55 protein-coding genes, 1 pseudogene and 1 riboswitch (1 of these 57 running past the window's edge) are annotated in these 57,671 nt (G+C 49.1%); of the genes and pseudogenes, 47 read left to right on the forward strand and 9 right to left on the reverse strand.

Annotated elements, in window-relative coordinates:
- The 8 genes from ACUN27_RS03695 to ACUN27_RS03730 form a co-directional block, all read left to right on the forward strand.
- Positions 1-1,947 carry the 3' portion of an adenylate/guanylate cyclase domain-containing protein gene (locus ACUN27_RS03695; protein ID WP_326061104.1) on the forward strand. Its footprint begins 822 nt before the window's first position, so only the last 1,947 of its 2,769 coding nucleotides appear in the window; the start codon falls outside the window, past its left edge; the stop codon is at positions 1,945-1,947.
- Positions 1,925-2,461 carry a GNAT family N-acetyltransferase gene (locus ACUN27_RS03700; RefSeq protein ID WP_315953012.1) on the forward strand — a complete coding sequence of 179 codons (537 nt, stop codon included), beginning with the start codon at positions 1,925-1,927 and terminating at the stop codon, positions 2,459-2,461. Before ACUN27_RS03695 ends, ACUN27_RS03700 begins: the two co-directional genes overlap by 23 nt.
- A gap of 18 nt (positions 2,462-2,479) precedes the next feature.
- Complete coding sequence (locus ACUN27_RS03705; protein ID WP_315953013.1) at positions 2,480-5,542, forward strand: cyclic nucleotide-binding domain-containing protein; 3,063 nt, start codon at positions 2,480-2,482, stop codon at positions 5,540-5,542.
- A 13-nt stretch (positions 5,543-5,555) separates the two neighbouring features.
- Positions 5,556-6,017, forward strand: coding sequence for an ATP-binding protein (locus ACUN27_RS03710; RefSeq protein ID WP_315953014.1), 462 nt, complete (start codon positions 5,556-5,558; stop codon positions 6,015-6,017).
- Positions 6,014-6,349, forward strand: a complete 336-nt coding sequence (locus ACUN27_RS03715; protein WP_127457854.1) for an STAS domain-containing protein — start codon at positions 6,014-6,016, stop codon at positions 6,347-6,349. Before ACUN27_RS03710 ends, ACUN27_RS03715 begins: the two co-directional genes overlap by 4 nt.
- A gap of 51 nt (positions 6,350-6,400) precedes the next feature.
- Positions 6,401-7,798, forward strand: coding sequence for a PP2C family protein-serine/threonine phosphatase (locus tag ACUN27_RS03720; RefSeq protein ID WP_315953015.1), 1,398 nt, complete (start codon positions 6,401-6,403; stop codon positions 7,796-7,798).
- A gap of 128 nt (positions 7,799-7,926) precedes the next feature.
- A complete protein-coding gene (locus tag ACUN27_RS03725) occupies positions 7,927-8,898 on the forward strand; it encodes an eCIS core domain-containing protein (RefSeq protein WP_315953016.1) in 972 nt (323 codons plus the stop codon).
- A 237-nt stretch (positions 8,899-9,135) separates the two neighbouring features.
- On the forward strand, positions 9,136-9,657 hold the full coding sequence (locus ACUN27_RS03730) for a YbjN domain-containing protein (RefSeq protein WP_326061111.1): 522 nt from the start codon (positions 9,136-9,138) through the stop codon (positions 9,655-9,657).
- 498 nt (positions 9,658-10,155) lie between these two features.
- Here ACUN27_RS03730 and ACUN27_RS03735 read toward each other — a convergent pair whose 3' ends face one another.
- Together ACUN27_RS03735 and ACUN27_RS03740 are read right to left on the reverse strand one after the other, a co-directional pair.
- Positions 10,156-10,821: a hypothetical protein gene (locus tag ACUN27_RS03735; protein ID WP_445558390.1), complete on the reverse strand. Its 666-nt coding sequence runs from the start codon at positions 10,819-10,821 to the stop codon at positions 10,156-10,158.
- A gap of 167 nt (positions 10,822-10,988) precedes the next feature.
- On the reverse strand, positions 10,989-11,972 hold the full coding sequence (locus tag ACUN27_RS03740; protein WP_445558391.1) for a bile acid:sodium symporter family protein: 984 nt from the start codon (positions 11,970-11,972) through the stop codon (positions 10,989-10,991).
- 159 nt (positions 11,973-12,131) lie between these two features.
- Positions 12,132-12,230, forward strand: a riboswitch (TPP riboswitch).
- A gap of 143 nt (positions 12,231-12,373) precedes the next feature.
- Between ACUN27_RS03740 and ACUN27_RS03745 the strand changes: the two genes are divergently transcribed.
- From ACUN27_RS03745 to ACUN27_RS03800, 12 genes are all read left to right on the forward strand, one after another.
- The gene (locus ACUN27_RS03745; RefSeq protein ID WP_445558392.1) at positions 12,374-13,018 is read left to right on the forward strand and encodes a DUF561 domain-containing protein; all 645 of its coding nucleotides are present in this window, start codon (positions 12,374-12,376) and stop codon (positions 13,016-13,018) included.
- Positions 13,002-14,189: a glycine oxidase ThiO gene (gene thiO, locus ACUN27_RS03750; protein ID WP_445558393.1), complete on the forward strand. Its 1,188-nt coding sequence runs from the start codon at positions 13,002-13,004 to the stop codon at positions 14,187-14,189. The genes ACUN27_RS03745 and thiO overlap by 17 nt, the downstream gene beginning before the upstream one ends.
- Entirely contained in the window at positions 14,173-14,376 is a 204-nt protein-coding gene (gene thiS, locus ACUN27_RS03755; protein ID WP_127458742.1) for a sulfur carrier protein ThiS, read from the forward strand. Before thiO ends, thiS begins: the two co-directional genes overlap by 17 nt.
- Before the next feature lie 6 nt (positions 14,377-14,382).
- Positions 14,383-15,150 carry a thiazole synthase gene (locus ACUN27_RS03760; protein ID WP_445558394.1) on the forward strand — a complete coding sequence of 256 codons (768 nt, stop codon included), beginning with the start codon at positions 14,383-14,385 and terminating at the stop codon, positions 15,148-15,150.
- Positions 15,151-15,190: 40 nt separating this feature from the next.
- Positions 15,191-16,060 carry a bifunctional hydroxymethylpyrimidine kinase/phosphomethylpyrimidine kinase gene (thiD, locus tag ACUN27_RS03765; RefSeq protein ID WP_445558395.1) on the forward strand — a complete coding sequence of 290 codons (870 nt, stop codon included), beginning with the start codon at positions 15,191-15,193 and terminating at the stop codon, positions 16,058-16,060.
- A complete protein-coding gene (thiE, locus tag ACUN27_RS03770; RefSeq protein WP_445558396.1) occupies positions 16,057-16,722 on the forward strand; it encodes a thiamine phosphate synthase in 666 nt (221 codons plus the stop codon). Before thiD ends, thiE begins: the two co-directional genes overlap by 4 nt.
- A 22-nt stretch (positions 16,723-16,744) precedes the next feature.
- Positions 16,745-18,532 carry a phosphomethylpyrimidine synthase ThiC gene (thiC, locus tag ACUN27_RS03775; protein ID WP_315953025.1) on the forward strand — a complete coding sequence of 596 codons (1,788 nt, stop codon included), beginning with the start codon at positions 16,745-16,747 and terminating at the stop codon, positions 18,530-18,532.
- Between the two features lie 288 nt (positions 18,533-18,820).
- Complete coding sequence (locus ACUN27_RS03780) at positions 18,821-19,423, forward strand: ArsR/SmtB family transcription factor (RefSeq protein WP_315953026.1); 603 nt, start codon at positions 18,821-18,823, stop codon at positions 19,421-19,423.
- Between the two features lie 15 nt (positions 19,424-19,438).
- Complete coding sequence (locus ACUN27_RS03785) at positions 19,439-20,554, forward strand: aminopeptidase (RefSeq protein ID WP_445558397.1); 1,116 nt, start codon at positions 19,439-19,441, stop codon at positions 20,552-20,554.
- 312 nt (positions 20,555-20,866) lie between these two features.
- The gene (locus tag ACUN27_RS03790) at positions 20,867-21,076 is read left to right on the forward strand and encodes a hypothetical protein (protein WP_315953028.1); all 210 of its coding nucleotides are present in this window, start codon (positions 20,867-20,869) and stop codon (positions 21,074-21,076) included.
- Positions 21,077-21,086: 10 nt separating this feature from the next.
- Positions 21,087-21,215 carry a hypothetical protein gene (locus tag ACUN27_RS03795; RefSeq protein ID WP_315953029.1) on the forward strand — a complete coding sequence of 43 codons (129 nt, stop codon included), beginning with the start codon at positions 21,087-21,089 and terminating at the stop codon, positions 21,213-21,215.
- A 65-nt stretch (positions 21,216-21,280) separates the two neighbouring features.
- Complete coding sequence (locus ACUN27_RS03800; RefSeq protein WP_445558398.1) at positions 21,281-21,412, forward strand: hypothetical protein; 132 nt, start codon at positions 21,281-21,283, stop codon at positions 21,410-21,412.
- Between the two features lie 158 nt (positions 21,413-21,570).
- On the opposite strand, the gene ACUN27_RS03805 is transcribed toward ACUN27_RS03800, so the two are convergent.
- Positions 21,571-22,422: an AraC family transcriptional regulator gene (locus ACUN27_RS03805; RefSeq protein ID WP_315953030.1), complete on the reverse strand. Its 852-nt coding sequence runs from the start codon at positions 22,420-22,422 to the stop codon at positions 21,571-21,573.
- 156 nt (positions 22,423-22,578) lie between these two features.
- On the opposite strand from ACUN27_RS03805, the gene ACUN27_RS03810 reads away from it, so the two are divergent.
- The 9 genes from ACUN27_RS03810 (at position 22,579) to ACUN27_RS03850 (ending at position 33,926) form a co-directional block, all read left to right on the forward strand.
- Positions 22,579-23,430 (forward strand): sugar phosphate isomerase/epimerase family protein, encoded by an 852-nt coding sequence (locus ACUN27_RS03810; RefSeq protein ID WP_315953031.1) that lies wholly within the window; start codon positions 22,579-22,581, stop codon positions 23,428-23,430.
- Between the two features lie 240 nt (positions 23,431-23,670).
- Entirely contained in the window at positions 23,671-25,242 is a 1,572-nt protein-coding gene (gene hutH, locus ACUN27_RS03815; RefSeq protein WP_315953123.1) for a histidine ammonia-lyase, read from the forward strand.
- Positions 25,243-25,261: 19 nt separating this feature from the next.
- The gene (hutU, locus tag ACUN27_RS03820; RefSeq protein ID WP_379172918.1) at positions 25,262-26,935 is read left to right on the forward strand and encodes a urocanate hydratase; all 1,674 of its coding nucleotides are present in this window, start codon (positions 25,262-25,264) and stop codon (positions 26,933-26,935) included.
- An 11-nt stretch (positions 26,936-26,946) separates the two neighbouring features.
- A complete protein-coding gene (hutI, locus tag ACUN27_RS03825; protein ID WP_326061126.1) occupies positions 26,947-28,248 on the forward strand; it encodes an imidazolonepropionase in 1,302 nt (433 codons plus the stop codon).
- Positions 28,245-29,213, forward strand: a complete 969-nt coding sequence (hutG, locus tag ACUN27_RS03830; protein WP_315953033.1) for a formimidoylglutamase — start codon at positions 28,245-28,247, stop codon at positions 29,211-29,213. The genes hutI and hutG overlap by 4 nt, the downstream gene beginning before the upstream one ends.
- Before the next feature lie 182 nt (positions 29,214-29,395).
- Positions 29,396-30,559, forward strand: coding sequence for a YecA family protein (locus ACUN27_RS03835; protein ID WP_315953034.1), 1,164 nt, complete (start codon positions 29,396-29,398; stop codon positions 30,557-30,559).
- Positions 30,560-31,298: 739 nt separating this feature from the next.
- On the forward strand, positions 31,299-31,964 hold the full coding sequence (locus tag ACUN27_RS03840) for a TVP38/TMEM64 family protein (protein ID WP_315953035.1): 666 nt from the start codon (positions 31,299-31,301) through the stop codon (positions 31,962-31,964).
- 41 nt (positions 31,965-32,005) lie between these two features.
- Complete coding sequence (locus tag ACUN27_RS03845; RefSeq protein WP_445558399.1) at positions 32,006-32,707, forward strand: phosphatase PAP2 family protein; 702 nt, start codon at positions 32,006-32,008, stop codon at positions 32,705-32,707.
- Positions 32,708-32,903: 196 nt separating this feature from the next.
- Positions 32,904-33,926 (forward strand): LLM class flavin-dependent oxidoreductase, encoded by a 1,023-nt coding sequence (locus ACUN27_RS03850; protein WP_315953037.1) that lies wholly within the window; start codon positions 32,904-32,906, stop codon positions 33,924-33,926.
- Between the two features lie 14 nt (positions 33,927-33,940).
- Here ACUN27_RS03850 and ACUN27_RS03855 read toward each other — a convergent pair whose 3' ends face one another.
- Entirely contained in the window at positions 33,941-34,249 is a 309-nt protein-coding gene (locus tag ACUN27_RS03855; RefSeq protein ID WP_315953038.1) for a hypothetical protein, read from the reverse strand.
- 280 nt (positions 34,250-34,529) lie between these two features.
- Here ACUN27_RS03855 and ACUN27_RS03860 point away from each other — a divergent pair.
- The 3 genes and pseudogenes from ACUN27_RS03860 to infC form a co-directional block, all read left to right on the forward strand.
- Positions 34,530-34,595, forward strand: a pseudogene (locus ACUN27_RS03860) (S-layer homology domain-containing protein); the annotation flags it as partial.
- Positions 34,596-34,601: 6 nt separating this feature from the next.
- Positions 34,602-34,820 (forward strand): S-layer homology domain-containing protein, encoded by a 219-nt coding sequence (locus tag ACUN27_RS03865; protein WP_445558400.1) that lies wholly within the window; start codon positions 34,602-34,604, stop codon positions 34,818-34,820.
- Positions 34,821-34,964: 144 nt separating this feature from the next.
- On the forward strand, positions 34,965-35,450 hold the full coding sequence (infC, locus tag ACUN27_RS03870; protein ID WP_326061129.1) for a translation initiation factor IF-3: 486 nt from the start codon (positions 34,965-34,967) through the stop codon (positions 35,448-35,450).
- Between the two features lie 73 nt (positions 35,451-35,523).
- Here the strand turns inward: infC and ACUN27_RS03875 are convergent, their stop codons facing one another.
- A complete protein-coding gene (locus ACUN27_RS03875) occupies positions 35,524-36,300 on the reverse strand; it encodes a C39 family peptidase (RefSeq protein ID WP_445558401.1) in 777 nt (258 codons plus the stop codon).
- A gap of 281 nt (positions 36,301-36,581) precedes the next feature.
- On the opposite strand from ACUN27_RS03875, the gene ACUN27_RS03880 reads away from it, so the two are divergent.
- Both ACUN27_RS03880 and ACUN27_RS03885 read left to right on the forward strand, forming a co-directional pair.
- The gene (locus ACUN27_RS03880) at positions 36,582-37,088 is read left to right on the forward strand and encodes a hypothetical protein (RefSeq protein ID WP_445558402.1); all 507 of its coding nucleotides are present in this window, start codon (positions 36,582-36,584) and stop codon (positions 37,086-37,088) included.
- Positions 37,085-38,332, forward strand: a complete 1,248-nt coding sequence (locus ACUN27_RS03885; protein ID WP_326061133.1) for a M48 family metallopeptidase — start codon at positions 37,085-37,087, stop codon at positions 38,330-38,332. The genes ACUN27_RS03880 and ACUN27_RS03885 overlap by 4 nt, the downstream gene beginning before the upstream one ends.
- Before the next feature lie 46 nt (positions 38,333-38,378).
- On the opposite strand, the gene ACUN27_RS03890 is transcribed toward ACUN27_RS03885, so the two are convergent.
- The 4 genes from ACUN27_RS03890 to ACUN27_RS03905 all read right to left on the reverse strand — a co-directional run bounded on the left by ACUN27_RS03890 (position 38,379) and on the right by ACUN27_RS03905 (position 43,122).
- On the reverse strand, positions 38,379-39,527 hold the full coding sequence (locus tag ACUN27_RS03890; protein WP_445558403.1) for a conserved virulence factor C family protein: 1,149 nt from the start codon (positions 39,525-39,527) through the stop codon (positions 38,379-38,381).
- An 81-nt stretch (positions 39,528-39,608) separates the two neighbouring features.
- On the reverse strand, positions 39,609-40,196 hold the full coding sequence (locus ACUN27_RS03895; protein ID WP_127453756.1) for a guanylate kinase: 588 nt from the start codon (positions 40,194-40,196) through the stop codon (positions 39,609-39,611).
- Positions 40,197-40,356: 160 nt separating this feature from the next.
- Complete coding sequence (locus ACUN27_RS03900) at positions 40,357-42,267, reverse strand: DEAD/DEAH box helicase (RefSeq protein WP_445558404.1); 1,911 nt, start codon at positions 42,265-42,267, stop codon at positions 40,357-40,359.
- Between the two features lie 168 nt (positions 42,268-42,435).
- Positions 42,436-43,122: a hypothetical protein gene (locus tag ACUN27_RS03905; RefSeq protein ID WP_315953046.1), complete on the reverse strand. Its 687-nt coding sequence runs from the start codon at positions 43,120-43,122 to the stop codon at positions 42,436-42,438.
- A 279-nt stretch (positions 43,123-43,401) separates the two neighbouring features.
- On the opposite strand from ACUN27_RS03905, the gene coxB reads away from it, so the two are divergent.
- From coxB to ACUN27_RS03970, 13 genes are all read left to right on the forward strand, one after another.
- A complete protein-coding gene (gene coxB, locus ACUN27_RS03910; protein WP_315953047.1) occupies positions 43,402-44,418 on the forward strand; it encodes a cytochrome c oxidase subunit II in 1,017 nt (338 codons plus the stop codon).
- Positions 44,419-44,484: 66 nt separating this feature from the next.
- Positions 44,485-46,317, forward strand: coding sequence for a cytochrome c oxidase subunit I (gene ctaD, locus ACUN27_RS03915; RefSeq protein WP_181646644.1), 1,833 nt, complete (start codon positions 44,485-44,487; stop codon positions 46,315-46,317).
- Positions 46,314-46,928: a cytochrome (ubi)quinol oxidase subunit III gene (locus tag ACUN27_RS03920; protein ID WP_127453747.1), complete on the forward strand. Its 615-nt coding sequence runs from the start codon at positions 46,314-46,316 to the stop codon at positions 46,926-46,928. The genes ctaD and ACUN27_RS03920 overlap by 4 nt, the downstream gene beginning before the upstream one ends.
- 1 nt (position 46,929) lies before the next feature.
- Complete coding sequence (locus ACUN27_RS03925) at positions 46,930-47,247, forward strand: cytochrome C oxidase subunit IV family protein (protein ID WP_127453745.1); 318 nt, start codon at positions 46,930-46,932, stop codon at positions 47,245-47,247.
- A gap of 94 nt (positions 47,248-47,341) precedes the next feature.
- Complete coding sequence (locus ACUN27_RS03930; protein WP_315953048.1) at positions 47,342-48,199, forward strand: cytochrome c oxidase assembly protein; 858 nt, start codon at positions 47,342-47,344, stop codon at positions 48,197-48,199.
- An 18-nt stretch (positions 48,200-48,217) separates the two neighbouring features.
- The gene (locus ACUN27_RS03935) at positions 48,218-48,673 is read left to right on the forward strand and encodes a DUF420 domain-containing protein (RefSeq protein ID WP_315953049.1); all 456 of its coding nucleotides are present in this window, start codon (positions 48,218-48,220) and stop codon (positions 48,671-48,673) included.
- A 148-nt stretch (positions 48,674-48,821) separates the two neighbouring features.
- A complete protein-coding gene (locus tag ACUN27_RS03940) occupies positions 48,822-49,727 on the forward strand; it encodes an ABC transporter ATP-binding protein (protein WP_315953050.1) in 906 nt (301 codons plus the stop codon).
- Positions 49,720-51,006: an ABC transporter permease gene (locus tag ACUN27_RS03945; protein WP_445558405.1), complete on the forward strand. Its 1,287-nt coding sequence runs from the start codon at positions 49,720-49,722 to the stop codon at positions 51,004-51,006. The genes ACUN27_RS03940 and ACUN27_RS03945 overlap by 8 nt, the downstream gene beginning before the upstream one ends.
- Positions 51,007-51,456: 450 nt before the next feature.
- Complete coding sequence (locus tag ACUN27_RS03950) at positions 51,457-52,341, forward strand: carbohydrate ABC transporter permease (protein WP_315953052.1); 885 nt, start codon at positions 51,457-51,459, stop codon at positions 52,339-52,341.
- Positions 52,338-53,219, forward strand: coding sequence for a carbohydrate ABC transporter permease (locus ACUN27_RS03955; protein ID WP_315953053.1), 882 nt, complete (start codon positions 52,338-52,340; stop codon positions 53,217-53,219). Before ACUN27_RS03950 ends, ACUN27_RS03955 begins: the two co-directional genes overlap by 4 nt.
- A 35-nt stretch (positions 53,220-53,254) precedes the next feature.
- Positions 53,255-55,273, forward strand: coding sequence for a beta-galactosidase (locus tag ACUN27_RS03960; protein ID WP_315953054.1), 2,019 nt, complete (start codon positions 53,255-53,257; stop codon positions 55,271-55,273).
- Between the two features lie 258 nt (positions 55,274-55,531).
- Positions 55,532-57,331 (forward strand): sensor histidine kinase, encoded by a 1,800-nt coding sequence (locus ACUN27_RS03965; protein ID WP_315953055.1) that lies wholly within the window; start codon positions 55,532-55,534, stop codon positions 57,329-57,331.
- Positions 57,332-57,411: 80 nt separating this feature from the next.
- Positions 57,412-57,663: a hypothetical protein gene (locus tag ACUN27_RS03970; RefSeq protein WP_315953056.1), complete on the forward strand. Its 252-nt coding sequence runs from the start codon at positions 57,412-57,414 to the stop codon at positions 57,661-57,663.
- The last annotated feature ends 8 nt before the right edge of the window (positions 57,664-57,671 follow it).

Here is a 57,671-nt window from a genome sequence, read left to right on the forward strand (position 1 = left end):
CCTTACACGATTGAAGGACTTGTAACTGAAGATAAGGCGAAAGCAAACGACATAGATCTTGCTTTTGATGCCACATCGAGTTCCATCGCGCAGGATGGCAGCCTTATTATTGTAGAATCGACGCAAATTAATCGCCGCCTGCCGGATGGGACAATTACGCCGTCCATGGTAGAGGCTCTATACAGCCAGCCGGTAAGAACCCAATTGTTTGTACATTGGTCAGTTGCCGTAGCGGCTCTGATCCTTGTGCTGTATGCGATCAAACTTGTCTTCTTCAATTTGCTGCAGCGCCGTCTTCCTTTGATGATGAAACAGATCCTCATTCTAGTGCCGGTCATTGCGGCTTCGATGATTCTGCTGTCGACGGTCATTTATGAGAGTTTCTCGAAGAAAATGGAAGAGGAAACGTTTAGCGAGCTTATTTTACTGGCCAAAAACGGTCAAAATCTTGTCGACGGCGATAAGCTGGAAAGTCTGTCGTCACCGCTGGATTACAACGGTGCAATTTATCAATCTTTCCGCCGAAAGATTCAGTCGGTTTTTGAGAATAACGCCAGCGATGATAATCAAGGCTTTTACAAAGCTGTATATAAATACGAAAACGGGGTTATTTATCGGATTTTAGAAGACGATGATGGCATGCATATGTTCAATCCGTTCCAACAAACCCCTGAGAATCAGCAGGTTGTGCTTGAAGGTAAGCCGGCTACGGGACAATGGCAGGATTTCTCCGGCGAGTGGCGTTATGCGATTGCCCCTATTTTTAACTCAGCGGGTAAAATTGTCGGTGTTTTCGAAACGAGTAAAAACCTGGATGGCATCCTGAAGCATCGCCAAGCGGTACTTCAATCGATTATCCGCAATATTGCGCTTATCTCCGTAGGTTTGCTGCTTGTGCTCTTTGTAATGACTTATGTATTACTGTCTTCAATCCGGAAGCTGCGCAACAGCGTTGGCGAGATTGCCAAAGGCAATTGGGACACGGTCGTTAAGATCAACACGCGCGACGAGGTGTCAGATTTGGGCGACAGCGTCAATACGATGGCAGCCCGTATTCGGGACTATATTACCAAAGTAGAGAACTTTAGCCAGTCCTACTACCGCTTCGTTCCACAGCAGTTTTTGCGATTCCTGAACAAGGAAAGCATTCTGGAGGTTGAACTAGGCGATCAAGTAGAGAAAAATATGTCGATTTTGATTTTTAACATCCGAAGCTTCTATTTGCTTTCCAAGAAGCTCACGCCGGAAGAGAACTTCAACTTCGTCAATTCATTCCTTAGCCGATTCGGCCCTTATGTCCGCAAGCATCAAGGTCTTATGAACAAGTATCTGGGGGCAGGCTTCATGGCGCTTTTCCCGAATCAAGCGGATGAAGCGCTGCAGGCGTGCGTTGAGATGCGCAAGGAATTGGATCTTTACAATTCGCATCGAGCCAAAGTCGGCTATTCACCGCTAGATTTCGGTATCGGTCTGCATAAAGGACCGCTCCGTCTCGGAATTATCGGTGAACAGCAGCGCCTAGAGGGCAATGTGATCTCTGACGGTGTGAATGTGGCAAGTATGCTGGAGAAAATGACGGAACCGCTTGGCGCCTCCATTCTCATTACCGATCATGTGGTGCAGTCGCTGCAGCAACCGGCAGCCTTTCAATACCGGAACCTGGGATTGATTCAGGTAGAAGGAGTGAAGGAGCCGCTTCGACTGTTCGACGTTTATCAGGGCGATCCCGATACGATTCGGGTGCTGAAAGAGAAGACCAAGACACTATTCGAGCAGGCAGTCACGTATTACCAGGTAGGACGTTTCTATGATGCAAGAGAAGCTTTCTTGATGGTCATTAAACAGAATCGTCAGGATAAGGCGGCACAGCTATACTTCTATATTTGTGATGAATATTTCCAACACGGTACGACAGCAGAGTGGAATGGCACATTATCTGTTTCATGATGAAAGAGGCGAACTTGATATGCAAGTGCACGAGTTGACTACAGAGAGAGACGCTCAACGGATTACGGAATTTTATTTATCTTCCTCCTCATTTGATGATCAAAGGCATACGCCGGGGGAGCTAGAGCATTTTCGCAATGCTCCCCTGCTTAGCTTGACTCAGCGCAATCACTGGCATTGGTTTATTGAGAATGAAGCCGGAGAGATTATTGCGGTGACCAGCTGCAAGGAAAATGAGCATCAATCCGGTGGTTATTTATGGGATTACTTAGCCGTGCATCGCGATTATCGCCGGCATGGCTTTGCGAAAGTTTTGTTTCAAGCGCTAGAAACGTTCTCGAGAGAAGCGGGAGGGCGCTACATTCTTACGTATACATGCGATTTACCCGAATATCAGCCTATTCAAAAAATGTTCCGGGCGAACGGTTTCGAACTCATCGGCACTTATCCGAATTACTATTACGAAGGCGAAGCGCGATTAGCTTTCTATAAACCGCTTATTGAAGACAAATGATAGATTGGACCTGATGATATGCAAGGAAGCTTAACCAGATGGATGGGACTGCGGACGGAAGATATCCGAAAGCTGTGGATGATGCTGCCGATCTTTTATTTTAGCGGAATTGCGGAGTCATTGAACTATACGGCATTTATGGCCCTTTTTAACCAAAGATTCGGCGTGCAGTATTTGCCCTATATCTATATTGCCGAGGCGGCCATTATGCCTCTAGAGGGTTGGTTGCTGGCAAAGCTGGCCAATCGGTTGCCGAAGGCCAAATTGATGACGACGCTCTATCTGTTGATGATCGGTTTATTGGTGTTGAACGGTGCGGTGCTGCTGGGTTTCAAGCTGGGTGGCATTGACTTCCGCTTTTATTATCCCATTATGTTCATCTCCTCCAACTTTGTTGTCAGGCAGCTGACGCTGCTCTTGTGGAGCACAGCTTTTGATTTATGCCCCACTCAGCAGGCAAAAAGATTGATGCCGGTGTTCATCGCGTCGACGACGACAGGTGGAATTACCGCCGGTTTGCTCGCTCATCAAATCGGCAAGCTGCTCGGAACGGAAGCGGTCTATGCGCTTGCTCCGGTGTTGATGGTGTTCGGCTTCATCTTTTTTCGTAAGGCGCTCGCGCGCTACTTGGTGCCTTTAACGTTAAAAGAAGATCTGCGGCTGAAAAGCCAGAGCGGAACGGTTCAGGCAGAGGAAGAAGAACAACAGCTGCCTGCCGGCTACTATGCCAAGCAGATGCTGCGCAGCCCGTTCTTGTTGTGCGCAGTTGCGCTAATGACGCTGATGCCGGCCGTGTATTTCATGATCGAGTATCAGTACTTTACCGCGGCGGAAGCCAAGTTTCCACTTGAAGGCGATTTAACCTCTTTTTACGGCTTGATTACGGCCATTCAATTCACGTTCTGTCTTTTGCTGCAGACGGTGTCTACCCGTTTAATGAACTGGCTGGGCGCTAGCAACATGCTGCTCGCCATCACCGTGGTGTTCTTCGGAGGATTCGGACTTACGGCCTTATTTATGAATCAGTCCCTTGGATTGGTGCTGGTTTCGGGTTCTTATGCCGTCTTCTATATTTTGCTGTATTACATTGCAGAACCTTGTTATCAGCTTTTTTTCAAAATGATGCCCATCTCCAAAAGGGACGGCTACCGTTATTTTGCTCAGGGTGTCGCTGCCTCAGGCGGGATATTGATCGGCTCCTTGCTGTCGCTGCTGCATTCCTTCGGCTTGATCCAACTGTCGCTGCTAGCTTGGCTAGGCGTAGGTTTGGCGGTCGTTCTCGTCATTGTCGCTTGGTACGGCAGGCACTTATACATCCGCGAGCTGGTAAAAAGTGTGCAATCGCTGCACGCTGATTTGTCTGATATTGCGGAGTCCTTTATTGGGGGCATCCGCAGTTCTAAGGCGCTTTCTGCCATGCTGGGCTACTTGAAGCATCCGAACGATTATGTGCGGGAACTGGCGCTTGAAGTAATCGGCAAGGCGAAGGATTCCGCGTTTCTACCGCATTTGATCGGGATGATCGGGGAAGAAAGCTCACGTATCCGCATAGCCGTGCTGCGCGCGATGAATCTCCAAAGCGCTACGATTCAAGATCTCGTACAGGTTGCGTCCTTCCTTGAGGACGAAGACCCGGAGGTGCGCGCGGAAAGTGTAAAACTGATTTCCAAAGCAACGCATCTTAAAAGTCAGTCGCACTTTTTCATTCGCGTTAAGCTGCTGGATAACCATCCGAGGGTTGTACATGAAGGGGTTAAGGCGCTTTACTCGCTCGAAAGCGAAGAAAGCTATCAAGCCTGTGACGAGGCGATTATCAAAATGCTCGATAACGGCGGCGAATGGGCTGTCTATGGCTGCCATACCGTAGCGGATCTGAAGCTGGATACCTATTCCGCTTGGGTGTTATCGCTGCTCGATGATCATCGGCCCGCGGTTAAAGTTGCCGCTGCAGCGTGCCTCGGTAAGCTTAGCCATATCGAGGCGATTCCGGTCCTTCTGAATATGGTGCCCTTGGCGGATCAGGAGCTGCGCAAAGCCATTCTCCAAGCCTTGGTAGATATGGGCGATAAAGCATTGCCGACCCTGTCGGGCAGCCTGAACCATGCGAATCCTTTCATCTGGAACGCAGCCGTTACGGCTCTTGCAGAGCTGCTCGATGAAAATAAGCTGAGAACGCAGCTCGTTGACCCTTGCGTAAATCGCATGCTTGCCTCGACGCAGGAACGAGCTTTGTCGGAAGCCCTGCTCCAGCTTGGTATGAAGGGATTAGCAGAGCTTGCGAATCAACGGTGCGCTGAGCTGCACAATGCGCTGGTCGGCGGGGCTTGGGCCGTTATGGCCAAGTTCGCTGACGAACGTGTTGTGGCGACGCTGCGCGAAGCAACCAAGGACGAGAACGAAGAGGTCCGGGAGAATGCGCTTGAGGTGCTGGCCGAGGGACTGGGGGACCGTAAATTGGCTTTCGCCCTGCTGGAGTTATTGAAGCAAGGAACGGCCAGCAGCGATATAGCGATGACCGAGCCGCTCAGGTTACTGCAAGAAGCTGTACGATGGTCGGATGATTGGCTGAAGGATATCGCGGTTTACGCATTAAGTTCACTGGAGCGTGATGGGATGAGAGAAGAGCGCAAGTTTTTGACCATGCTGGATAAAGTTATTTTTCTGAAGCAGGTCTCTTTATTCGCTGATTTGTCCGTGGATGAACTGGGGTTAATCGCTGGTATTGCGACGGAAGAAGTCCACGAAGACCTGACCTATTTACTGCGCCGGGGGCAAAGCAATTCAGCGATGTATTTAATCATTGAGGGCAATGTTGAGCTGAGTAATGAGACTGGTGTAGGCGAAACCGTAACGATTGGTGTTCTGGGACCTAAACAACCATTCGGGGAAACGACGGCTCTGGACGGATCGCCTTCCTCAGTTACAGCTCAAGCTATTTTCGATGAAGTGCGAGTGCTTGCGTTGCAAGGTGAAAGTCTTTCCCGACTGGTGAGATTGTATCCGGAGATCGGCATCGGGCTGCTGCATGCATCAAGTGCCCGTGTTCGTTTGCTGGAAAACATGCTTTTGAAAATGGCTTAAATCGGCTAGGTGGATGAGCAGAGAGGGCGGGACGAACGTGTCGGTAGAGACCATCGTGTTAAGCAATGATCTGAAGGAGCTTGAGCGTCTAGGCGTATTCTTAAAAGGGCTGTCACCGGCAATGGGCATGGATGATCAGACGTTATTCCAATTGAATCTGGTTTGCGACGAGCTGGTAACCAATATCATTCTCTATGGGCACCCTCCGGAGGAACGCGGTATGCACACGATCCGTCTCGACATTGGGGCTGCTGCAGATGGCTGGGAGCTTTGCCTGACGGATCGCGGAGTGCCTTTTAATCCGTTACTCAAGGCAAGCCCTCGGGTTGATCTTAGTATGGACGAGCGTGGGATCGGCGGTCTGGGCATTCACTTTGTGAAACAAGTGATGGATGATATCCGCTATGAGCGTCTGAACGAAGAAAATAGACTGATGATGACAAAACGTCGAATTCAGAAGGAGGGAATATCATGAATGTAACTGAGAGCATACAGGGGGACATCGTCTTGCTGAGCTTAAATGGCAGACTGGATGCCAATACGTCAGCGAGTTTGGAAGCGGCTTTCTCTAAGCTGGTCGAACAAGGGAAAGGCAAGTTTGTTTTTGATCTGCAAGGACTTGACTATGTGAGCTCTGCAGGACTTAGAAGCTTATTGTCCGCAGCTAAAATGATCAAGGTTATACAAGGTAAGTTGGCACTTGTGCGCATGAATGAGAATGTCAAAGAGGTTTTCGATATGTCAGGGTTTAGTTCCATTTTTTCGATTTATGACAAGGAAGATGATGCCATCCATGCCATTTCGTAGCCGAACAAACAAGTACCAAGATCGTGCCCAAAAGCTGGGGAGGCGTATGGAATGAATATCGTCGTAGGTGCTCTTCTTCTTGTTTGTTTGGTGATCGGCATCGTGTGGCAGCTTAGCGAACGAAGACGCAAGACGGCTGATCTGGAGCTTCAGCGGACGATGCAGCTGTTCGATGTCAGCTTGGAAGTGAACTCGACAATTCACAAACAGGATTTGCTGATCAAAATCATGGAGACCTCCTCTCGCATCATGAATGCAGAAGCTTCTTCCGTCATTTTGGTCGATGAGGAAAAAGGAGAATTGTTTTTCGACCTTGCGCTTGGTGAAAAAGGCGATGAAGTCCGCGAAATTCGCCTCAAAATCGGCGAAGGCATCGCCGGCTGGGTGGCCCAGACCGGCCAATCGGTCAAAATCGATGATGCGGCACAGGACGAACGCTGGTCCTCGAAGGTCGCCAAACGCGTCGATTATCCGACACGTAACATGCTTTGCGTGCCGCTTGTGAGCAAAGGTAAAATTATCGGTGTGCTGCAGGTGTTGAACAAGCGAGAGGATGTGCATTTTACCGACCGTGATTTGCAGCTCCTGGAGTCCATTGCTTCTCCGATCGCGGCGTCTTTGGAGAATGCCATGCTCTACGACGTTTTGGAGAAGACGACGGCCGCCAAAGAACGAATGGAAAGCGAACTGCGTATCGCAACTAACATTCAGATGGGCTTCTTGCCACGCCAAGGCTTGTACATGACGAGAGGTTCAGAATCAGGACTCGCGGATGCCAATGAAATTACGGCAGAAGCTAGGGCATTTATTCGTCCGGCGCGTGAGGTCGGCGGCGATTTCTACGATTATTTTCGACTCGGCGACGACAAGCTGTTTTTCGTTTTGGGGGACGTATCGGATAAAGGGATTCCTGCAGCGTTGTTCATGGCAGTTACGATGACCTTGCTCAAGGGTAAAATGAGCCCGGACATGTCGCCTGGAGAGCTGCTTACAGCCGTAAATCAAGAGTTGTATAAGGACGATTCGACGATGTTTGCGACGATTTTCTGCGGTGTGCTTGACGTAAGATCAGGGAGGCTGCAGTACAGTGATGGAGGCCATTGTCCACCGTACATCGTCCGTGAGAACGGCTTTGTAGATCAGCTGAAAGGGAAAAAAGGCCTTCCGCTTGGCGTCATGGATGACATGCTTTATGCGGATAACGAAGTGACGCTTGATCAGGGTGACCGACTGATTATGTATACGGATGGCATTACGGAAGCCGAGGACCGGCAGCAGGAGCAATACGGCTTCTCGCGACTTCATGCACTTTTACAAAAGGAGTTGTCGAGCCAGCCGGCGCAGCTACTGGAACAGATGACCCGGGATGTCGACCGCTTCGCAAATGGTGCTATCCAGTCGGATGATATTGCCGTACTCATCATAGATCGTAAACCAAACAAAATGTAACCTCAAAAATCCGCAGGTGTGATATAGTGAAACTAGATGACATCATGCGCTCAGATACGGATAATGATGGGGCGCAAGCCGTCAGTTGATGGCATTTTACTCAGTACTACCATTCTAGGAGGGTTCATATGCCAATGCATCTATCGCGTATCAACAGGCAGCCAGATACTTCCCTGCACAATCATTCTCGCACGAAAAACAATACGCACGGGCAGTCTACGGGAGCAGATCTCATGAATATACAACGGGCTATCGGCAATAAAGCGGTAGGCAGCATGCTGTCCATACAGACGAAATTGACGGTTGGTCCGGCTGGAGACGCCTATGAACAAGAGGCGGATCAAGTAGGCAAAGAAGTGGCGGACAAAATCGCAGCCTCGGAAAATAGTGGAGCGTCAGCTGATGTACAGCGGAGCGAAGGCGGGGAGTCGGAAGAGGAAGAGCTGCAGATGAAGCCGTCCTCGGAGACGATCCAGCGGAGCGAAGGCGGAGAGTCGGAAGAGGAAGAACTGCAGATGAAGCCGTCCTCGGAGACGATCCAGCGGAGCGAAGGCGGAGAGTCGGAAGAGGAAGAACTGCAGATGAAGCCGTCCTCGGAGACGATCCAGCGGAGCGAAGGCGGAGAGATGGAGGAGGAAGAGCTGCAGATGAAGCCATCCTCAGAGACGATTCAGCGGAGCGAAGGCGGAGAGATGGAAGAGGAAGAACTGCAGATGAAGCCATCCTCGGAGACGATTCAGCGGAGCGAAGGCGGAGAGTCGGAAGAGGAAGAGCTGCAGATGAAATCGTCCGACGGTGAAGCGTTTGAGGCGGATGCTTCCATTGAATCGCAGATTAAATCCATGCAAGGCAGCGGCAGTAAGATGGACGCACAAATTCAGGCTAAGATGGAATCGGCCTTTAATGCGGATTTCAGCAATGTTAACATCCATAATAATCCAGCCTCATCGAAGATTAATGCTTCGTTAGGGGCGGAAGCTTTTGCGACAGGGAATGATATCTTTTTCCGTGAAGGACGCTATAACCCGGATTCGCGCCAAGGCCAGGAGCTGCTCGGACATGAGCTAACGCATGTTATTCAACAGCGAGGCGGCAAATAAAAGGGTCTCGTATAAGCAACAGGGATAACGATGTAGCCTGTTGCTTTTTCGCGTGTGGGAGCGAGTGTATCCCCTTCATGTTTGCACAGAAGCTATGGGAAGAAGTATATTTGCACTTGAGAAAGTTAAGAATGAGCAGATTATAGGGTAAGCAGATGAATGAATTTGAATGCATTTGAATGGATTAAGCAGCCTAGTTAAAGCATTGGGCATAAGAAAGTAGGAGGGCGGACACATATGCTGCCAGATCATGTACACGCGCGTCATTTCGCGCAGTTAGGGCTTTTAAAAGAGATTCTGGATGAGACAGGCCTTGCCACCAATTTGTTGGAGAAATCAGACGCGATTCCGCTTCACGTGCTGATGGCTGGTTTTCAAGAGGATAAAAAAGGGCGGGAACGTTTTCTGCATTTTAGCTATTTACCTTTGAACGACGAAGAGATCGCTGCGATCCAGCTGCTGCAAATATACAGTACGCTTCCTTTTCACCTTGAAGAAGGGAAGCGCGATAAGGTTGCCGCCGTGCTGCTTGAGATTAACACGCGGTTGCCGATTGGCCATTTTGGCATTAATGAGCATAATGAGCTGCATTACCGCTATGTGTACAGCATCTCGGCTGCGCGTTCTTTTGACAGTGAGGAAGTGCTGGAGATTTTAAGCTTGTTCGTTTATATGTGTGATATGTTTGCCGATCACGTGGAGTTGGTGGCCAGCGGTGAAGCGGATGCCGAGCAGGTTGTTCAGGCACTCAGAGGTTAAACATCAACGCTGAAAAGGGCTGTCCCGGATGTAGAGAAATCTACCGACGGGAAGCCCTTTTTTCGTTCGGGTTAACCTTACTTTCGATAAATTAACGGGCTATACAAGCCCAAATAACGTCATTTTCTTTACGGTTTCCAATGTTGCTGCCACGATGGCTATGGCCTGACTGAGCAAGCAGCCTGCTTACGCGCTAACGGACTCAGGTGCCGCTATTCGATGAAATAGAGCCCTTTTCAAAATCTAACGGACACAGCAGCCGTTATTTACCTCTGTGGCAGTGTTTTTCGCTGCTTTGAGGTGCAATAACGCTTCTGGGGTCCGTTAGCTCAAAAATCAGGCTATTTTATTGGAAATAGCGGCTGTGGGGTCCGTTACAATTGACTGTTGGCAGCACTAGGCAAAGTCCAGCCCATTATTCGCGTACACGAACAGACTGTCCGCGCTATACACCAAATTCCGCGGGCCTGAAGTTCCTCTAAAGATGAGATCCCTGCTTTATTTCACTCTCTCCTGCAAAAGCTCCACAAGCTGTTTGCCCGGATCCTTCATCATTTGCCCGCCATTGCCTCCGGCAGGACGATTGCCGCCTGGTTTGCCGCCGTTCTCGCGAGGCTGTTTCCCAGCGTCCGTGCCGTTTGAACCGGCTGCTGCATTCGGTGAAGCCGAAGAGGAAGGTGCGCCTGAGGCATCCGGTTTCGAGCCTTTTTGCCCATTGAAGTTGCCACGCGTGCCATCACCTTGGTTCCCGCCGCCATTCCCGCGATTGGCCATCTTGCTCGCAGCGTCATCGATGAACTTCTTCTGCGCGTCCGTCAACTTCTCGAGCAGCTTTGTTTTGTTCTCGTCGCTGAGCTCAGCTTTGGTTTCAATGTCCTGCGCAACGGGCAGCATGACTTGGGCCTGCTCCTTCGTGATGGCAAGTCCTTCCGCTTTGTCCATCATGAGAAGCGTTTGGAAGGTGCTGAACAATTGTCTCTGCGCCTGACTCATAGCGGGACGATTCTGCCCCTGCTGCTTCGCATCTGGCGAAGCTTGCGCACTCGCTTGAGGCTGTGCTGTGCTTGCCGCTGCTTGCTGAGGGGAAGCTTGGTTACCGCAACCGCTGAGCAAAGCGGGAATAAGGATGCATAAGCCGGCTATTTGTTTCATTTTAATTTTCATATGTCTATGTACCACTCCTATCATTGATCTTCCATTTCAGTTTCATTGTACGGCGTAATTATGAAAAAAAAGAGAAGGGAAGCTGAATAGGAGATAAATGTTAGCTTAAAAATGGCTGAGCGTGTAAAAGAGCATGCAAAAAAGAAGCTGCGCAGGCAGCTCCTCCATTAAACTTGTTTGGCGCGATTCACAGTAAGATTAGGTCTATCGCTTTTCAGAGCGTATTTTCTGTTCAATAGAAAACCAAATAATGACGCCAGCGATTGCTGGAACAGCATCCCGAGCACAACTGGAATGGCCACCGGAGGCGGAAAGTACGTTACAGCAAGCACGGCGCCGGCGCTAATATTCCGCATCCCGCTGTTAAACGTAAGCGCCACAACGACGTCCTGCTCCCACTTCATCAGCTTGGCGACGATCCATCCCAGGATGTAGCCGAGAGAAGCGAGGGCTAGTACAAAACCGGCCAAACCAAGCAGTTTGGCATTAAAATCACGCAAGTATGGCGCAATAACGGAGCTGTTAATCGCGACAACGATGCCCATGCATATTTTCGAAAAAGGACCTAGACGGCCGCTCCATTGTTCTTTGATTTTGCCTTTCGTCCATTGATTAAGCAGCATGCCCAGTAAGGACGGGACGACGATCATGAAGAATAGACCTTGCATCATGGCAAAAGTGTCCATCTGGACTTTCGTACCGACCAGTGCAGAGAGTGTATAAGGAACAACAAACGGTGAAAGAACGGTATCCATGAGAATAATGGATAGGGTCAGCACGATGTTCCCACGATAAATGGCGACCCACACGAAGCTTGTAATTCCTGTTGGAATGGCTGCTGCCAGAATGAGTCCAGTGATGGTTAACGGCTCAGAGCTGTAAACTGCGTGACCGAGTCCAAGCGCGAGCAGCGGCATACCGACATGTAGAATCAGCAGCGTAGCGATAAGAGGGAAGGGCTGGACGATAACTTTAATAAATTCCTTGAAGCTGGAGCTGATGCTGCCCGAGAACGTCATAAAGGCAAACAGCCAAGGCGATAAGAAGGTAAAGCCGGATAAATGACTGCCGAGCAGAACGCCGATAAGCACGCTGACAGGGGTGATGAGCGGCAAAATTTTTTCCAGTTGGCGATTCAATTGAGATAGCATCTGGGTGTTCATCCTTCCTGACAATGGATAATAAAGGCCGAGGGTTGCGTTCTCCCTATTATAAGAGCATTAGCTTCGGGTGACTAGGATAAGATGGGTTGGAAATTTTTATTTCCATCGACTGGATACCGTGTTATGATAATGAACAAATGAATACGAATGTATCCCTAGGGGCGCCGCAAGGCTGAGACAGAGCAATCTGAACCCTTTGAACCTGAACTGGGTCATACCAGCGGAGGAAAGTGGAAACCGGACTTTGGCGCCTCATTTTTGCATGTTTATTATGCGGGCAACCTACAACCACTTTTCTTAGGAAAAGTGGTTTTTTTGCGTCTTGATTGCCGCTCCAGGCTGCATTGCCTATCGATACATCGGTTCAAAAAGTGAGGAGGCGGACTTCCATGTCCGAGCGCGAGCTGCATGTGATATCGAATGGCAAGTTGGCATGGAAGGAGATGGCTGCCATTGCAATCCAGATCCATCCTTATGTCACAGCCATTCATATCCGCGAGAAAAATAAGCCGATGGATGAAGTTTTTATGGGCGTACAGTATTTGTTGGAACAAGGTGTACCCGCGCGAATCCTTTGTATTAACGGCTACCCCTGGATGGCAACTGCTGCGGGGCTTGGCGGTTTGCACCTTCCTGAAAGCTCTCCGCAACTGATGACGATAAAGGAGAGCTACCAAAGTGCGCATCGCACAGGAGTCTCCGTACATAGCACGGAGGAAGCTGTAAAACGTGAGAGCGAAGGGGCGGATTATGTCTTGTATGGGCATATTTTTGCAACGGGTTCAAAGCTGGGGGTTGAGCCAAGAGGGCTAGAACAACTGGGGAATGTTGCCCGGCAGGTCACGATTCCAGTCATCGCTATCGGTGGCATAACGCCTGCAAAAGTAAGGTCTGTGCTGGCTGCAGGAGCTTCCGGCATCGCAGTGATGAGCGGCATCTGGGAGGCGGATGACCCCGTGGAAACCGTAAAAGCTTACATCCGAGAGTTGCAGCAAGAAGAAACAAGAGGTGAGAGACTTGAAGCATACGAGTGACATTATCATCGTTGGCGGAGGCGTGATAGGCGCATCAATCGCCTATCACTTGGCGAAGCGAGGCCAGTCCGTCACGCTGCTGGAGCGCAGCAGGTTAGGGACGGAGGCCTCGGCGGCCGCAGCCGGCATGCTCGGAGCGCAGTCCGAGATGGAGGACACCGGGCCCCTGTTCCAGTGGGCCCGGCAAAGCAGAGCGATGTTCCCCGAACTGAGCGGGGAACTGAGGAGCCTCACGGGCATCGACATCGGTCTCGTCCGTGAAGGGCTCTTGAACGTCGCGCTCAGCGACGCTCAGGAACAAGAACTGCGCGCGAGGGAGAAGCTCCAGCGCGCAGCGGGTGAAAGAGCGGAGTGGTTGAGCGCAGCCGCAGCCGCAGCGCTCGAACCCGCGCTGAGCAAGGCGACGCGCGGAGCTCTGTACCTGCCCGAGGATGGGCAGGTCGAGGCGCCGCAGCTGGCGGCGGCATTCGCGCAGGCGGCGCGGGTGCTCGGGGCGAAGCTGCAGGAATTCGCCCACGTGCAAGGGCTGCTGACGGAGCGCGATCGCGTCGTCGGCGTAATGACGAGCGAGGGGCCGCTGTATAGCGAGCACGTTGTTGTGGCGGCCGGGACGTGGAGCGGCCAGTTCCTCGCCGGCAGCGGGATCGACCTGCCGGTGTATCCCGTGAAGGGGGAGTGCTTCTCAGTACTCACGGAGAAGCGCGAGCTGCAGAAGACCCTTTTCACGCCAGGGTGCTATATTGTTCCCAAAGCAGGAGGACGGCTGCTCGTCGGCGCGACGGTTGTGCCGAACAGCTACGACCGCAAGGTGTCGCTGGCAGGGCTCGCAGAGCTGATGGAGAGAGCGAAGCAATTAATGCCCGCAATCGGCGATGCCGAGTGGGAAAAAGCTTGGTCAGGCCTGCGTCCGCAGACGCCAGACGGCATGCCGTACATCGGCAAAGTCCCGATGTATGAGGGCTTATTTGCGGCCTGCGGGCATTACCGCAACGGGATTTTACTCAGCCCGATCACAGGGAAGATCATCGCTCAGCTCGTATCAGGCGAGGACGCGGGCAGTTTGCAGCCCAATTTGGACGCATTCTGCCCTGATCTGTCGGGAACGTCCAAGCGGATGGAAGGCGGGCGACTACAAGGAGAGGAGCTGCAAAGCATTGAAGCTGCACATTAACGGCCAAAGCGTCGAGGTTCCGGATGCGATTCGTACGATTGAAGAGCTGCTAGCCCATTTTGAGCTGCAGGAGAAAATGCTCGTTGTCGAGCATAATCAGAACATTTTACAAAAAGAAGATCATGTGAAAACGGAGTTATCGGAAGGACATAAAATCGAAATCGTTCATTTTGTTGGAGGGGGATAATTAACCATGTTAAAAATCGGTCCATATGAATTTCGTTCAAGATTATTGTTAGGCACAGGCAAATTCCCGAATTTCGATATTCAAAAGCAGGCTGTGGATGTGAGCGAATCGCAGATTTTGACGTTTGCGGTGCGGCGGATGAACATTTTTGAGGCGAGCCAGCCGAATTTCTTATCCATGCTGGATGTGTCGAACTTCACGCTGCTCCCGAACACGGCAGGGGCCAAAACAGCGGAAGAAGCGGTGCGCATCGCCAAATTGGCGAAAGCGTCCGGGCTTTGCGACATGATTAAGGTAGAAGTGATCGGCGATGAGATGACGCTTCTGCCAGACCCCGTTGAAACATTAAAGGCGTCGGAGATGCTGCTGGAAGAGGGCTTCATCGTACTGCCGTATACGTCGGATGACGTGTTGTTGGCTAAACGCCTTCAAGCGCTTGGGGTGCATGCCATCATGCCGGGAGCTTCACCAATTGGCACAGGGCAGGGCATTATCAATCCCCTCAACCTGAGCTTCATTATTGAGCAAGCAACGGTGCCGGTCATCGTCGATGCCGGTATAGGCGCTCCTTCGGACGTAGCGCTGGCGATGGAGATGGGCGCAGATGGTGTGCTGCTGAACACAGCGGTTTCGGGTGCCAAGGATCCGGTCAAAATGGCGTATGCCATGAAGCTCGCTATTGAAGCGGGACGCGCCGGTTTTGAGGCAGGCCGAATTCCGAAAAAACGTTATGCTTCGGCGAGCAGCCCGATGGATGGTTTTAGCCGGGTTTAGGAGGGGCTGATTGTAACTAATTCTGAAAGGGGGAGCCCAGATGGCCATATATAAAGCTCTGACAATCGCCGGTTCCGATAGCGGAGGGGGAGCAGGAATCCAGGCCGATTTAAAGACGTTCCAAGAGCTGGGCGTCTACGGTATGTCGGTGATTACCGCCGTGACCGCGCAGAACACGTTAGGCGTTCAAGGCGTGTTCCCAATGAGCGCTCAGGCAGTGGAACAGCAGCTAGCGTCCATCGGAGCTGATTTGCGACCGGATGCTCTTAAAACCGGTATGTTATTCTCGTCTGAAATTATCCGAATCGTAGCTGCAGCGATAAAAAGCTACAAATGGGAGCGGGTTGTCGTCGATCCTGTCATGATCGCCAAAGGTGGCGCTTCTTTGCTTCAACAAGAGGCGATAGACGCCATGATTAAATACCTGCTGCCGCTGGCTGACGTGGTCACACCAAACATTCCGGAAGCGGAGGCGCTTAGCGGGATATCGATCACGGATAGCGAGTCGCGTCAGCAAGCAGCAAGAAAAATTCACGCATACGGCTGTCAGCATGTGATGATCAAAGGCGGTCATGAAGCGGACTCCGTTTATGCTACGGATCTGCTCTATGATGGGAAGTCGTTTACAGAGTATTCGTCCCGACGTTTACATACACCGCATACACACGGTACTGGCTGCACATTTGCTGCGGCTATCACTTCCGGACTTGCGCAGGGTCTGCCAGCTGCTGAATCTTTGCATTTGGCCAAAAACTTCATCCAAGCCGCTATTGCTGAACCGCTGTATATCGGAAGCGGCCATGGACCAACGAACCATTGGGCGTACCAACGGGGGCAAAAGCAGGAGAGCACTGCATCCTCCAACGCGATTATTGTGAGTCATGATGTTTACGCTGGAGGTACCCGATGACTAGTGAAGAACTGCGCAAAGCGCTTCGGTTGTATTTGGTGATGGGCAGCCCGAACTGTGGAGGGGCTGATCCTTATGCGGTGCTGGAGGCGGCGATTGCCGGCGGCATCACGATGTTTCAGCTCCGCGAGAAAGGCGCCGGGGCCCTGCAGGGGCCGGCGCTGCTCGAGCTGGGCGCCCGGCTGCGCCGTTTATGCGCGCAGCACCGGATCCCTTTCATCATCAACGACGATGAAAGGCTTGCTCTAGAGCTGGAGGCCGATGGGCTTCACATCGGCCAAGAGGACGCCCCAGCCGCCGCCGTGCGGCAGCGGCTGAAGCATATGATCGTGGGCGTGTCAGCCCACGATCTGGGGGAGGCGCAGTCGGCGCTGGCCGAAGGCGCCGACTACCTGGGCGTAGGCCCCCAATACGCCACGCGCACGAAGCTCGATGCGCGTGAGGTCCGGGGGCCTGCCATGATTGCCCGGATGCGCGAAGGCGGCATCCGGCTGCCTTTGGTTGGCATCGGGGGCATCGATGCCACGAATGCCTTGCCCGTCATCCGCGCAGGGGCGGATGGCGTGGCGGTTGTGAGCGCGATCGCCGGCGCGCGCTCCCCGCAGGAAGCGGCGTCGGAGCTGGATCACATTTTAAAGATGCCGAGTTCATTTATACAATAACCCATTAAAAGGAGGTCATGATGTGACAACAAGCAATAACAGCAGCCCCGTGAAAAACGTTCAAGTGTCTACATTTCCTGGCAGCAAAAAGGTGTATCTACAAGGGTCCAGACCGGATATCCAAGTACCCGTGAGGGAAATTTCGCTCGGGACTTCCACGAATATTCACGGCGACGAAGTAGCGAATGAGCCTGTACATGTTTATGATACAAGCGGTATTTATACGGATACGGAAAGAAATACCGATATTCGACAAGGGCTGCCGGCTAATCGCTTGCCATGGATAGAAGAACGCGGGGACGTAGAAGCTTATGAGGGACGTGAAGTAAAGCCGGAAGACAACGGACTTTCCTCGCCGGATGCAAGAGGAGCTGCGGAGGTATTCCCGGGATTAAATCGAAGGCCCCTTCGAGCTAAGCCGGGCTGTAACGTAACCCAGATGCACTATGCCCGCAAAGGCATCATAACGCCCGAGATGGAGTACATTGCGATTCGGGAGAATCTGGATAGCGAGTTTGTGCGGAAAGAAGTCGCGCTGGGCCGGGCCATTATTCCTTCTAATATTAATCACCCGGAAAGCGAGCCAATGATCATCGGACGCAACTTTCTGGTGAAAATCAATGCGAACATCGGAAACTCCGCGGTCGCTTCTTCCATTGAGGAAGAGGTGGAGAAAATGACGTGGGCCACCCGTTGGGGCGCAGATACGATCATGGATTTGTCGACAGGCAAAAACATACATACAACACGCGAGTGGATCATTCGCAATTCACCGGTTCCAGTAGGTACGGTGCCTTTGTACCAAGCGCTTGAGAAAGTAAACGGCAAGGCCGAAGACCTCTCATGGGAAGTGTATCGGGATACGCTGATTGAGCAGGCGGAGCAAGGGGTCAGCTACTTCACGATTCATGCAGGCGTGCTGCTGCGTTACATTCCTATGACCGCTCAGCGCGTAACGGGGATCGTGTCTCGCGGGGGATCCATTATGGCCGCATGGTGCTTGGCGCATCACCAAGAGAACTTTCTATATACGCATTTTGAAGAGATATGCGAAATTATGAAAGCCTACGATGTCGCGTTCTCGCTCGGCGACGGGCTGCGTCCCGGTTCGATCGCGGATGCGAACGACGAAGCGCAATTCGCCGAGTTGGATACGCTCGGCGAACTGACCAAAATCGCTTGGCGCCACGACGTCCAAGTGATGATTGAAGGGCCGGGTCATGTGCCGATGCACATGATCAAGGAAAACATGGACCGTCAGCTGGAAGTCTGCGATGAAGCGCCATTCTACACGCTAGGACCGCTGACGACGGACATTGCGCCGGGTTACGACCACATCACCTCCGCGATTGGTGCGGCGATGATCGGTTGGTTCGGCACGGCGATGCTGTGTTATGTGACGCCGAAGGAGCATCTCGGCCTCCCGAACAAAGAGGACGTCCGCGTTGGGGTCGTCACCTACAAGATCGCTGCGCATGCCGCCGATCTTGCCAAAGGGCACCCGGGCGCGCAAATTCGCGATAACGCCCTGTCGAAGGCGCGCTTTGAGTTCCGTTGGCGCGATCAGTTCAATCTCTCGCTCGATCCGGAGCGAGCGATCGAGTATCACGATGAGACGCTGCCGGCTGAGGGCGCCAAAACAGCACACTTTTGCTCCATGTGTGGACCGAAGTTCTGCTCCATGAGAATCACGCAGGATATCAGGCAGTACGCGCATGCGCGGGGGCTGGATGAAGCGTCTGCGGTGAGCAGTGGGATGCTGGAAAAGTCTAATGAGTTCCGTAAAGCGGGAAACCAAATTTATAGTTAAAAATTATGGGACGTTTTGCGCCTTTCTTGGTGACAGAAACGTCCCTTTTTGCTACCATAGAGAATAAAGCTTAACTTCGGTAATTCGTTAACGCGTTGAAACATTTAAGTGAGGGGGATGTCGATGAACATTGCAGAAACGGCAATTGACATGATTTCCTTTTCGCATTATGATACGGTTAAAAAGATTTGACCGTCGTTTAATTAATCTCGTAAGAGATTAAGAGTTGACCAACAGACGCTTGTTTACACGGCAAAATTGGTACAGGAGAGGGAGGTCGAATCCAGGATGAAGCTGCAACCGGTCTATATTATTGAAGAGTTAGAACAATTAAAAACGATAAGTGATCCACTGCGCGCCAAGGTGCTGCTTTATCTCATCGAGAAAGCGTATACCGGCCAACAATTGGCTAAACTATTAGGAATGGCGCGTGCCAAAGTACATTATCATTTGAATGAGCTCGAAAAGCATGGATTGATTTCGGTGATACGTACGGAACTTAAAAATGGTATCGTTCAGAAGTTTTACCGAGCCGTCGCGCGTGGCTTCGTGCCTAGTGAAGCGCTGCTCCCCTATGTTTCCGAGGTAGAGAACTACTACCGTGAGAGAACCTTGAGCGTGCTTGCGCGTGCCAGACGCAGAGCGATTAATGCCCCTGAAGAGGCGTTCCAAATTCCATCTGCTGACCGTGCGCATTGGCCAATCATTATGACGCAGGTCGAAGTCAAAATGAGCAAAGAAAAATATGCGGAATGGCTTAGAAAGTTTCGCGCTCTTATTTTTGAACTCGATTCTCAGCAAGAAGAGAACGGGGAATGGTTTTACTTGACGACAGTCGGCTTTCAGACGAATGAGCCGTCTTTTGACCCAGTGGATGAAGTAGAGAAGTAGAGGAGAGAGATAGACATGTTAGATCCAAGATTAACGAAACTGGCTGATGTGCTTGTGAATTACTCGGTTAAAGCGCAGCCTGGCGAAAATATTTTGATCGAAGCTTATGGTATCGATAACGCGCTTGTCAAAGAACTCGTGAAAAAGGTTCACGCAGCCGGCGCTCATCCTTATGTTAACGTGCGGGACCATGCGGTCATTCGCCAGCTTGTTATGGAAGGAACAGAAGCTCAAATGCAAACTTGGGCGGATGTGGATGCTTTCCAAATGAAAAAAATGCAAGGCTACATTGGCGTACGCGGCGGGGCTAACATTTACGAGCTATCGGATATCCCTGCGGACCGGATGAAGCTTTACAATTCCATTTACTATCAACAAGTTCACTTTGATGTTCGTATAAAGGATACAAAATGGGTCGTTCTTCGTTACCCGACATCTTCCATGGCGCAGCTGGCCAGCATGAGCACTGATGCTTTTGAAGAGTTCTACTTCAACGTTTGTACGATGGATTACGGCAAAATGTCCAAAGCGATGGACGCGCTGAAAGATCTGATGGATCGCACGGATAAAGTGCGTCTGGTGGGTCCTGGAACGGATTTGACGTTCTCGATCAAAGGAATTGGCGGCGTGAAATGCGACGGCGAATTGAACATTCCGGATGGCGAAGTTTATTCCGCACCGGTTCGTGATTCCGTGAACGGCGTTATTTCCTTCAATACGCCTACCCCGCATGATGGCTTTATTTTCGAGAACATCGTGCTTGAGTTTGAAAATGGGAAAATCATTAAAGCTACGGCGAACGATACGGATCGCATTAATGAGATTTTCGATATGGATGAAGGTGCCCGCTATGTTGGGGAATTCGCGATCGGCGTGAACCCGTACATCCAGCATCCAATGAAGGATACGTTGTTCGATGAGAAAATCGACGGCAGCTTCCACTTCACGCCAGGCAACTGCTACGACGATGCTTACAATGGCAACAAGTCTTCGCTGCACTGGGATATCGTGAACATCCAACGTCCGGAATACGGCGGCGGCGAGATTTGGTTCGACGATGTGCTGATTCGCAAGGACGGCATTTTCGTTCTGCCTGAGCTTTTGCAGTTGAACCCGGAAAATTTGAAATAAGTTGAGTGATGAGCTCCTCTAGATCCTGCACGATGTGCGGGGATGGGGGGCTTTTTGTTTTGTTTGGTGGCGGCAATGGATGCGTGCGAAGGTACTGTGGATGGTTAGCGCCGAATACTCCTGTTATTTTTCGTGCGTTAGCTGCCACTTTTGTGCAATTAACTGGAATTACTACCACTCATTTCAGCTAATATGGTGATTTTGAGTTGCTACAGACAATTTAGCGATAGTTCCTACAGTTATTTCGTTCCCTGCCACAGAATAGCGCGAAATAAGGGTATACTTTCCATGTAATTCAGCAGAGGCACCTGATTGGAGCAAATTTCGTGGAATATGGCGAAGAAACTAGCTGCTGTAAGGATGTTTTCAACGTTAAAGTGGCAAATGCGTGTGGAGCGGATGTGTGCGGAAGAGTTAACGTTGTTAAACAACGTTAACGCAGGCATGCTGAAGAAACTAGCTACTGTAAGGATGTTTTTCAACGTTAAAGTGGCAGAGGTGCGTGAAGTGGTTGTGAGTTGAGGAGTTAACGTTGTTAAACAACGTTAACGCAGGCATGCTGAAGAAACTAGCTACTGTAAGAGTGTTTTTCAGCGTTAAAGCGGCAGATACGCGTGAAACGGAAGTGTACAGAAGAGTTAACGTTGTTAAACAACGTTAACGCAGGCATGCTGAGGAAACTAGCTACTGTAAGGATGTTTTTCAGCGTTAAAGCGGCAGATGCGCGTGGAACGGAAGTGTACGTCGGAATTAACGTTGTTAAACAACGTTAACGCAGGCATGCTGAAGAAACTAGCTACTGTAAGAGTGTTTTTCAGCGTTAAAGTGGCAGATGCGCGTGAAATGGTTGTGAGTTGAGAAGTTAACGTTGTTAAACAACGTTAACGCAGATATGACGAGGAAACTAGCTACTATAAGAGTGTTTTTCAGCGTTAAAGCAGCAGATACGCGTGGAACGAACATGAGCAAAAGTGCATAAAAACAGCGCCCGTCTATGACGGGCGCTGCGTGCGCAATCAGCCCCGGCGCTGCTGCGCCTGGTACTGGCGCGGGGGAAGGCCGACCGCTTTTTTGAAGGTGCGGATGAAGTTGGAGTAGTCGTTGAAGCCGGCCAACTGGCACGTATCCGTGACCGTAGAGCCTTCGCGGAGCAGCTGCTTCGCTTTGTTAATGCGCTTAAATAGAATATGCTCATGAATGGTGCTGCCCGTATGTTTTTTAAATAATCGGCAAAGATAGGAGCGATTCATAAACACCACATGCTCCAGCACTTCGAGCGACAGATCCTGATCCAGATTTTCGTCAATATACGTAAAAAGGGAGGACAGCTTGTCAGGGATCATGACCTGATCATCTTGTTTGCCTTGATTGAGGAAAATCCGGTTGATAAACACAAGCAGCTCGGTAAAAGCGGCCACAAATAAAATGTCCGATCCAGGCAACGCCTGAGGGCGCGTGTACAGCTCCATGCGCTCGAATATTTTCAAGAAGTCATCAATTTGCTGGGGATTCAGACGCATCCGGTTTTGTTCGCCGAACTTGCGGTTATTGAAGCAGTGCAGCAAATCAAACTGCGAAGAATTCAGGTTTGCGAGCAGCGCAGGGTTAAAGTGGATGACGCAGTTCTCATAACGCTGTTTTTTCGATTGGAAATTAGGCCTGTGAAGCTCGTTGCTGTGCATGATTAACAGATCGCCATACTGCAAATGATAGACCTGTTTTTCGATAAAATAGTGGACATCCCCGGTTAGAAAAAAATAGATTTCATATTGATCCTGATGCTGATGAAAATCCATCGGCCGCGGCTCATTCGTCAAGGTATGGCGGAAATTGATCAACTGATGAAGATTTTGGTATAGATCCTGCATGAGAGGTTCTCCTCTATTAAACTGGAGTCAATATTAGCAAACTTTTGCCCAATTAATGCAATGAATACGTTTTTATTATACTGCAAAATAAAGAAGAGTTAAACAAACAAGCTATTCTACTTACAACGATGATCGATACTCTAAGGAGGATTCAATATGAAATTGTCTATTTTTACAGTAGCAACACCTGACTTAACACCTGAGGAGCTGGCCAAGGCGGCAACAGCAGCAGGTATTGAAGGGATTGAATGGCGTTTTAAAGATACTCCAGCGGAGTTGGCCAACGAGAAGCCATCTTTCTGGCGTAACAATCTTTGCTCCATTGATCCAAGTGCTTCCGATGAAGAATTGGAGCGTTTCAGACTTATTGCTGTTAACAATAACCTGGTAAATTTAAGTGTTACCCCTTATTTGAATGACTGCAATGTGGATGAAACTGAGCGTGTATTTAAAGCCGCGAAAAAAGTAGGAGCTTCTTTCATCCGTTGCGGAGTTCCTAATTATGATAAAAGTGTAAACTATAACGACCTGTTTGCAAAAGCTACGGACTATTTGCACCACGTGCAAGAGTTTTCGCAGCAATATGGCATCAAGGCGTTGGCTGAAATCCACCATAATACGATTACTCCAAGCGCAGGGCTGTCTCACCGCCTGGTTTCGCAGTTCAATCCAGACCACATCGGCGTGCTGCATGATGCAGGCAACATGGTGCACGAAGGTTTCGAGAACTACCGCATGGGTCTTGAGCTGCTAGGGCCATACCTGGCACATGTGCATGTGAAAAATGCGCAATGGGTACCTACAGGTGAAATGCAAGACGGCATTAAGCTTTGGAAAAGCGAGTGGGCACCGATTGACGCGGGTATCGTGAACTGGAAACAGCTGCTGGTCGATTTGAAAGCAGTTGGGTACGACGGCTACCTTGGAATCGAAGATTTCAGCGGTCAATACGGCTCGCAAGAAATGCTAAACAATTTCTCTTCCAAAGTGAAAGAATGGTTAGGTTAAGTCCAGCATTTGGGCAATAAGCCATATTGACAGTCTGCGAACCCCCGTGTGACAATAAGGTAAGGTATAACAAAACAATTCAAAAAGTGAGTGAGCGCGATGAGGGATCGGCTGGAGCAGGATACCGGACAATCGCATAAAACCCTCTTTTTTAAAAAAAGGGACCGTATGGAAGAGAACATCTTCCGTACGGTCCCTTTCTTTTGTTAAAGCGAGAAAGGAGTCTGAATAGATATGGCGATGATATATAAAGAAAAGCAACAGCAGGATGACGGAGGAGGTAAACCTCCAGTGAAATTAGATGGTGAGCAATTAACGCCGGCATTAGTGGCAGCGGTTGCTTATGACGAAGTGCCTGTGGCACTGGAGGATGAAGCGATGAAGCGCGTGGTGAAGTGCCGCGCTATGGTGGAGGAGCTTGTTGCGACAGGCCAAGTGGTATATGGTGTCACGACTGGCTTCGGGAAATTCAGCGATGTACGCATTTCCCCGCAGGATGCTGTGCAGCTGCAGCTTAATCTGATCCGCAGCCATGCTTGCGCGGTGGGCAGGCCGCTGCCGGAACCAACCGTGCGGGCGCTGATGCTGCTGCGCGCAAACGCGCTGGCCAAAGGGCACTCCGGCATCCGGCCGGAAACGCTGCAGCTGCTGGTCGATTGCATCAATGGCGGCGTGCATCCGATTGTGCCGGAGCAAGGCTCGCTTGGCGCAAGCGGAGACTTGGCGCCGCTGTCTCATCTGGCGCTCGTGCTGATGGGCGAAGGCGAGGCCATCTACCAAGGGCAGCGTCTGCCGGGCGCTCTAGCGCTTGCCAAAGCAGGGCTGAAGCCGATTACGCTTCAGGCGAAAGAAGGGCTTGCCTTGATCAACGGCACGCAGATTATGGCCTCGATCGGCACGTTAGCGTTCGTCAAGGCAGAGCACCTCGCACGGATCGCGGATGTCATCGCTGCGATGACGGTGGAGTGCTTGCGCGGTATCCCGGACGCTTATGCTGACGAAGTGCAGCGCGTTCGTCCTTATCCGGAGCAGATCGGGGTAGCGGTCAATCTGCGCACGCTACTGCAAGGCAGCAAGCTGACGACGCGCCAAGGCGAGATCCGCGTGCAAGACGCCTATTCCTTGCGCTGCTTGCCGCAGGTTCATGGTGCGACGCGCCAAGTTCTTGGTTATGCGGGAGATAAGATCGCCATAGAGATTAATTCAGCGACAGATAATCCTTTATTATTCGTGGATAAAGGACTTGTGATCTCTGGAGGCAATTTCCACGGGCAGCCGATTGCTTTTGCAATGGATTTTCTGAAAATCGGCATGAGCGAGCTTGCGAACATTTCCGAGCGCCGCACGGAGCGGCTGGTGAATCCGGCGTTATCCGGCGGACTGCCTGCTTTTCTCAGTCATAACCCCGGTGTCGGCTCCGGCATGATGATTACACAGTATGTCAGCGCATCGCTCGTTTCAGAGAATAAAGTGCTGGCTCACCCTTCCAGCGTTGATTCCATCCCGTCTTCGGCAAACCAGGAGGACCATGTGTCGATGGGGACAACGGCAGCGCGTCATGCGGCCCAAGTGATCGACAATGTGTCGAAGGTGCTGGCGATCGAGCTTATCTGTGCAGCTGAAGCCGCTGAATTCATCGGGGCGGAGGGTCTTGCCCCAGCCACTCGCGTGCTTTACGACAAACTGCGAGCGGTCGTCCCGCCCGTGATTGAGGATCGCTCAACCTCTCGTGAGATTGAGGAAGTCGCTGCTGCGCTGCTGGAAGGCGAATGGCTGCGAGCCGTTGAGGCTGTTACCGGTTCGTTATTTTAAAATCAAAGGAGATGCTGATATGACGAATATGAACCATGGAAAAAGAGTCATCCGCGCCCCTCGAGGCACAGACTTATCATGCAAAGGCTGGGTGCAGGAAGCGGCGATGCGTATGCTGATGAACAATCTGGACCCTGAGGTCGCAGAGCGCCCGGAGGATCTTGTGGTTTATGGTGGTATCGGCAAAGCAGCACGAAATTGGCCGGCGTTTGACGCCATTGTTCGTGAGCTCCAGCGTTTGGACAACGATGAAACTTTGCTCATTCAGTCGGGTAAGCCGGTAGGTGTTTTCAAAACGCATGAACGGGCTCCCCGTGTCCTGCTGTCCAACTCGGTGCTCGTGCCCAAATGGGCCAATTGGGAGCATTTCCGCGAGCTGGAAGCAAAGGGACTGATGATGTACGGCCAAATGACAGCGGGTAGTTGGATTTACATCGGTACGCAGGGTATTCTGCAAGGCACCTACGAAACGTTCGCTGAAGCGGCCAGACAGCATGCAGGAGGTACGCTGCAAGGCACGCTGACCCTGACAGCCGGTCTTGGCGGTATGGGCGGTGCACAGCCCCTAGCGGTCACGATGAATGAGGGCGTCGTCATCGCCGTTGAAGTCGATCGCAGCCGGATCGAGCGTCGCATTCAAACCCGCTATTGCGATGTGTTCGCTGAAACATTGGATGAAGCGCTTCTCCTCGCCGAGAAAGCAATGGCAGCCGGGAAGCCGCTCGCCATCGGACTTCTGGGCAATGCGTCAGAGGTGTATCCGGAATTTGTGCGGCGTGGGATTAAGCCGCATTTTGTAACGGATCAGACTTCGGCGCATGACCCGCTAATCGGATATATCCCGGCCGGGATGACGCTGGAGGAAGCGGCGGAACTCCGGCAGCGCGACCCGGAAACGTACGTACAGCTTTCCAAAAGCAGTATGGCCGTGCATGTGCAAGCGATGCTTGATCTACAAAAGAAGGGAGCCATTGTATTCGACTATGGCAACAACATTCGTCAGGTTGCGTTCGATCAAGGTGTCGTAAATGCGTTTGATTTCCCAGGTTTTGTTCCTGCGTATATCCGACCGCTGTTCTGTGAGGGCAAAGGGCCGTTCCGTTGGGCCGCGCTTTCCGGCGATCCGGAGGACATTCGCAAAACCGATGAGCTCGTGCTGCGCCTCTTCCCGGACAATGCCCACCTGCATCGTTGGATTAAAATGGCGGACGAACGCGTCGCCTTCCAAGGGCTGCCGGCGCGGATCTGCTGGCTGGGTTATGGCGAGCGCGAGAAATTCGGGCTCGCGCTTAACGAGATGGTCCGCAGCGGAGAGCTGAAGGCGCCGATTGTTATCGGCCGCGATCATCTGGATTGCGGCTCTGTCGCCTCGCCGAATCGGGAAACGGAAGCGATGAAGGACGGCTCTGATGCCGTTGGCGATTGGGCGATATTGAATGCTTTAATCAATACGTCAGCAGGCGCCTCATGGGTTTCTATTCACCATGGCGGCGGCGTAGGCATGGGTTATTCGCTTCACGCAGGCATGGTCGTGGTGGCGGATGGAACGGATGCAGCGGCGGAGAGGCTGCGCAGTGTGCTGACCTCAGACCCTGGCATGGGCGTTATCCGCCATGTGGATGCCGGGTATGACGAAGCGGTCGAAACGGCGGAGAAACACGGCATTCGCATCCCGATGCGTGAGCAGGATTAGGAGGAGTGAAGATGGAACGAATCGATTTGCTCCTCACCGGTATAGGCCGTTTGGTGACCCCGGAGGGAAATAGACCGCGCTGCGGGGAGTCTATGAAAGAGGTTTGTGAGATCAAGGATGCGGTAATCGCTATTAGGCAGGGGAGAATTGCTTGGTTCGGGTCGGTGAATGAGCTACAGGATCAGCTTGCACGCAGCGAAATCGCGGTGACGATAGATGTCGGCGGACGGCTGATCACGCCAGGTCTCGTTGATCCGCATACCCATCTTGTGCATGGGGGTTCACGTGAGCATGAGCTGGCGCTGAAGCGGTTGGGTGTCTCGTATTTGGACATTTTGGCGCAAGGAGGAGGTATTCTTCATACGGTTAGATCGACACGCGCAGCAAGTGAGCAGGAGCTGTATGAGAAGGCGCACCGCAGTCTCAACGAAATGCTGCTGAATGGTGTTACAACCATTGAAGCGAAGAGCGGCTACGGTCTCTCGTTAGAAGCGGAAGTAAAGCAGCTGCGCGTTGCCAAACGTTTGGATGCGACACACGTTGTTGATGTGGTATCGACCTTTATGGGGGCGCATGCCGTGCCTGAGGAGTATAAGGGTCGCAGCGAAGTATTCGTCGATGCGATTGTTAACGACATGCTGCCTAAAGTGGCGGAAGAGGGCCTTGCGGAGTTTTGCGACGTGTTTTGCGAAGATGGCGTTTTCTCTGTCGAGGAGTCGCGTCGTATCTTAACGGAAGCGCAGCGTCAGGGACTCCGTGCGAAGATACACGCGGACGAAATCGTTTCGCTTGGCGGTGCCGAGCTGGCGGGAGAGGTGGGCGCGATATCCGCCGAGCATTTGCTGGCGGCAACGGATACGGGGCTCGCGGCTCTTGCCGAGAACGGCGTGATCCCGGTTCTGCTGCCGGGCACATCGTTCAATCTCGGTCTAGCCACGCATGCGCGTGCCCGTGACATGATCGACAGGTATGACCTGCCGGTAGCCCTGTCCACGGACTATAACCCCGGCTCCTGTCCGACGGAGTCGATTCAGCTTATCATGATGCTGGCGTCGCTCCATCTGAAAATGACGCCGGAGGAAATTCTGACCGCCTGCACGATCAACGCGGCGAATGCGCTGGGACGCGGGGATGATATTGGATCGATCGAGGTGGGCAAACGTGCGGATCTGGCGATTTTTGATGCGCCTAATATCGCCTATCTCTTGTATCATTTTGGGATCAACCACACGTACGGTGTGATAAAAAACGGGAAACCGGCCGTTTGGAACCGCCTGCTTGTAACGGCGACAGAGGAGGAGGAAGCGCGATGAGTCATGAGATTCCTTTTTTAAAATCGCCTGATCAAGCCGCCTTTCGTGATCATATGGAAACCAAAGTAGCCCAGTGGATTCGCCCTTGGGACGGTCATGAGGAGCTTCTTGCAGGGATTGTCGGCGTACCTTTATCGAAGTCCTCGATCTCGCATTCGGGCGCTTCGACGACCCCTGCTGCAGTTCGTGCGGCGTTCAAGTCATTTACGACCTATTCGATGGAATATGGCGTCGATTTGCAGGATTTGGCTGTCCGTGACCTTGGCGATATCCAGATGCATGTGACCGACATCGCGGAATGTCATCGACGTATCGAGGAGAGTCTTCGGGCTCTATACAAGGAGCAGCCTAACTTGATCCCGATTATTGTTGGCGGCGATCATTCGACGAGCTGTCCGTCGCTCAAAGCCTTTGCTGACCGCCATCCGGGCCAGAAGGTGGGCATCATCCATTTTGATGCGCATCATGATGTTCGCAACTTCGAGGATGGCGGGGTGACGAACGGTACGCCGTTTCGCGGTATCCTGGAGTCGGGTGTGGTTCACGGACCTAACATCGTGCAAATCGGAATCCGGGGGTTCATGAACTCTAAGCCCTATCATGACTATGTGAAGAGCAAAGGTGTGCATGTGTATACCTCAAAGGATGTACGACGTATGGGAATTGACGTCGTGCTGGATGAAGCGATTGGGCTTGCCGGGAAAGATACGGATGTGCTGTATGTGAGTTTTGATGTTGACGTGATCGACCAAGCCTATGCTCCGGGCTGCCCAGCCATCGGCACCGGCGGGATGCACCCATGGGACGCTATGGATGCCCTTCATCGCTTGGGAGCGCTTCCAAAGGTGCAAGGGCTGGATTTTGTCTGCATTGATCCGACTGTCGATCTCCGCAATGTGACCTCGCGTTTGGCGGTTCAGTTCATGCTCAGCTTCCTGGCGGGAGTGGCTGCACGTCCGGTTTAACTGGGTTAGTAAGGTTTTGCAAGGCACTTGCCGATAAATTGGTAAGTGCCTTTTTTATGGCTAATTCGTTAACTTTTATGGAAACTAGTGGGAAACTCTATCGCAAACGGCTGATAAATTGTACAATGGTAGGATGTCATTAAAAGTTGAAGTTGTTTTTCTTTTCGGAAAGGATGAAGAAAATGGACAAGCGCAAGAGCGCCAAAAAACAGAATGAGGCTTATGTAGGGGAGGAGTTTGGACCCGAGCTTACAATTCCGCTTTCACTCGCTGACTGTCTTGTTCGATTAACGAAAGGCGATCTTACGGAAATTCGGACTAATTTGGAGATTAAAGGGGTAAGCACTTTAAAGAAACAGGATTTAGCTATGGCATTGGTGGAGCATATTCCAAACTCTCTATCAAGTTTATTTTTTAAATTCGATGATACACGCTATCAAATTATGAAGCAAATTGCTGGGCGCGGCGGCGTTGCCCCTAGTACGATGATTGATGTAGAGCAGATTTCTTATTATGTGGAGCGAGGGCTGCTTTTCACTGGCATGCACAATGGGAAACCTGTCATAGCCATGCCGATGGAAGTGCGTGAAAGCTTTCAAAAGCTGGACTACAAATACTTCCGCGAGAAGTTCCAAAGAAATGCGGAATGGATTAAGCTCACGAACGGCCTTTTGTATTATTATGGTCATCTCAGTATCGAAGAGCTGCATAATCTCGTTGAGAGCTATATGGGGACGAAAGTGTATTGGCATGAATACTCAGCTGTTATAGAGGATTCACTTGTGTTTTATATGCAAATTAGCCCGGACTCCAGGGGCTATCATAATATCCTATTGAACAACCCTAAACAAGTGCAGCAGGAGCAGGAGTCCCGATTGAGTGTCTCCCTGTATCCTTTCACCAAAGAGCAGCTTCTGGCTGCTGGGGAGCGAGGATTTGTGGATCGGACTCCGGCGCACAAAGCGTTTGTGGACTTCATTCGCAAAAACTATACGATTTCGTATGAAGATGCAGACTTTATCGTAGAAGATTGTGTTGATCATATCCGCAATGGGGCAACACCGGGTATTCTGCTTCAATCGATCCAACAAGATCTTGAAATCAATGACTTAGAGCTGACAAGGAGCTTCATGAATCACATTGCAGCTTTGAATAATACGACAAGGCAATGGATTCTTAAGGGTTATTCACCGAATGAGTTATCTCCTGCCAGACCACTTGCTGTACTCCAGCAACCTCCTGCCGTGGCAGATGTTATTGACATGAAAACGCGCACGAAAGTAGGCAGGAACGATCCTTGCCCGTGCGGTAGCGGTAAGAAATTTAAGAAGTGCTGTGCGGGTTAATCATTTGGGTCAGTAAGTTGGCTCAAAAACGAGAAAACCGTCGAGACCATTTGTCTCGGCGGTTTTTTTGGCTGGGGCGTTCGGATGGGTAAACGGATTTACCTAATTTCTTCTACACATATCCACTCTTCACATACCACTGCTACTTTAACGCTGAAAAACATCCTTAAAGTAGCCAGTTCCTTCACCAAGCCAGCGTTAACGTTGTTTAACAACGCTAACTCCTCTGCACACATCCGATCCACGCACCACTGCTACTTTAACGCTGAAAAACATCCTTAAATTGGCCAGTTCCTTCATCACGCCAGCGTTAAAGTTGCTTAACAACACTAACTCCTCTGCACACAACCGATCCTCGCACCACTGCCTCTCTAACGCTGAAAAACATCACTTAATGTAGTTAATTTCCTCCCCCTGTTGGAAAGGCGATCCATTTCACCGCCTTATCTGAAATAGACGGATAAACTACCGTTAGTCTGCGCAGCAACAGTGTCTGGGGATGAATTAACGGTAGAAATCTAGTTAATCACCCAAAGTTGGATAAATGTATAAAATTAACAGGAGAATCGGCGTTAATTCCAAGTAGCTTCTTAGCCCCACGCTGCGGAGCCCTGTAACCTCCCATTCATTCCCGCATAACCCCCTCATTCAATAAACAATAGCGCCAAATTGTTGATATTGCCTCTTCTGTTTTGTAAGATGGAAATCAAATAAGACTGTGCCCGGAAGGAGGCAGCCCATGGCGCGTTCAAAGTCGCTTTGGTTATTAGTGGGATGGTTTCTGGCAGCTGGAGCGGGCTTGCTCGTTCTGCAATGGACCGGAGCATGGGCTCGCATGGACTTAAGTCGAGTGACGGAATGGCTGCGGCATTCGGGTCCTCTTGGCGGGATTTTGTACATTATTGTCTACACGCTGCGTCCTTTGGTGCTGTTTCCAGCAACGCCGTTGACATTGTATGGGGGCTATGTGTTTGGCGCTTTTTGGGGGACGATCTACGATATTATTGGAGCCGGTGCCGGTGCGATGCTTTCTTTTTATATAACACGAAAATGGGGCAGAAATGGCTTTCAACGGATTTTACGCAATAAGAAGCTGCAATCTTTTGATCAGAAAGCCGAAGAGAAAGGGTTCATGGTCGTGCTGTACATGCGCTTGATGCCCTTTTTTCCGTTTGACGGTGTCAGTTACGGGGCCGGGCTTTCCAAAATTCGTTTTTGGGACTACACATGGGGGACGCTCATTGGTATAATTCCAGGAGCAGTGGTCTATAACGTGTTTGGCGCATCACTGCAAGATATTGGATCCGGCAAATTTTATGCAGCCGTTGGGATGTACATCCTATTTGCATTAATTCCGCTGCTGCTCAAAAAAAGACAGTCGATACGGGCTCGCAAACGGGCCTGACGAATAAGGAAATCTAGCCGATCATCAGAGGGGAAATCAGCATGCAGGGGAAACCATTATACAAAGATTTAGTCTGGGGGTTAGGGGCGGCATGCGTGCTGCTAATTGGCTTTGTTATCTTATGGCAGAGCCTATCGTCCAGTTGGTTACAAACATTTGATAGAGGGATTAGCAGCGCTATTCAGTCACTTCGAAGTGACGGGCTGACGCCAGTTGTTATTTTTATTACTACGCTCGGAAAAGCAAAAGCAGAAAGTATCGTCTTCGTAGTGGTTGCTGCAATCTTGTTGTTTAAAATGAAACAGAGATGGGAGACACTTGTCCTGTTCATCGGTGTTCTGGCTACCTGGGGGCTTAACATTCTGATTAAAGGATTAATTGAACGCGAACGCCCTGCAGGACCGTGGCTCGTTGAGGAAACAGATTTCAGTTTTCCCAGTGGCCATGCGATGGTGTCTATTTTATTTTACGGATTGATAGGCTATTTGATATGGATCAATGTACGCAGATGGAAGGCAGCGTGGTTGGTACCGGTTGTGACAGTACTATTTGTATTGTGTATTGGAGCAAGTCGGATTTATTTAGGGGTGCATTACCCTAGCGATGTGCTGGCTGGATTCACAGCAGGCGGCGCGGCTCTGACGGGATGCATCATGGCCATTCATCGTATCACAGGTCGCAAGGCCCGCATACAGCAAGGAATGAACCGGTCAAATCGGCCGGGCTACAACCATCCTGCATAGACGAGATAAGGTTTATTTACAAAAAAGTAAGGCATAAAGTGATGCCAAATTCATACACTTTTAGTAAGTAAGAGGATCACTAAAGACATAGCTCACATCGGGGACAACGCCTTCCAGGGGTTCGTCCTTTTTCTTTTGCTTCCAGGACGTTGTATAATTAATCCATCGGCAGATGACTCAGAAAGAAGGGATGACTATGCTGAAATTAAGTATTCTTGATCAATCACCGGTTTCTTCCGGTTTTACGCATAGCGATGCGCTGCAGCAGACGATCCAGCTGGCGCAGTTGGCTGACCGCCTAGGCTACACGAGATTCTGGGTGTCGGAGCATCATAACTCGCAGGGTCTCGCAGGCTCGTCTCCAGAGGTGCTGCTATCGACATTAGCGGCGCGCACAAGCCGCATTAGGCTCGGCTCTGGCGGCGTGTTGCTGCCGCATTACAGCTCCTACAAGGTCGCGGAGAACTTCCGGATGCTCGAAGCACTATATCCGGGGCGCATCGACCTTGGCATCGGGCGTGCGCCTGGCGGCACGCCGCACACGGCCAAAGCGCTGAGAGGGGTCAGCGCCGATCTGTTCGAAGGACTTGAGCGGTTCCCGGCTCAAGTCACGGATCTGCTCGGGTTCCTCACCGATTCGGTGGAACCCGGTCACGTGTTCGAGGGCATCCGCGCCACCCCGATGGTGGCTGGAGTGCCCCAGGTGTGGCTGCTCGGCTCCACCGGGCAGAGCGGGGTGTACGCCTCGCAGGCAGGCGCAGCGTTCTGCTTCGCGCACTTCATTAACGGCGCGGGCGGACAGCATGCGGTGCGCAGCTACCGCAGCTCGTTCAAACCGTCCGCGCTTAATGTCGTGCCGCAGGCGACGGTATGCATCTATGTGCTCTGCGCCGAAACGCAGGTAGAGGCGGAAGAACTCGCCAGTTCCATCGATTTGCGCATTCTGCAAATGGAAAAAGGCGAGTTCACGGGAGTGAAATCGCCTGAAGAAGCGGCTTCCTATGTCTACTCGGATTGGGATCAAACGCGAGTAAGGGATAATCGGTCCCGGATGATTATCGGTGACCCAGGGCAAGTTCGGGAACAGATGCTGAACTTGGCCGACAGCTACCAAGTGGATGAAGTCATGGTCGTTGCCGGCGGTTACCTGCCTGAGACGAGGCAGCGGACGATTGAACTGCTGGCCGAAGCGTTTGATCTCGCTGCACTTAAGGTCTGATTTTCTTCATGGGGTTAACGAGTTCGTTTATTCCTTTTATCGATCTCCTGTGTCACGATGAAAGCAAGTTCTTCGTTGCCAAAGAGAGACAGCACGCCTAATACGGTATGATCAGCCACCTCGCCGGCTTCCTCTTTGGGAACGGTTAGATCAAGAGCTTGTTTAAGAGAGGCATTATCCTCTTGATCCGGATAAGCAGCACGATAAAGTGCGGCAGGGTCCAAATCATGATTGATACACCACTGGGCAAAAACGAGAATCATCATATGCTCCTCGCGTTTATAGTTTTCGATCATCTGTTCTTCTAATTGTTTTTTATTCATGCTAGGGTAAACATCTCCTTCAACTATCTATTCGACTTTATGGGACGGATGGGTTCATTATAGCGAAAGATCAGGTGTAATCACAATGATTAAGAATGACTTCGCTGCACGTTAGCATTGTATGACATTTATAGTGGTACCACGAGCGCATTCGTCCCGTCGAATGCGCTCTTTTTGCATTTATTTAGGTCTTCCAGAAACCGAGGAGTCATCCTGTTGGAATTACACGAAATCTCTTGTAATTTTTTGTCAGAACATGTCGAATTAAGTTGAAACTGCCGCAGCCTATGACATCATCTCCGGCTACAGCGACAGCTCTTTTGGGCCGGATGATCAAATCACCCGCGAACAAATGGCGGTGATGATTGTACGTGCAGCCAAGCTGCCTGCAGCAGCGGCAGGCAACACATTCACGGATCGCACAGCGATCTCCGAATGGGCGCAAAGTGCCGTTGCTTCTGCATCGGCTAGCCATGTGATCGACGGTTATAGCGACGGTTCCTTCAAGGCGCAAGCGAACGCAACGCGTGCTGAAGCCGTTACTGTGATTATAAAAGCACTTAAAAAGTAATAATAGCAAGCTGAATAAAGTCTCGGATCGCGAGCCTGAAGTTCCTATATGGAGCGGCAGGACGCGGTCGGGGACTTTTTTTCGTTAATCAATATGGTATAGTTTATGAGAAAAAGGTTGTACGTATAGGAGGTTATATGGGACATGATTATGAATGAGAAAATCAAGGCATCCGAGGTGCAGCTGATTGGCGTTGATGGCGAAGATCTGGGCATCGTCCCGACGGTAGAGGCGCTGGCGCTGGCGAAGAAGCTGAAGGTAGACCTCGTTTGCGAATCGCTCATGAGCAGCCCGCCGCCGTGCAAATTAATTGGAGCGGGCAAGGCCAAGCAGGAAGCGATGCAGGAGAGACAGCAAGCCCGCAAGCGGGAGCAAGCGCCAAAGACGAAAGAACTGCGCTTAACGCCGCACATCGAGGATCACGATTTGGAAACGAAGCGCCAACAGGCAGGACGAATTCTGCAAGGCGGAGATGCCGTGCAGTTGGTCGTGAAGATTTCGGGCAAAGAAGGCGCTCAGGCCAAAGCTTTGCTTGAAGATCTGGTGAAGGACTTAAGCGCTTATGGCCGCAAGCAAACAGGCATTCAGCTAAGCGGGAAGCAAGCTTCCGTACAGTTGGATCCTTTATAAGAAAAGCATGAACGCTCCTTCGTTCTGAAAGGGAAGGGATGTTCATGCTTTTTTCCGTCATAGAGAAAGTGGTTTAGTTCAAGGTAATGGCCTGCGAGCCCATAAGCTCCCATACTTGCTTGAAGTCGCTTAGTGCATAAGCTTCCTGCTGTCCGGTCATTGGGTCGTTCATATAGGCGTAATCTTCGTCCCAACCTGTTAATAGTAAGGCATGTTCCGGTTGATACCATTCCACGAGCCGATCCTCTTCATCTTGCCATTCCAGATCCAGATAGGGGGTATCCATATGCTCCGTAGCCCAAATCATGGCGGGCTTGCCTGCTTCTATGACGCCCAGCAACGTATCAAAAGAAGCGCCTGTGATATCTCTGAAGCGCCCAGGCAATAGCTGGTTCATAGTGGCATACATCGGTTTATGGTAAATGCCATATCCCGCCTTATAGGGGTTGCCGACAAATACGTCTTCTGGATTGCCGCCTACAAAAGCCCCATCGGCATTCTCAGCAGGCATCTCGCCTCTAGGGAGCACGTCAGCCACTTCCTCTTTGGTGACTGGAAGCCCGGCCCAATTCAGCAGCATGGTGGCCGCCACGGCTTCGCACCCATTGGGCAGCTCCGGCAGTTGTGATAAAGCAGGGGCATTAGGCACCTGATAATGGTGCTCTGCAGGTGGAGTGGCATCAGCAGACGGCAGCGGTACAGGCACAGGCGCAGGTGAAGATCCTGATCCAGATGCAGATGCAGCCAGAAGAAGCGGCTCACTAAGCTCACTAGCAGCCGGACTTGGAGCGACTGGTCGGAGAGCTTGTACAAATGCAGGCGCAGTAGGCTTGGGCAACGCTAGGCACATTACTGACCATATAACGATTAGACAGCATGTCAACTTTTTTATATGAAATCACTTCCGTTCTAGCACGATCTTTTCATTACATCATGAAGAATCTGGAAATGCAAGATGAAGTCAGTAAGACATATAAGAATGGTCAAGCGGCATAGTCTAGGAAAGCGGACAGCATCTTGAGAATATTTTATGGCATGAAAAAAGGACTAGGGATGACCATATGAGGCAATAGCTCATACAATAGGGTAAAATGGTGAAAAATACCCGTTTCTTAGATAAGAGGGAAGTATATGAATAAGCATGAAGAGGAGAAAAAGGCGCTAGAGCAAGCCGCTATCGATATTTTTCTTGAACTATATAACGTAAATAACCCGATTGCGCTGAGAATGGTTCGCCAACAGGAGAAGCCGGACGCGCTGCTGGAGGATGCCAATAACGAGCAAATAGGACTCGAAGTGACTCATTTGTTCTATGATATGGAGGAAGCCAGACGTATGATGTCACGATCCGAACTCACGAAACCTGGGGCGGAAGTACTGGATAATTTTATTAAGGTCATTAATGATCGGATTGCAAGTAAAGAACAGAAGTTACAGGATTATTCCCATGACTATCCTTGTATGCTGCTCATACGCAACGTATCTCTGCTGTTCGGGATGTCCGATGTGCTCAGTTTCAAGCATAAGCTCGTTCCGCCAAGTGGAAGGTTTACACAAGTATGGCTGTTGTCGAGAGATTTTACACCGGATTGGCTGTTAATTAACTTATATGACCTTGGCGGTGGAGGGATGAAATGAAGCGTCTGTACATAGGGCTTGGCGCAGCTTTTGGCGTGTATGCGATCGTCATGATTGTGTATTTACTACAAGGAGATTTATTTCCCATACCTCAAGATCTGGTTGGCACCAGCGCGGACCCGCACACGTTCATGACGGCACAGGAAATAGACAAAGCGGAATCATTATCACGCATTCGGTCATTAGCTTATTTCCTGAGTTCTCCGCTGCAAATCGGATTGATCCTGCTGTTCTTAGGTGTGGCTGTCCGTATTCGAAGCTTTGCTGAAAAGCTGTTCAAGGCTTCCTTCCTGCAAATGGTCGTTTTTGTGCTTCTGTTTACTCTGCTGATGGACGTGCTGTTCTTGCCGGTGGATTATTTTTTGTTCAAAATCGATCTTGCCTACGGGATATCGACAGAGACGCTTGCGATCTTTCTAGGGGACCATGCGAAGGATTTTCTGTTAAATGCCGTAGGAACAATTGTCATGGTTTGGCTATTCAGACTGGTGCTAAAATGGAGTCCCAACCGGTGGTGGTTCTGGTTCTGGCTTTTGTCTGTTCCATTGATTGTGTTCGTTACGTTCATTCAACCCGTTGTGCTTGATCCTCTGTACAATGATTTCAAGCCGCTTCAGGACCAAGAACTTAAGGCACAAATTCTTCAATTGGCGGCAGAATCGCACATTCCGGCTAAGCAGGTCTACGAGGTCAATATGTCTGAGAGGACAAATGCGATTAATGCTTATGTCAATGGAATAGGCGGCAACGCCAGAATTGTACTGTGGGATACGACGCTGAAAAAATTGCAGCCCGATGAGATTTTAACCGTAATGGCGCATGAAATGGGACACTATGTAGAAAAGCATATCTATATCGGCCTTGCTTACGGCATCGCGCTTAGCTTGGTGGGGTTATGGCTCGCTTTTCACGCTTATCGTTTCTTCCTTAAACACTGGGCCCATAGATGGGGAATTCGGGGAGAAAATGATCTAGCGGCGCTGCCTATTCTGCTGTTGCTTGTTACGTTCATGAGCTTTGTCTCCGCGCCCGCTCAAAATGCCTTCTCCCGAGTGATTGAGCATCGAGCAGATGTATATGCGATGCAACTGACAGGAGACGGCAGCGCCGCCATTCGCGCTTTTCAGCAAATTGCCAAAGAGAACTTGAGCCCTGTCACACAGCCGAGGCTGGTTCATTGGTTTCGTGGCTCGCATCCGGAGATTATGGATCGGATTATGTATTTTAAGCAGTTTGAAAAATAAAAGGCTAGTGAGGAGCGGGTAACCGCTTCTTCACTAGCCTTTTATGTTACTGTTCGTTCCTGCGCGTCATTTGCTGCCAGACCGAGCCTTCAGCTGCATGCCCGCCTTCGATGCGTTCCAGCGCGATTTTCACTTGCATGCGCACTTCGAACTCGGGGTCGTCCGCCGCTTCCTGCAGATCCTTCAGCACGGAGTTGTCGCCAACCTCGTACAAAAAGCGCGCCGCGCGCCAACGGACCAGCTTATTGCGGTCCTTGAGCGCCTTCGCCATAGCCGGCATGGCGGCGGGGTCGCCGAGGTCGGACAGCGTATCGCCAGCCGTTCGACGAACAGATGGGGTATCGTCCTCAAGGGCACGATACAGGAAGGGCAGTACCTCGGGTTCCTTGATATCCCCGAGGTAAACCGTTGCCAGTCGTCGAATCGACGTGTTCTCGTCCTGCAGGGCATGGACGAGAAGCGGCAGCGTCTCCAGCGACGGCTGGATCTTTTGAAGCGCGGCGTAGCGCAGCTTCCAATCACTGTGGCGCAGCTGTTCCAGCGTTGCGCCAGTCTGATCTTCTTCGGAGGGTTCCGAAGAAGGAGAGACGTCGGTCTCCAGCATCGCGCTGGAGACCAAAGCTTCGACGCGGGCGTCGTCGTAAGAAGCGTCCAGTTCCTGGACGACTTCGCCCGCGATGTCCTTCAGCTCGCCGTAGCGCACGCCGAGCTCCTCAAGCTTGCGCTCCTTGATCAGGTTCGGCGATGCCGTACCTGCGCGGACCGCGGCTTGCGTGAAGCGCTCGGGCATAGCCACACGCGCTTCTTCATTGCCGGCGCGCACCCGCACCTGGAGCGGGATGCCGCGGAACATCTGCACGAGGACTTGCGCCTCTCCGAAGGCTGCTTCAGCTTGAGTTTGTTCCAGCGGCAAGTCATTGCTGCTGGTAGAGCCTTCGGCTTCACCGAAAATCTCACGGGCTTTGGCTAAAATGAACTGCCAGTCCCCCTTGGAGGTACGATCCAGCGCAATGAAATCCGCTGCGTGGAATATGCTGATCACACCCTGAACAGCGAGCAATTGCTGAACGTTGTCCGGGGCTTCCGTGCTGTTATTCTTTGTGTAGGTTTTGCGCACACCGGCCGGCAGCGCTTCGTCCATGTTAAGTTTCATGGAATTTGGGCTTGGTGTAGGTTCTATGGAAATAATTTTCATTAATGACACTCCTTCCAGTCGGATGTTACATGAAAAGACCCGGACGTAGGTACGTCCAGGCCTGTTTATAGGCAATTCAAATTAATCTAAATCAACGAGGTTGCGGTTAAGGTATTTATCGAGCGTTTTGGTGAGATCAAACACGGTATGGGCTAAGTCCACGTTCTCGAAAACGTGATCGCATTGATCGCGGAAAGCCAGCTCATCTTCGTAATAAGAGAGATACTTCTGGATGATCTCCTCGGAATCTCCGCTTTCTCTCATCCGCTCTTCGAGAATATCGCGCTGCGCGTAGATGAAAACCAGAATGACGTGATCACCGTAATGCTTTTTGAGCGTTTCCGCGCCGAAGCGGTTCAAGATTAAATAAATGCTTCCGCTGTGTTCGAACATTTGTTCAATATCGGCACTTTTGATCCCATATAAATGATCATTGACGGTACTAACCTCAATGAATTCACCGTTTGCCTGCGCCTGTACAAATTGAGCAGGGGAGATAAAGTGATAATCTTGACCATCTTCCTCGGTTGCCCTCGGAGGTCTGGTGGTGTAAGAGATAACCTGCTTCATGCCCAGTGTAGAACCTGACATTTCAGCAACCGTCTTACGACCGGCTCCGTGTGGACCGGTGAATACAAAAATCATTTCCTTGTCCTTTAATGCGTACATGGAACATACCTCCTTATTTGTGAAAAGTGGGGGGTAAATCCTACGTGTGTGCAACGGTATGAAACGATTTTTGTCTGAGTAGGATCATTGTCAGCCGTACTTATATTTTACATGGTTCGGGTTATTCGGTAAAGGTCTAGCAATGGAAACGCTTTTCTGACTAGCGTTTCCCGCCGCGTCCGCCACCACGTGGCGCGCTGCCGCGAGGTGAACCGCTTCTGTCGCCGCCGCGAGGCGCTCCAGCGCGAGAGCCAGCGCCGTCCCCGCGTCCACGCGATGGACCGCTGCGTTCGCCGCCACCCTGGTAGCCGCGTGTTGCGCCAGGACGGTCACTGCGTGCAGCTGCGCCGCCGCGTGCTCCGAAGCTGTCTCCGCGGCCTGCACCGCGCTCGCCGCTGTCGCCACGGCCTTTGCCGCCGCTGCGGATCGCACGTGATGTGCTTGCAGCATCGTCACGGCCAGTGCCGGCGTACTTGTTGTACGGCGAGTAGGATTTATCGCCGTGAGGAGCAGAACGTTTGCGGTCTATGCCATCACCACGGCCTGCAGGGCGTGGTGCGCGTTCGTCGGATTCGCCGCGTCCCCAAGAACGGGTGACTCGCGCTTTTGCAGCGCTCATGTTGTCTCCGCGTCCCGGTCCTGCATCTACCGGCTCTTTTCTCTCTGCGCGCCCCCATGTGTTCGGGTTGCGCTCCGAATTAACCTTCGCAGGGCGTTGTCCTCTTGGCGCATCGCTGCGCGCACCAAATTTATCGCCGCCTCTGGATGCAGAACGTCCCGTGCCGTATTGCATGCCGGATCTCTCTTCACGCGCGCCGGATCTTCCGCGGCTTATCTGAGCGCGCGGCTCGGATGTCCGGCCGCTACGGCCGCTGCGAGAAGCTCCGCCGCCACGACGGCCTGATCCTCGGCCTTCTTGCTCGAAGGAATCTTCGGAGCTGGAACGAACGCGGCGCACTTGAGGCTCAGATGCCCCTCTTAAGGACATTTTGATGCCTTTTTCGATCAATTCGATTGTCGGCATATCCCGTTGGGTAGCGAAGGTCACGGCAACACCCGTATCTCCGGCACGACCTGTACGGCCGATGCGGTGGATGTAGCTTTCGGCGTCTTGCGGCACGTCATAATTGAAGACATGCGTGACACCTTCGACATCTAATCCGCGGGCAGCAATATCCGTAGCGACCAATAACTCGATACGACCCTCCCGGAATCGTTTCATAACTTGCTCACGTTTGGCTTGTGACAGATCTCCGTGTAGTTCGTCGGACATAAGTCCGAGTTCCTGTAAAGCTTCATTTAATGCAATGGCTCTTGCCTTCGTCCGGCAGAAAATCATCGCGAGGTAAGGTTTATATTGTTTAATAGCGGCAATCAAAGCATCCTGCTTCTGACGGTCAGTCGTCGGAACGAGAACCTGCTCAATTTCGGTCAACGTTACTTGTTTGCTTTGAATTTTAATTTCTTTGGCGTCCTTCATATAAGCTTTGGACAGGTTCATCACTTGTTCAGGCATGGTGGCCGAGAAAAGAAGGGTCTGGCGATAAGGAGACGTTTGTGCAATGATGTCCTTCACTTCATGAAGGAAACCCATATGCAGCATTTGGTCGGCCTCATCCAATACGAGTATTTTCAATTTATAGAAATTGATAGAACCGCGGCGAAGGTGATCAAGCAGTCTTCCCGGTGTTCCTACTACTATATGTATGTTCCCTTGAAGCTTTCTAAGCTGCTTTTCTACATCTTGCCCGCCATAGGCTGCAAGTACCTTGGCTCCAGTCACAGGGACAAGGCCTTTTAGCTCATTCGTAATTTGAATGGCCAATTCGCGTGTAGGTGTCAGAATCAGCGCTTGAACATCTGCACTCTCCACATCGATCGTTTCTAATATTGGAAGAACAAAGGCAAGGGTTTTACCTGTGCCTGTTTGAGCTTGTGCGATAACATCCGTGCCTTTTAATAAAACAGGTATAGCTTCCCTTTGAATGGGGGTCGGTTCGATAACGCCTGATGCTTGTAAGACTCCAACGAGTCTTTCTCTAATTCCTAATGAGGCAAATCCACTTGACATGGTAATTGGCCAGCTCCCTTTTTCCTACTATTGATAGGGATCTTTGGTTGTAGTCCAAAGTCTCTCCTTGTTAAGACGATTCCCCCATTGTACAGGAATGCCAGACAAATGGAAACAGGGGCCGGCCTACAAGCATTAAATATCTACTTTATATAGAAGAAAATGTTTTTATCTATGGGGCAACACTTGTGCAGTCCCAAAAACATGCTCCACCGTCTTGTTGAAGTCGGTCAGAAGCGGCATAAGCGAATTCCCTTTCCAACTCTCCTGGGCATAGCTGTTCATTTTGTTGAGGAAATCCCGATTTGCTGAAATATAGACATCCATCACATTGGGTTGGAGCAAACGGATTTTCTCCGCCATAGCTTGTTTAAAACGATGAGATAACAGGTCATGATGAACGGCTGTTTCATAACTGTTATATCCATTGTTCAAATCATTGGAAGGCAAATAGTCATCGTGAGGAGCACTATCATTGTAAAAACCTTTGTTCGTTCCCTGGTTGTTCGTCTCCTTCGTTGTTCCTTTGGTACCTGTAGCACTGCTGTCAATCATGAGGGCCACATAGGCGTTTTTGTCCGTCGTCATGACGATGGCCGTATTAACACCATTCATAGCATTGAGTTGATTTGATAGAAACTGATTGTAGGCCAGACTAGTATTATTGTGTGAAACTGGACCAGAGAGCTGTTGGGTTTGGTAGGCTCTTTCGGATTCTGTCGATTTATCGACGGGAGCACCGAAATTGGTATGGTCGGGACTCTTGCCATATTCCCGTCCGCCCTCCGCGCAGCCTGATAAAGTCAGCATGAGGAATAGCAATCCAGAAATCGGAAAACCTAACTTACTGAACATCAATAATGACCTCCCAATCTAGAGTGTAATGTCTATAGGATGGGATGTTTCTCTCCTTTTATTCGTGTTCACAAATATACGCTTTTGTGCATAAAGAGGTGGGTGTATGGAAATAACCATGAAGGGAAAATATATCGCTACAGAGCGGTTTAAGAACAATTTGTGAACTCTCCTCCAGCGATTGACAAAAACTTTTCACGAATTTATAGTTAATAAAGTGAATTGACATGGGCATGGCCATCGTGGTAAAAATAATGTTTTAAAAGTGGGGTTGATACAATGAGTCGATTGAAAAAGTTATGGCGTCTGCTACCCCTTTTAGCGGTAATGACGTTCTTGCTAACCGGGTGTGGAGACCCAACTCTGTCTGCTTTACAGCCAAAAGGTCCTGTTGCATCAGAGCAATTGTTTTTGATGAAATTAAGTCTCTTTATCATGGTTTTTGTCGTAATTGTCGTATTTGCGATTTATGTGTATGTTTTAATTCGCTTTAGAAAGCGCAAAGGCGACAACAGCATTCCGAAACAAGTGGAAGGAAGCCACGTGCTTGAGATTATCTGGACCGTTGTTCCGATTCTCTTACTGTTAGTACTTGCGGTGCCAACAGTATCTTACACTTTCAAGCATTCAACGAACTACAATAAGGACAAAGCCGCCGTTCACGTCAAAGTCACTGCGCATCAGTTCTGGTGGCAGTTTGAATATCCAGATTTAGGCATCGCGACAGCTCAACAGCTTGTTGTGCCTAAGGATAAAATTATTGCTTTTGAACTTGTTTCCGCGGACGTTTCTCACGCATTCTGGGTACCATCCCTAGGCGGTAAAGTAGATACGAACCCTGGAATCACGAATACGCTTTACCTTCAAGCGGATGAAATCGCTACTTTCCAAGGTAGATGTACAGAGCTTTGCGGAGCTTCTCACGCTTTGATGAACTTCACGGTTGAGTCGAAGAGTCAAACGGATTTCGATGCATGGGTAGCGAAAATGAAAGCGCCTGTAACTGTGCCGGCAACAGCACAGAAGGGTGAAGAGCTTTTCAAAGAAAATTGCATGTCTTGTCACGCAGTTACAGCCAATGGTCCTGGTGTTGCTCCGAACCTCAAAGGTTTCGCTGATCGCGATACACTTGCTGGTATTCTGGAACATACTCCTGAGAAAATGGCGCTGTGGATACATAATCCGCAAGATCAGAAACCAGGAAACAAAATGCCGGCGTTCGGTAAAGCAGCAGGCGGTAAGCTTGATGACGCCCAAATTAACGATATCGTTCAGTACTTACAGACTTTGAAATAAACTTCTCAGGTAAAGGAGGTTAATACGTTGGCTCACTCTCATCCAGTAAAAAAACATACCGGTCTAATGGATTGGCTTACAACAGTCGATCATAAGAAAATCGGTATCCTGTACTTACTTGCGGGCGGGCTTTTCTTCCTCGTAGGAGGACTTGAAGCCATTCTGATTCGGATTCAGCTCGCTTATCCCGATCAACATATTTTCATCGGTGATTCATTTAACCAATTAACAACGATGCACGGAACAACGATGATTTTCTTTGCAGCGATGCCGATCATCTTCGCATTCATGAATGCCATCGTTCCTCTTCAAATTGGTGCAAGGGACGTTGCGTTCCCATTCGTGAACTCACTCGGTTTCTGGTTGTTCTTCGCCGGCGGCGTATTGATGAACACAAGTTGGTTCTTGGGTGGCGCACCGGATGCCGGTTGGACGGGGTATGCTCCATTGTCCTCGATTACCGACAACAGCTGGGGGCAGACACTTGAAGGTAACATTCAAGGTACAGATTTCTATGTTCTAGGTTTGCAAATTGCCGGTATTGGTACACTTATCGGGGGGATTAACTTCCTTGTTACCATTATCAACATGCGTGCACCTGGTCTTACGTATATGCGTATGCCAATGTTTACATGGGCAGCTTTCATCACTTCAGGTTTGATCGTTCTTGCGTTCCCAGCCATTACGGTAGCGCTAGTTGAACTAATGTTTGACCGTGTCTTTGGCGGAGCATTCTTCGATGCTGCCAGAGGCGGTAACAACGTATTGTGGGAGCATCTGTTCTGGATTTTCGGGCACCCCGAAGTTTACATCTTGATTCTTCCTGCGTTTGGTATTATTTCTGAGATCGTATCGACGTTCTCCAAAAAGCGTCTTTTCGGATACAGCTCCATGGTCTTCGCAACTGTATTAATCGGTTTCTTGGGCTTCATGGTTTGGGTTCACCATATGTTTACATCAGGCTTGGGTCCAGTTGCTAACTCGATCTTCTCGATCGCAACGATGGCCATTGCAGTTCCTACAGGTGTTAAAATCTTTAACTGGTTGTTCACCCTTTGGGGCGGGCAAATTCGCTTCACTACAGCTAATATTTTTGCAACAGCTTTCATCCCGACGTTCGTTATGGGTGGAACAACAGGGGTTATGCTTGCGATTCCTGCAGCAGACTTCCAATACCACGATACGTATTTCGTAGTAGCTCACTTTCACTATGTTATCGTTGGTGGTCTAATCCTTGGTTTGTTCGCGGGTCTGTACTACTGGTGGCCGAAAATGTTTGGCCGTATGTTGAACGAAGGACTGGGTAAATTACATTTCTGGTTGTTCTTCATCGGTTTCCATTTAACATTCTTCCCGCAGCATTTCTTGGGTCTAATGGGGATGCCGCGTCGTGTATTTACGTACCAACCAGGGTATGATCTTGAAGTAGGTAACTTGGTTTCAACAATTGGTGCCTTCTTCATGGGTATCGGTACAATCGTGTTCATTATCAACATCATTGCAACATCCAGGAAACCAGTTACGGCTCTATCTGATCCATGGGATGGTCGTACGTTGGAATGGTCGATTCCTTCACCAGCACCTGAATATAACTTTAAACAAACTCCGCTTGTTCGCGGCTATGATGCACTTTGGAAAGAAAAAATGGCAGGTAATAAACAAATGACTCCGGCTGAACCGGTTGGTTCGATCCACATGCCGTCAGCATCCATATTGCCGCTAGTTATGTCCGTTGGTTTGTTCATTGCTGGTTTTGGTTTTATGTACAGAAACTACTATGTAGCAGGCGCGGGTATGGTTGTTACATTAATTGCAATGTTCTGCCGCTCCGTATACGACGATCATGGTTGGCATATTGAACCGGAAGAACTTGAAGATGACAAGGGGGTAAAGGCATGAGTACTCATCACACGGGCGCACTGCCTGCTAATCCGGAAACGGCTACCCTCGAAGGGAAAAATAAGGTTCTTGGATTCTGGTTATTCCTTGGTGCCGAGGTCGTATTGTTTGGTTGCTTATTCGCAACTTACATTGCACTTCGGAACTCTGTTCCAGACGGTCCAACTGCCGACGAAATTTTCAAGCTCAAAACAGTGGGCTGGTCCACGTTTATTCTCTTAACAAGTAGTTTAACAAGCGTGTTCGCGATCATCGCGATGCACAAACAGAAGTTAGGCCAATTGTTATTCTGGCTTCTGATTACGGTATTGTTTGGTCTTTCGTTCTTGGGTCTTGAGATTTATGAGTTCGTTGAATATGTTCACGAGGGTCATAAATTTACAACAAGTGCCTTCTCAACTTCGTTCTATACGCTGGTTGGTTTCCACGGAGCGCACGTTGCATTCGGTATTTGCTGGATTACACTGTTGATTTTACAAGGACTTAAGAAAGGTCTTACCGTTGTTACAGCTCCTAAGTTCTACGTAGCAGCGTTGTACTGGCACTTTATTGACTTAGTCTGGGTATTTATCTTCACAGTCGTTTATCTGATGGGGAAGGTGGGTCACTAAGATGAGCAGCAATTCTCATGATACACACGCACCTAGCAAACGGGTAAAACATGAATCTCCTTTGAACCACTACTTGTCTTACATTATATCGATCTTGCTGACAATGCTTGCATTTGCAGTCGTACTCTACGGAGACCTGGATCGTTCGTTTATTCTGATCTTCATCGTCACTTTGGCGCTTGTGCAAGCGATTATCCAGTTATTCTTCTGGATGCACGCCAAAGAGAGAGGACACTTATTCCCGTTAATTTTTCTTGCGGGAGGAGCTTTTGTAGCTCTTACAGGTGTTATTACAGCCGTATACTGGATGTGGTGGTAAACCACTGGAAGAGGCAACTTTGTCTAGGCAAAGTGCCTCCTCTTTTTTTAGCATGAAGGTCTAGCATGAAGTTGAAAGGAGAAAGAGATCAGCTATGAGCCAAATTGGTGGATTTTTCGAGTTGTGGAATCCGGTATTACTGTTGGTGATCGTCGTTGTCGGATATATGTATCGTCACTTTGTCGCTAAGGGGAAAGGGAATTCCGCTGAGAATGAAACAGTTTCGGCTTCGCAGCAGATTTCTTTCTATATTGGATTGGCTCTTTTCTATATTGGCCAAGGAAGTCCGATTAATTATATTGGGCATCACTTCTTGTTCAGTATGCATATGCTGCAGCAAACTATTTTGTACTTAATTGTTCCGATCTGCATATGGCTGGGAACACCAGCGTGGATGATGCGTTCGCTGATGAAAATAACGATTATTCGTGGAATTTTTTCATTTTTCACACGTCCATTGATTGCACTATTCCTATTTAACATGCTCTTCTCCATATACCATATGCCTTTGGTTATGGATTACTTAATGATACATGATCTATCGCTATTCGGTTACCACACGGTGCTGTTATTCACCGCTTTCATGATGTGGTTCCCTGTTTTTTGTCCACTGCCTGAGATGAATCGCTTAAATGATTTGAAGAAGATGGCTTACATCTTTGGTAATGGTATTCTGCTGACACCAGCCTGTGCGCTCATTATTTTCGCGGATACGATTATTTATGACATGTACGCGAATGTAACCGTACCCTTCGCCCATTTATCGCCTCTGGATGATCAGCAATTGGGTGGCGTTCTAATGAAGATTGTTCAGGAAGTTGTCTATGGAGCAACACTTGCCTATATTTTCTTCCGGTGGTACCGCAGAGAGCGGAAGGAAGAGGACGATATGGATCTTATAGAGTCTCAAGAGGGTCTGAATAATCAGGGCGGTAATTGGAATCGCGCTTAGGGGAAAGGATTTAGGGAGATGCACATTTTACCAACGATTTCTACGATGTTTATCGTGATCAGTGCCATTTTTGTCGGTTTCGGCTGGTATCATATTGTGAAAGGGAACCGGGAAACCCATCAAAAACTGATGGTTCTTGGTGCCATTTTCGCACTAGCGTTCTTTATTATATATATGTCGCGCACATTGTTTGAGGGGAACACATCATTCGGTGGACCTGAGAGCTTGAAGCTGCCGTATCACTTATTCTTGTTTTTCCATATTGCCTTAGCTACGGTAGGCGGTGTTCTTGGGCTAATAACACTTTGGTTTGCCTACAAAAACAAATTTCTCAAGCATAAGAAAATTGGCCGCATTGCGGCAATTGTATGGCTTTTAACAGCACCAACGGGTGTATTGGTTTATGTTTTGCTCTACTTGATGTATCCCGGCGGAACAACGAAGCCGGTTATTGATGCGATTTTTGGACTATAATCAAAAAGTTGAACCTGTGAAGCATTCACGGTGTTCAGCTTTTTTTTATTGCGAGGATTCTTGTTGGATTTCTTTTATTTTCCAATCTCATGTAAACTGGTACATAGTAGAATGAAAACAATTTACCACGGAAAGGCAGGTTCAATCCATGACATACCCGCTTACGGTAGAAAACGTTTCGAAGCAGTACGGTGAGAAAACTGCTGTGAACGCTATCCATCTTCGTGTGCAGGAAGGAGAAATTTATGGACTGCTAGGCGCTAATGGTGCAGGGAAAACGACAACGATGCGAATGGTTCTCGGCCTCATCTATCCCGATCAAGGACATATTTTGTGGAAAGGGAAGGGCTATCGTGAAGAGTTGAAAAGGCTTATGGGCTACTTGCCAGAAGAGCGCGGCCTATATCCTAAAATTAAGGTGAGCGAACAAATCCTTTATTTAGCGGAGCTGCGAGGCCTATCCCGTAAGCAAGGGGAGGCAGAGCTGAAAGCTTGGCTCGATCGGTTCGACGTCCCAGAGTACTACAATAAGAGGGTTGAAGAACTATCCAAAGGGAATCAGCAGAAGATCCAATTTATTGCTGCCGTCATACATAATCCGGATATTTTGATCCTGGATGAGGCTTTTAGCGGACTGGATCCCGTGAATGTGGAGTTGTTGAAGAAGACAGTGAAAAGCCTGCGCGACGAGGGAAAAACGATCCTATTCTCGAGCCATCGCATGGAACATGTGGAGGAGCTCTGTGAACATATTTGCATATTGCATCGTTCGAATACGATACTGCAGGGGAGCTTGAAGGAGATTAAATCAGCATTTCCAAAAGAGAAAATCGCCTTGCAAACCGAGCGACCGGTTGAGGGCTTGGAGCAGCTCCAAGGTGTTACATTTGTGGAAAGGCAGCAGAACGGCTATCAGATTCGGATAGATTCCACGGCCGATCCCCAGAGGATTTTGCAGCATGCGATAGAGCAGTCTAGTATACAACGGTTTCAAATCATGGAGCCTACACTGAATGAAATTTTTATTCAAAAGGTGGGAAACGCGCATGAATAGAACCTGGACTGTTATAAAATTTACCTACTTATCTCGTTTCCGCTCTAAATCCTTTCGCGTGATGAGTCTAATTCTAATTGTACTCTTATCCGTTCTCATACATCTACCAACAATCATGGAAAAGCTATTTTCACATGAAGCGACGAAAATCGGCGTATTCCCGGGAAAACAAGAGCAGGTTGCAGGGAAACTGGCCGCTTTTTACAATACTCAGCAGAAACCGGATATCGTAATCGTGCCTCTACAAGACGCAGGAAGTGCCGCAGCGAATGAGGCGCTCGCTAAGAAGCAGATTGCGGATAAAGCGATAAAAGGTTATCTCGAATTTACAGATACAACCGTAGCCGGATTCCCCAAAACGGTTTATAAATCCGAAGGAACGATGGAGTTTTCGCTCAAAAACAAGCTTCAGACCGCTCTACAGCTGGTTAAAACAGATGTGGTCCTGCAAGGCGCAGGAATTGCCCCCGAGCAAAAAGCGAACATGCAAGCCCCCGTCTCTTTAGAGACTGTGCAGCTTCTTATGAACAATGAAGGGGCTGCAGGCAAGACGGAGTCGCAAATGGTGATGTCCTATGCACTCGTATATGTCATGTTATTCATGCTGTATATGGGCGTCATTGGCTTCGGCAATATGGTAGCGATGGAAATAACTGCCGAGAAGAGCTCGCGGGTGATGGAACTGCTCATCACGAGTGTTTCACCACTTAAGCAGATGTTCGGTAAAATCATTGGTATTTGCTTGCTGGCCTTAACGCAGATAGCCCTCTCCATTGCTGTAGGCGTTGCAAATTTATGCGTATCCAGCAGCAGTCAGCTCGTCTCACAGTTTAATCTGAAGTGGGAAAACTTGCAGGTTTCGCTTATTGTATTCTTCTTGATTTTCTATCTCTTAGGCTTCTTCATTTACGCTACTGTCTTCGCGGCGGTTGGCTCATTGGTAAGCCGCACGGAAGATGTTGGGCAGGCGATTATGCCAGTGACGATGCTGGTCGTAGCGGCGTTTATGATCGCGATCTTCGGATTAAATAATCCGAATGCGGGGTTCGTTGTCACGATGTCCTTCGTCCCGTTTTTTTCACCATTGATTATGTTCCTGCGAATAGGGATGAGCTCGCCGGCTTTGTGGGAAATAGGGCTGTCAATCATCATCCAATTGGTCTCGATCGGAGCAATGGCTTGGGTGGCAGCTAAAATCTACCGCACAGGCGTGCTCATCTATGGTAAAAGGCCTACATGGCGAGAGCTGCGCAAAGCGATGCGGGCTTATAAGGTTTAAAATGTGAAAACGTAGGCATTTATTGCCTACGTTTTTTTATATGTTTTGAGGGTCGCGAGAAGCGATGCTTGCCGGTTAACCCTAACGGACACCACGGCCGTTAAGCTCGTGAAAATCGCCCCGTTTCAAATCTAACGGACACGGGAGCCCTTATTTGCCGATTTCGAGGCGAAATCAGGGTCGAAACAAGTAAATAGCTGCGCTGGTGTTCGTTAGATTTTCATATCGCGTATAATTCGCCGAATAAGTGCCGCTGTGTCCGTTAGACAGCCGGTTCCTCCGGCTTTATTTTAGTCAGCCAACAAAATTTATCAATTGAAAGCACAAAAATTATCATGTGAAAGCGCGTCCATTCTCTCTAAAATTAGGTTTACAAAAAGATGATCTAAGGGGTATGCACCTGCACCGCTGTCATTACAAACATCATTGATGAAGGAATGAGGGAAGTACATGAATAACATGATGCAAAAAAGAGTGCTTATTTTTTCTTTTCTTGCGTTGCCGATTGGATTAATGCTGTTATTTCTAATCTACCCTACGGTGAAGCTGTTTCAATACAGTTTGACTGACTGGAATGGGATTAGCAGAGATTTGCACTTTGTAGGGTTTGAAAATTATTTGAAAGCGCTCAAAATGTCGCAAGTATGGCAATCGCTCTCGAATAACTGGCTTTATTTTATTATCCATGCGCTGTTGATTCCCATTGAGATTTTATTGGCAGTTATGTTGAATGCCAAAATGCGAGCTAGCGAGTTCTTCCGTTCTATCGTTTTACTTCCTTACATCATTAATGGTGTAGCAGTCGCTTATATTTTCGGATATTTGTACAACCCAGTGAACGGTCCGATCAACGAGGTGTTGATGGCCGTCGGTCTGGAGAGTTGGATTCATAACTGGCTCAGTGACGTGAAAATCGTTAACTATTCGCTTGTCGCGATCTCCTTATGGCGATTTGCAGGTTTTCATATCATTTTATTTCTAGCAGGCGTGCAATCCATCCCTAATGATCTGTATGAAGCTGCAACGATTGATGGCGCTAACAAAATGCAGCAGATCCGCTATATCGTTTTACCAGGCATTCGCCGCGTTATTGAAATTATTTTGTTCTTAAATATTCGGGGAGCACTTCAAGTCTTCGATATTCCTTTTCTTGTCACACAAGGTGGTCCAGGTACTTCAAGTAGTACGTTTACGATTTTCACGATCAATACGGCCTTTAAATTCAATAGCTATGGCTTAGCTTCGGCCTTGGCGATTATTCTAATGGTTATGATCATTGCATTCAGTTTCATTCAGAACCTATTGATTCGTGAGAAAGGGGAAAAATCATCATGAGCATGCCTCAAGCCGAGCTTGCAGCCAAACCTCGCAGAGTGGAAAAGGCAAATTTGTCTTCCTTTCTTGGCAAGTCACTCTATTACGTCATTTTATCGATCATCACGATCATTATCTTTGTTCCGCTGCTAGTGGTTGTTTTCGCCGCATTCAAGACATCTCCGGAACTCGCGGCTACATCGCCGTTTGCGCTGCCTAAGAGCTGGTCGTTCCATAACTTTGCCGTTGCCTTCGAGAAGGCAAATATGCTTGTAGGATTAATTAACTCACTAAGTGTTACGGTTACTAGTGTTGTCATTAATGCTATTCTCGGAGCCATGACAGCTTTCGTACTCAATCGGTTTAATTTCCGCTTCAAGAAAACGATCTTTCTGCTATTTATCATCGCGTCCGTCGTACCGGCCTATACCACGGAAGTAGCACGTTTTCAGACGATTAAGTCGTTAGGCCTCTACAACACGATTTTTGCACCGTTAATCATTTATGCCGGAACAGATTTGATGCAAATTTTCATTTATCTGCAATTTATTGAGAAAATATCGAAGCAGCTGGACGAAAGCGCGCTTTTGGATGGTGCATCGTATTTCCGGATTTTCCGCTCGATTTTATTTCCGCTCTTGCTCCCGGCAACGGCAACACTGGCGATCATCAAAGCCGTTGATATTATGAACGATATGTACATTCCTTATTTGTATATGCCTTCGAAGAAACTAAGTACGCTATCAACCGCGTTGATGACGTTTGTAGGTGAGCGCGCGACCTATTGGAATGAGTTGTCAGCCGCGATTATTTTGGTGATGTTACCAACCATCTTGATTTATTTGGTTCTGCGTAAATTTATTTTTGCGGGATTAATGGACGGAGCGATTAAAGAATAGCGTTTTTCGACGATTGAACTTTGGGGGGATAACCAATGATTAATGACAAACTGCCATCCATCTATTATGGCGGTGATTACAATCCGGACCAATGGCCAGAGGAAGTTTGGCAAGAAGACATGCGACTGTTTAAATTGGCGGGCATCAATATCGTTACACTGCCGGTGTTTAGCTGGGCGAAGCTGCAGCCATCGGAAGATACATACGATTTTGAATGGCTGGATAAAATTATTGCTACAGTCGCAAAGGAAGGCATTTTCCTTTGCTTGGCTACTTCAACAGCGGCGCAGCCTGCCTGGATGTCGCGCTTGTATCCGGAAGTGCTTCCCGTCGATATTGACGGCAGGAAGCGCACGCACGGCTCCCGCGTTAATTTCTGCCCTAACAGCCGCGTGTACCGAATGTTTTCGCAGCGTTTGGCAACCAAGATGGCAGAGCGTTATGGACAGCATCCATCCTTGCTAGTTTGGCACATTGGGAATGAGTATGCGCCGCATTGCTACTGCGATACGTGTGCGTCTGCTTTCCGTACTTGGCTTCAGAAGAAATACGGTACGCTAGAGGTTGTAAATCGCGTATGGAATATGAGTTTCTGGTCTCACACGGTATATGAGTGGGAAGAGATTGTTCCTCCTACGAATTTGAATGGAAATAACAGATGCTTCCAAGGGATCGCGTTGGATTATAAGAGATTTATGTCGGATTCGATCCTAGAGTGTTATCAAGGCGAGTACGATATCATTAAACGGATTACACCGGACATTAAAATCACGTCGAATATATGGGGATTTTTTAACGGACTGGATTTGAAGAAATGGGCTGACCATATGGATGTTGTTTCATGGGACAGTTATCCCCAAATGAATGAACCAATGAGCAACGTCGCGATGAGGCATGATTACATGAGAGGGCTAAAGGACGGACAACCTTTCATGTTGATGGAGCAGACGCCAAGCCAGCAAAACTGGCAGCCTTACAATAGTCTCAAACGGCCCGGTGTTATGCGGCTTTGGAGCTATCAAGCGATAGCGCACGGGGCAGATACGGTTATGTTCTTCCAATTGCGTCGTTCTGTTGGTGCGTGCGAGAAGTATCATGGTGCTTTGATTGCTCACGCAGGACATGAGCATACAAGAGTATTTAGAGAGTGCACACAATTAGGAAAGGAGCTGCAGATGTTAGGGGGTACGCTTCTAGATTCCGTAACGGAGTCCAAAGTAGCGCTGTTGTTCGATATTGATACTTGGAATGCAGTAGAAATGACCAGCGGTCCGAGCGTGGATCTGGATTATCTCAAGCAAGCTCAGAAGTACTACAAAGCTTTTTATGATTTAAATGTTAGTATGGATGTCGTTAGCCCGCTTAGTGACTTCTCCAAATATGAATTAATTATCGCACCAGTGATGTATATGTTGAAACCTGGCGTGAGCGACCGGCTGAAGTCGTTTGTGAAACAGGGTGGAACGTTCGTTACTTCTTTTTTCAGCGGGATTGTGAACGAAAATGATCTTGTAACGTTAGGCGGCTATCCAGGTGAATTACGCGATTTGCTCGGCCTATGGGTAGAGGAAATTGATGCGCTCCAACCGGAAATGACGAATAAAATTATGATGCATTCGACGTTTGGGGAACTTCATGGCGAATACGAATGTGGACTTTTGTGCGATTTGCTGCACCTTGAGGGAGCGGAGGCGCTTGGCGTCTATGGACGTGACTTTTATGCCGGCATGCCAGCAATCACCCGAAATACATACGGGCAAGGGGAAGCTTATTATGTAGCAACTGACCCTGAACAGAGATTTTTGGAAGAGTTCAGCAAAACTATCTGTGAACGATTGAATTTGACGATGGCTCATCATGCTCCAGAAGGTGTAGAGATCAGAAGCAGACAGAAAGATGATAAAACGTATACCTTTGTTTTGAATCATAATGCTTACGAAACAGCGATTCTATTAAATGCTGGATCCTATAAGGATTTATTGTCACATCGAGTCTATGAGCGGACGTTAGTGGTTGAACCGTACGGAGTAGCTATTTTAGAAGTTTGTTCCTGATTAATTCCATAGGGAAGACAGCAATGTCTTCTCTATCTTTTGTTGTAATTAATTGGATTTAATAGGGGGTTGACGTTTTTCGCAATAAAATTTATGATGACGGTAGATCATGTCGAAAATTGGTGAATACGCGATCAAGGATAAATGAAAGCGTAGCAACTTTTACACAAATTACCTGGTACCCAGTTTTCCCGTCATTTTGCCGGAATGTGTAATCTCACAGCATAGTTGTAACTTGAGAAAACGGGGGGAAGGCCAGTGCGTATTTTTAAAAAGAGATGGCCAATCACATCGATTCTGTACGTCATGTTCTTTTTTGTGATCGTTATGCCTATTGTTTTAGTTGCGTTTCTGTCATTAAGAGCCTATACAGATATTTTGTTGTCTAATATCACTTCACGCACTATGCAAACATTGGAACAAGTCTCTTACTCCATCGATCAGGAAAAAAGTAGATATATCAGGACGGTTGCCGCAATTGCCTCGGATAATAATCTAATTTCACTTGCTACGTCTTACCATCGCAGCACACAATCCAAAGACCTATTCAACTCTTCCATCCAATTAGAAAATCAATTGAAAAATTATTTGCACGATATGCCCGATGTTGTTTCCGCGATGTTCGTTTATCGCGACGGAGGCGCCTATTACTTTGAAGGCACCCATTTTCATAATATTAATACGCGGATTAACGAAAATCTCTTAAAGAGTACGGATCTTTATCAGAAAACGCTTCAAAACCAAGGGCGAGTTTTGTTATTCGGAACTGAAGAGAATGTATTGATTGAATCAAATGACAAATACATTTTATCCGCAGCAATAGCTCCCCAGTACGAAAGATCATTTAGTGATGTAGAAATGATCTATTTTGTGATACAAGCCAAAACATTTGAGAATCTGGCAGAATCTACGTCTAACCAGGATGGTAGTTTTATTATCCTCGACGGTAGTGGGAATATCATGCTGGATACAAGTAAAGATAAAAGTAAAAACATTGAAAAACAAACGATTGAACAAGCGCGGAACAAGAAAAGCGGCAATTTTGAAACGATGGTTTACGATGAAAAGATGTTTGTCACTTTTCTAACCATGGAGCGGACGGAATGGAAAATCATCTACATTACGCCATATGAGCAGATGACGGCCCAAGTCAGAGAGATCTATAAACTAGTGATGAATGTTTCCGCGGCAGGACTCATCATATTTTTGATCGTTTCGTTTTTCCTTGTCCGGAGTATCGTCGGCCCAATCAAATCGCTCATTTTCCAAATGAATAAAATGAAAAGCGGATCCTTTCATGTGGATTTGGAGCTTGCGGGTCCATTGGAAATTTATTCATTAGGTAAAACATTTCAAAATATGACCGTCCGTATACAGGAGCTTATCATTGAAAGGCAAGAACAAGAAAAGCTGAAAACACGGGCGGAAATCGATGCACTTCAATCTCAAATTAACCCTCATTTTCTGGTAAATACACTTAATGCCATTAAAATTATGGCGATGTTGTCCAAGGCTACCAATTTGGTGGAAATGACGGATTCTCTTATTAAATTGTTATCTTCAACCTTTCATCGCGGCGGCTCTTACATTCAAGTAATGGATGAAATGCAAAGCTTGGAGAAATATATCCATATTATGAAGGTGCGTTATGGTGACCGGTTTAAGGTCGAATACGACATCGATGATGGTGTGACAAACACCTATGTACTGAAGTTGCTGCTGCAGCCTATTTTGGAGAATGCCATTATTCACGGATTTTACGGCAAAGAAGCTATGGGAATCGTCAAAATTACAAGTAGAAAAAATAATGATCAACTCATCATCACAATCACGGATAACGGAAAAGGGATGGAACAACGGACAATGGAAGCCTTGCTGCATGAGAAGAAGGTAGAGTCCTTATGCGGGATAGGTATTGCCAATGTTAATGATCGGATTCGATTAAATTACGGCGAGCCATACGGTTTGAAAATTAACAGTGAGTTAGGGGTTGGAACAGAAGTCATTGTCATACTGCCGCTCTTATCGAATGATCCGGATCATTCGCAGGCATCATAGACCGATGTTTATAAACTGTAAGTAACTGCTGCTGTCCGTGATGCATAGAGAAAACGGATAAAGGGGGGCGTGTCTTTCCTATGAAATTTTGCTTATATGATACCAAATATGATCGAGTCATCCTCATTGAAAAAAGCTTTCTTTCAGCCTTGTCGTTGAAGGAGAAATTCGGGCTATCCGTTGATATAGCTGTTCTGCCTATTCTATCCAAGCAAGAGTACATGTCCTTTCCCAGCTCCTTTCGCGGAGAAGTGGGCGGTCGGTCTTATTTACTATACGAAGTTCCAGGAATCATAGATCAAAAGTACGATCAAGTCATTGTTCAGGATTAAGGCAGCAA

It is taken from the genome of Paenibacillus sp. WC2504 (assembly GCF_052682475.1).

What these genes read in the sequence shown, in the direction of transcription:
- ACUN27_RS03700 (WP_315953012.1), top strand. Translation starts at nt 1,925, where the DNA reads ATGGCACATTATCTGTTTCATGATGAAAGAGGCGAACTTGATATGCAA.
- ACUN27_RS03705 (WP_315953013.1), top strand. Translation starts at nt 2,480, where the DNA reads ATGCAAGGAAGCTTAACCAGATGGATGGGACTGCGGACGGAAGATATC.
- ACUN27_RS03710 (WP_315953014.1), top strand. Translation starts at nt 5,556, where the DNA reads ATGAGCAGAGAGGGCGGGACGAACGTGTCGGTAGAGACCATCGTGTTA.
- ACUN27_RS03715 (WP_127457854.1), top strand. Translation starts at nt 6,014, where the DNA reads ATGAATGTAACTGAGAGCATACAGGGGGACATCGTCTTGCTGAGCTTA.
- ACUN27_RS03720 (WP_315953015.1), top strand. Translation starts at nt 6,401, where the DNA reads ATGAATATCGTCGTAGGTGCTCTTCTTCTTGTTTGTTTGGTGATCGGC.
- ACUN27_RS03725 (WP_315953016.1), top strand. Translation starts at nt 7,927, where the DNA reads ATGCCAATGCATCTATCGCGTATCAACAGGCAGCCAGATACTTCCCTG.
- ACUN27_RS03730 (WP_326061111.1), top strand. Translation starts at nt 9,136, where the DNA reads ATGCTGCCAGATCATGTACACGCGCGTCATTTCGCGCAGTTAGGGCTT.
- ACUN27_RS03735 (WP_445558390.1), bottom strand. Translation starts at nt 10,821, where the DNA reads ATGAAAATTAAAATGAAACAAATAGCCGGCTTATGCATCCTTATTCCC.
- ACUN27_RS03740 (WP_445558391.1), bottom strand. Translation starts at nt 11,972, where the DNA reads ATGCTATCTCAATTGAATCGCCAACTGGAAAAAATTTTGCCGCTCATC.
- ACUN27_RS03745 (WP_445558392.1), top strand. Translation starts at nt 12,374, where the DNA reads ATGTCCGAGCGCGAGCTGCATGTGATATCGAATGGCAAGTTGGCATGG.
- ACUN27_RS03760 (WP_445558394.1), top strand. Translation starts at nt 14,383, where the DNA reads ATGTTAAAAATCGGTCCATATGAATTTCGTTCAAGATTATTGTTAGGC.
- thiD (WP_445558395.1), top strand. Translation starts at nt 15,191, where the DNA reads ATGGCCATATATAAAGCTCTGACAATCGCCGGTTCCGATAGCGGAGGG.
- thiE (WP_445558396.1), top strand. Translation starts at nt 16,057, where the DNA reads ATGACTAGTGAAGAACTGCGCAAAGCGCTTCGGTTGTATTTGGTGATG.
- ACUN27_RS03780 (WP_315953026.1), top strand. Translation starts at nt 18,821, where the DNA reads ATGAAGCTGCAACCGGTCTATATTATTGAAGAGTTAGAACAATTAAAA.
- ACUN27_RS03785 (WP_445558397.1), top strand. Translation starts at nt 19,439, where the DNA reads ATGTTAGATCCAAGATTAACGAAACTGGCTGATGTGCTTGTGAATTAC.
- ACUN27_RS03805 (WP_315953030.1), bottom strand. Translation starts at nt 22,422, where the DNA reads ATGCAGGATCTATACCAAAATCTTCATCAGTTGATCAATTTCCGCCAT.
- ACUN27_RS03810 (WP_315953031.1), top strand. Translation starts at nt 22,579, where the DNA reads ATGAAATTGTCTATTTTTACAGTAGCAACACCTGACTTAACACCTGAG.
- hutH (WP_315953123.1), top strand. Translation starts at nt 23,671, where the DNA reads ATGATATATAAAGAAAAGCAACAGCAGGATGACGGAGGAGGTAAACCT.
- hutU (WP_379172918.1), top strand. Translation starts at nt 25,262, where the DNA reads ATGACGAATATGAACCATGGAAAAAGAGTCATCCGCGCCCCTCGAGGC.
- hutI (WP_326061126.1), top strand. Translation starts at nt 26,947, where the DNA reads ATGGAACGAATCGATTTGCTCCTCACCGGTATAGGCCGTTTGGTGACC.
- hutG (WP_315953033.1), top strand. Translation starts at nt 28,245, where the DNA reads ATGAGTCATGAGATTCCTTTTTTAAAATCGCCTGATCAAGCCGCCTTT.
- ACUN27_RS03835 (WP_315953034.1), top strand. Translation starts at nt 29,396, where the DNA reads ATGGACAAGCGCAAGAGCGCCAAAAAACAGAATGAGGCTTATGTAGGG.
- ACUN27_RS03840 (WP_315953035.1), top strand. Translation starts at nt 31,299, where the DNA reads ATGGCGCGTTCAAAGTCGCTTTGGTTATTAGTGGGATGGTTTCTGGCA.
- ACUN27_RS03845 (WP_445558399.1), top strand. Translation starts at nt 32,006, where the DNA reads ATGCAGGGGAAACCATTATACAAAGATTTAGTCTGGGGGTTAGGGGCG.
- ACUN27_RS03850 (WP_315953037.1), top strand. Translation starts at nt 32,904, where the DNA reads ATGCTGAAATTAAGTATTCTTGATCAATCACCGGTTTCTTCCGGTTTT.
- ACUN27_RS03855 (WP_315953038.1), bottom strand. Translation starts at nt 34,249, where the DNA reads ATGAATAAAAAACAATTAGAAGAACAGATGATCGAAAACTATAAACGC.
- ACUN27_RS03865 (WP_445558400.1), top strand. Translation starts at nt 34,602, where the DNA reads ATGGCGGTGATGATTGTACGTGCAGCCAAGCTGCCTGCAGCAGCGGCA.
- infC (WP_326061129.1), top strand. Translation starts at nt 34,965, where the DNA reads ATGATTATGAATGAGAAAATCAAGGCATCCGAGGTGCAGCTGATTGGC.
- ACUN27_RS03875 (WP_445558401.1), bottom strand. Translation starts at nt 36,300, where the DNA reads ATGTGCCTAGCGTTGCCCAAGCCTACTGCGCCTGCATTTGTACAAGCT.
- ACUN27_RS03880 (WP_445558402.1), top strand. Translation starts at nt 36,582, where the DNA reads ATGAATAAGCATGAAGAGGAGAAAAAGGCGCTAGAGCAAGCCGCTATC.
- ACUN27_RS03885 (WP_326061133.1), top strand. Translation starts at nt 37,085, where the DNA reads ATGAAGCGTCTGTACATAGGGCTTGGCGCAGCTTTTGGCGTGTATGCG.
- ACUN27_RS03890 (WP_445558403.1), bottom strand. Translation starts at nt 39,527, where the DNA reads ATGAAAATTATTTCCATAGAACCTACACCAAGCCCAAATTCCATGAAA.
- ACUN27_RS03895 (WP_127453756.1), bottom strand. Translation starts at nt 40,196, where the DNA reads ATGTACGCATTAAAGGACAAGGAAATGATTTTTGTATTCACCGGTCCA.
- ACUN27_RS03900 (WP_445558404.1), bottom strand. Translation starts at nt 42,267, where the DNA reads ATGTCAAGTGGATTTGCCTCATTAGGAATTAGAGAAAGACTCGTTGGA.
- ACUN27_RS03905 (WP_315953046.1), bottom strand. Translation starts at nt 43,122, where the DNA reads ATGTTCAGTAAGTTAGGTTTTCCGATTTCTGGATTGCTATTCCTCATG.
- coxB (WP_315953047.1), top strand. Translation starts at nt 43,402, where the DNA reads ATGAGTCGATTGAAAAAGTTATGGCGTCTGCTACCCCTTTTAGCGGTA.
- ctaD (WP_181646644.1), top strand. Translation starts at nt 44,485, where the DNA reads ATGGATTGGCTTACAACAGTCGATCATAAGAAAATCGGTATCCTGTAC.
- ACUN27_RS03920 (WP_127453747.1), top strand. Translation starts at nt 46,314, where the DNA reads ATGAGTACTCATCACACGGGCGCACTGCCTGCTAATCCGGAAACGGCT.
- ACUN27_RS03925 (WP_127453745.1), top strand. Translation starts at nt 46,930, where the DNA reads ATGAGCAGCAATTCTCATGATACACACGCACCTAGCAAACGGGTAAAA.
- ACUN27_RS03930 (WP_315953048.1), top strand. Translation starts at nt 47,342, where the DNA reads ATGAGCCAAATTGGTGGATTTTTCGAGTTGTGGAATCCGGTATTACTG.
- ACUN27_RS03935 (WP_315953049.1), top strand. Translation starts at nt 48,218, where the DNA reads ATGCACATTTTACCAACGATTTCTACGATGTTTATCGTGATCAGTGCC.
- ACUN27_RS03940 (WP_315953050.1), top strand. Translation starts at nt 48,822, where the DNA reads ATGACATACCCGCTTACGGTAGAAAACGTTTCGAAGCAGTACGGTGAG.
- ACUN27_RS03945 (WP_445558405.1), top strand. Translation starts at nt 49,720, where the DNA reads ATGAATAGAACCTGGACTGTTATAAAATTTACCTACTTATCTCGTTTC.
- ACUN27_RS03950 (WP_315953052.1), top strand. Translation starts at nt 51,457, where the DNA reads ATGAATAACATGATGCAAAAAAGAGTGCTTATTTTTTCTTTTCTTGCG.
- ACUN27_RS03955 (WP_315953053.1), top strand. Translation starts at nt 52,338, where the DNA reads ATGAGCATGCCTCAAGCCGAGCTTGCAGCCAAACCTCGCAGAGTGGAA.
- ACUN27_RS03960 (WP_315953054.1), top strand. Translation starts at nt 53,255, where the DNA reads ATGATTAATGACAAACTGCCATCCATCTATTATGGCGGTGATTACAAT.
- ACUN27_RS03970 (WP_315953056.1), top strand. Translation starts at nt 57,412, where the DNA reads ATGAAATTTTGCTTATATGATACCAAATATGATCGAGTCATCCTCATT.